This is a genomic window from Streptomyces sp. NPDC054813 (assembly GCF_053611365.1).
In genome coordinates, this window is record NZ_JBSHAF010000012.1 from 116,220 (window position 1) to 173,527 (window position 57,308).

53 protein-coding genes (1 of these 53 only partly in view) are annotated in these 57,308 nt (G+C 68.4%); 26 read left to right on the plus strand and 27 right to left on the minus strand.

Going from position 1 to position 57,308, the window contains the following annotated elements:
* Positions 1-275: 275 nt before the first annotated feature.
* On the plus strand, positions 276-1,505 hold the full coding sequence (locus tag ACWGJB_RS24940) for a serine hydrolase domain-containing protein (RefSeq protein ID WP_453382322.1): 1,230 nt from the start codon (positions 276-278) through the stop codon (positions 1,503-1,505).
* 108 nt (positions 1,506-1,613) lie between these two features.
* Here the strand turns inward: ACWGJB_RS24940 and thiC are convergent, their stop codons facing one another.
* Positions 1,614-3,434: a phosphomethylpyrimidine synthase ThiC gene (gene thiC / locus ACWGJB_RS24945; RefSeq protein ID WP_453382323.1), complete on the minus strand. Its 1,821-nt coding sequence runs from the start codon at positions 3,432-3,434 to the stop codon at positions 1,614-1,616.
* 241 nt (positions 3,435-3,675) lie between these two features.
* On the opposite strand from thiC, the gene ACWGJB_RS24950 reads away from it, so the two are divergent.
* The gene (locus ACWGJB_RS24950; RefSeq protein WP_453382324.1) at positions 3,676-5,202 is read left to right on the plus strand and encodes a YibE/F family protein; all 1,527 of its coding nucleotides are present in this window, start codon (positions 3,676-3,678) and stop codon (positions 5,200-5,202) included.
* Positions 5,203-5,334: 132 nt separating this feature from the next.
* On the opposite strand, the gene ACWGJB_RS24955 is transcribed toward ACWGJB_RS24950, so the two are convergent.
* The 4 genes from ACWGJB_RS24955 to ACWGJB_RS24970 all read right to left on the minus strand — a co-directional run bounded on the left by ACWGJB_RS24955 (position 5,335) and on the right by ACWGJB_RS24970 (position 7,571).
* Complete coding sequence (locus ACWGJB_RS24955; RefSeq protein ID WP_351748159.1) at positions 5,335-5,772, minus strand: SsgA family sporulation/cell division regulator; 438 nt, start codon at positions 5,770-5,772, stop codon at positions 5,335-5,337.
* Positions 5,773-5,871: 99 nt separating this feature from the next.
* Positions 5,872-6,660: an IclR family transcriptional regulator gene (locus ACWGJB_RS24960; RefSeq protein WP_453382325.1), complete on the minus strand. Its 789-nt coding sequence runs from the start codon at positions 6,658-6,660 to the stop codon at positions 5,872-5,874.
* Positions 6,661-6,871: 211 nt separating this feature from the next.
* A complete protein-coding gene (locus tag ACWGJB_RS24965) occupies positions 6,872-7,084 on the minus strand; it encodes a DUF5326 family protein (RefSeq protein ID WP_351695787.1) in 213 nt (70 codons plus the stop codon).
* A 169-nt stretch (positions 7,085-7,253) separates the two neighbouring features.
* A complete protein-coding gene (locus ACWGJB_RS24970; protein ID WP_351695789.1) occupies positions 7,254-7,571 on the minus strand; it encodes a cupin domain-containing protein in 318 nt (105 codons plus the stop codon).
* Between the two features lie 60 nt (positions 7,572-7,631).
* On the opposite strand from ACWGJB_RS24970, the gene ACWGJB_RS24975 reads away from it, so the two are divergent.
* The 5 genes from ACWGJB_RS24975 to ACWGJB_RS24995 all read left to right on the plus strand — a co-directional run bounded on the left by ACWGJB_RS24975 (position 7,632) and on the right by ACWGJB_RS24995 (position 11,358).
* A complete protein-coding gene (locus ACWGJB_RS24975; protein WP_360480882.1) occupies positions 7,632-8,009 on the plus strand; it encodes a phage holin family protein in 378 nt (125 codons plus the stop codon).
* A gap of 7 nt (positions 8,010-8,016) precedes the next feature.
* Complete coding sequence (locus ACWGJB_RS24980) at positions 8,017-8,508, plus strand: low molecular weight protein-tyrosine-phosphatase (protein WP_453382326.1); 492 nt, start codon at positions 8,017-8,019, stop codon at positions 8,506-8,508.
* The gene (locus ACWGJB_RS24985; RefSeq protein ID WP_453382327.1) at positions 8,505-9,653 is read left to right on the plus strand and encodes a cystathionine gamma-lyase; all 1,149 of its coding nucleotides are present in this window, start codon (positions 8,505-8,507) and stop codon (positions 9,651-9,653) included. Before ACWGJB_RS24980 ends, ACWGJB_RS24985 begins: the two co-directional genes overlap by 4 nt.
* 230 nt (positions 9,654-9,883) lie before the next feature.
* Positions 9,884-10,789 carry a LysR family transcriptional regulator gene (locus ACWGJB_RS24990; protein ID WP_453382328.1) on the plus strand — a complete coding sequence of 302 codons (906 nt, stop codon included), beginning with the start codon at positions 9,884-9,886 and terminating at the stop codon, positions 10,787-10,789.
* An 86-nt stretch (positions 10,790-10,875) separates the two neighbouring features.
* Positions 10,876-11,358 carry an NUDIX hydrolase gene (locus ACWGJB_RS24995; protein ID WP_351695799.1) on the plus strand — a complete coding sequence of 161 codons (483 nt, stop codon included), beginning with the start codon at positions 10,876-10,878 and terminating at the stop codon, positions 11,356-11,358.
* Positions 11,359-11,362: 4 nt separating this feature from the next.
* Here the strand turns inward: ACWGJB_RS24995 and ACWGJB_RS25000 are convergent, their stop codons facing one another.
* A complete protein-coding gene (locus tag ACWGJB_RS25000; RefSeq protein ID WP_453382329.1) occupies positions 11,363-12,841 on the minus strand; it encodes a globin domain-containing protein in 1,479 nt (492 codons plus the stop codon).
* A gap of 283 nt (positions 12,842-13,124) precedes the next feature.
* Complete coding sequence (locus ACWGJB_RS25005) at positions 13,125-13,757, minus strand: HAD family hydrolase (protein WP_453382330.1); 633 nt, start codon at positions 13,755-13,757, stop codon at positions 13,125-13,127.
* 193 nt (positions 13,758-13,950) lie between these two features.
* Between ACWGJB_RS25005 and ACWGJB_RS25010 the strand changes: the two genes are divergently transcribed.
* Positions 13,951-14,817, plus strand: coding sequence for a GNAT family N-acetyltransferase (locus ACWGJB_RS25010; protein WP_453382331.1), 867 nt, complete (start codon positions 13,951-13,953; stop codon positions 14,815-14,817).
* Between the two features lie 67 nt (positions 14,818-14,884).
* Here the strand turns inward: ACWGJB_RS25010 and ACWGJB_RS25015 are convergent, their stop codons facing one another.
* A complete protein-coding gene (locus ACWGJB_RS25015) occupies positions 14,885-15,304 on the minus strand; it encodes a GlcG/HbpS family heme-binding protein (RefSeq protein ID WP_453382332.1) in 420 nt (139 codons plus the stop codon).
* A gap of 118 nt (positions 15,305-15,422) precedes the next feature.
* Positions 15,423-16,631, minus strand: a complete 1,209-nt coding sequence (locus ACWGJB_RS25020) for an MFS transporter (RefSeq protein ID WP_453382333.1) — start codon at positions 16,629-16,631, stop codon at positions 15,423-15,425.
* A 142-nt stretch (positions 16,632-16,773) separates the two neighbouring features.
* Here ACWGJB_RS25020 and ACWGJB_RS25025 point away from each other — a divergent pair, with 142 nt between their 5' ends.
* Both ACWGJB_RS25025 and ACWGJB_RS25030 read left to right on the plus strand, forming a co-directional pair.
* Positions 16,774-17,232 carry a MarR family winged helix-turn-helix transcriptional regulator gene (locus ACWGJB_RS25025; protein WP_360480858.1) on the plus strand — a complete coding sequence of 153 codons (459 nt, stop codon included), beginning with the start codon at positions 16,774-16,776 and terminating at the stop codon, positions 17,230-17,232.
* A 9-nt stretch (positions 17,233-17,241) separates the two neighbouring features.
* Positions 17,242-17,694 carry an N-acetyltransferase family protein gene (locus ACWGJB_RS25030; RefSeq protein WP_453382334.1) on the plus strand — a complete coding sequence of 151 codons (453 nt, stop codon included), beginning with the start codon at positions 17,242-17,244 and terminating at the stop codon, positions 17,692-17,694.
* 67 nt (positions 17,695-17,761) lie between these two features.
* Here ACWGJB_RS25030 and ACWGJB_RS25035 read toward each other — a convergent pair whose 3' ends face one another.
* Positions 17,762-19,147 (minus strand): serine hydrolase domain-containing protein, encoded by a 1,386-nt coding sequence (locus tag ACWGJB_RS25035; RefSeq protein WP_453382335.1) that lies wholly within the window; start codon positions 19,145-19,147, stop codon positions 17,762-17,764.
* A 55-nt stretch (positions 19,148-19,202) separates the two neighbouring features.
* Complete coding sequence (gene dnaB / locus ACWGJB_RS25040; protein WP_453382336.1) at positions 19,203-20,678, minus strand: replicative DNA helicase; 1,476 nt, start codon at positions 20,676-20,678, stop codon at positions 19,203-19,205.
* A gap of 460 nt (positions 20,679-21,138) precedes the next feature.
* Here dnaB and ACWGJB_RS25045 point away from each other — a divergent pair, with 460 nt between their 5' ends.
* Positions 21,139-22,476 (plus strand): MATE family efflux transporter, encoded by a 1,338-nt coding sequence (locus ACWGJB_RS25045; protein ID WP_453382337.1) that lies wholly within the window; start codon positions 21,139-21,141, stop codon positions 22,474-22,476.
* 158 nt (positions 22,477-22,634) lie between these two features.
* Here the strand turns inward: ACWGJB_RS25045 and rplI are convergent, their stop codons facing one another.
* From rplI to rpsF, 4 genes are all read right to left on the minus strand, one after another.
* On the minus strand, positions 22,635-23,081 hold the full coding sequence (gene rplI, locus ACWGJB_RS25050; RefSeq protein ID WP_351695817.1) for a 50S ribosomal protein L9: 447 nt from the start codon (positions 23,079-23,081) through the stop codon (positions 22,635-22,637).
* A gap of 18 nt (positions 23,082-23,099) precedes the next feature.
* Positions 23,100-23,336: a 30S ribosomal protein S18 gene (gene rpsR, locus ACWGJB_RS25055; RefSeq protein WP_006381652.1), complete on the minus strand. Its 237-nt coding sequence runs from the start codon at positions 23,334-23,336 to the stop codon at positions 23,100-23,102.
* Between the two features lie 48 nt (positions 23,337-23,384).
* Complete coding sequence (locus tag ACWGJB_RS25060) at positions 23,385-23,975, minus strand: single-stranded DNA-binding protein (RefSeq protein WP_453382338.1); 591 nt, start codon at positions 23,973-23,975, stop codon at positions 23,385-23,387.
* A gap of 74 nt (positions 23,976-24,049) precedes the next feature.
* Entirely contained in the window at positions 24,050-24,340 is a 291-nt protein-coding gene (gene rpsF / locus ACWGJB_RS25065; RefSeq protein WP_005482942.1) for a 30S ribosomal protein S6, read from the minus strand.
* Positions 24,341-24,606: 266 nt separating this feature from the next.
* Here rpsF and ACWGJB_RS25070 point away from each other — a divergent pair, with 266 nt between their 5' ends.
* From ACWGJB_RS25070 to ACWGJB_RS25080, 3 genes are all read left to right on the plus strand, one after another.
* Complete coding sequence (locus tag ACWGJB_RS25070) at positions 24,607-24,909, plus strand: hypothetical protein (protein ID WP_382529054.1); 303 nt, start codon at positions 24,607-24,609, stop codon at positions 24,907-24,909.
* A 165-nt stretch (positions 24,910-25,074) separates the two neighbouring features.
* A complete protein-coding gene (gene femX / locus ACWGJB_RS25075; protein ID WP_360480837.1) occupies positions 25,075-26,196 on the plus strand; it encodes a peptidoglycan bridge formation glycyltransferase FemX in 1,122 nt (373 codons plus the stop codon).
* 66 nt (positions 26,197-26,262) lie between these two features.
* The gene (locus tag ACWGJB_RS25080) at positions 26,263-27,294 is read left to right on the plus strand and encodes an alanine racemase (RefSeq protein WP_453382339.1); all 1,032 of its coding nucleotides are present in this window, start codon (positions 26,263-26,265) and stop codon (positions 27,292-27,294) included.
* A 93-nt stretch (positions 27,295-27,387) separates the two neighbouring features.
* Here ACWGJB_RS25080 and ACWGJB_RS25085 read toward each other — a convergent pair whose 3' ends face one another.
* Positions 27,388-28,887 (minus strand): glycosyltransferase family 87 protein, encoded by a 1,500-nt coding sequence (locus ACWGJB_RS25085; RefSeq protein ID WP_453382340.1) that lies wholly within the window; start codon positions 28,885-28,887, stop codon positions 27,388-27,390.
* Between the two features lie 131 nt (positions 28,888-29,018).
* Positions 29,019-31,670: a transglycosylase domain-containing protein gene (locus ACWGJB_RS25090; protein WP_453382341.1), complete on the minus strand. Its 2,652-nt coding sequence runs from the start codon at positions 31,668-31,670 to the stop codon at positions 29,019-29,021.
* Between the two features lie 363 nt (positions 31,671-32,033).
* Between ACWGJB_RS25090 and ACWGJB_RS25095 the strand changes: the two genes are divergently transcribed.
* The 3 genes from ACWGJB_RS25095 to ACWGJB_RS25105 all read left to right on the plus strand — a co-directional run bounded on the left by ACWGJB_RS25095 (position 32,034) and on the right by ACWGJB_RS25105 (position 35,201).
* Positions 32,034-32,717: a PadR family transcriptional regulator gene (locus tag ACWGJB_RS25095; RefSeq protein WP_453382342.1), complete on the plus strand. Its 684-nt coding sequence runs from the start codon at positions 32,034-32,036 to the stop codon at positions 32,715-32,717.
* A gap of 43 nt (positions 32,718-32,760) precedes the next feature.
* Positions 32,761-33,843, plus strand: a complete 1,083-nt coding sequence (locus tag ACWGJB_RS25100) for an inositol-3-phosphate synthase (protein ID WP_453382343.1) — start codon at positions 32,761-32,763, stop codon at positions 33,841-33,843.
* Positions 33,844-33,938: 95 nt separating this feature from the next.
* Positions 33,939-35,201: an MFS transporter gene (locus tag ACWGJB_RS25105; protein ID WP_453382344.1), complete on the plus strand. Its 1,263-nt coding sequence runs from the start codon at positions 33,939-33,941 to the stop codon at positions 35,199-35,201.
* Between the two features lie 143 nt (positions 35,202-35,344).
* Here ACWGJB_RS25105 and ACWGJB_RS25110 read toward each other — a convergent pair whose 3' ends face one another.
* Complete coding sequence (locus ACWGJB_RS25110; protein WP_453382345.1) at positions 35,345-36,790, minus strand: CCA tRNA nucleotidyltransferase; 1,446 nt, start codon at positions 36,788-36,790, stop codon at positions 35,345-35,347.
* 288 nt (positions 36,791-37,078) lie between these two features.
* On the opposite strand from ACWGJB_RS25110, the gene ACWGJB_RS25115 reads away from it, so the two are divergent.
* The 7 genes from ACWGJB_RS25115 (at position 37,079) to trxA (ending at position 46,973) form a co-directional block, all read left to right on the plus strand.
* Positions 37,079-39,505 (plus strand): DUF6049 family protein, encoded by a 2,427-nt coding sequence (locus ACWGJB_RS25115; protein ID WP_453382346.1) that lies wholly within the window; start codon positions 37,079-37,081, stop codon positions 39,503-39,505.
* A gap of 46 nt (positions 39,506-39,551) precedes the next feature.
* Positions 39,552-41,903 (plus strand): murein biosynthesis integral membrane protein MurJ, encoded by a 2,352-nt coding sequence (murJ, locus tag ACWGJB_RS25120; RefSeq protein WP_453382347.1) that lies wholly within the window; start codon positions 39,552-39,554, stop codon positions 41,901-41,903.
* 118 nt (positions 41,904-42,021) lie between these two features.
* Complete coding sequence (locus ACWGJB_RS25125) at positions 42,022-43,743, plus strand: serine/threonine protein kinase (RefSeq protein WP_453382348.1); 1,722 nt, start codon at positions 42,022-42,024, stop codon at positions 43,741-43,743.
* A 49-nt stretch (positions 43,744-43,792) separates the two neighbouring features.
* The gene (gene sigM, locus ACWGJB_RS25130; RefSeq protein ID WP_453382349.1) at positions 43,793-44,518 is read left to right on the plus strand and encodes an RNA polymerase sigma factor SigM; all 726 of its coding nucleotides are present in this window, start codon (positions 43,793-43,795) and stop codon (positions 44,516-44,518) included.
* Positions 44,515-45,420 (plus strand): anti-sigma factor family protein, encoded by a 906-nt coding sequence (locus tag ACWGJB_RS25135; RefSeq protein WP_453382350.1) that lies wholly within the window; start codon positions 44,515-44,517, stop codon positions 45,418-45,420. The genes sigM and ACWGJB_RS25135 overlap by 4 nt, the downstream gene beginning before the upstream one ends.
* A 205-nt stretch (positions 45,421-45,625) precedes the next feature.
* The gene (gene trxB / locus ACWGJB_RS25140) at positions 45,626-46,594 is read left to right on the plus strand and encodes a thioredoxin-disulfide reductase (protein WP_453382351.1); all 969 of its coding nucleotides are present in this window, start codon (positions 45,626-45,628) and stop codon (positions 46,592-46,594) included.
* Between the two features lie 46 nt (positions 46,595-46,640).
* On the plus strand, positions 46,641-46,973 hold the full coding sequence (trxA, locus tag ACWGJB_RS25145; RefSeq protein ID WP_351695853.1) for a thioredoxin: 333 nt from the start codon (positions 46,641-46,643) through the stop codon (positions 46,971-46,973).
* A gap of 86 nt (positions 46,974-47,059) precedes the next feature.
* Here the strand turns inward: trxA and ACWGJB_RS25150 are convergent, their stop codons facing one another.
* From ACWGJB_RS25150 to rpmH, 9 genes are all read right to left on the minus strand, one after another.
* A complete protein-coding gene (locus ACWGJB_RS25150; protein ID WP_453382352.1) occupies positions 47,060-47,677 on the minus strand; it encodes a GNAT family N-acetyltransferase in 618 nt (205 codons plus the stop codon).
* 307 nt (positions 47,678-47,984) lie between these two features.
* On the minus strand, positions 47,985-49,097 hold the full coding sequence (locus tag ACWGJB_RS25155; RefSeq protein WP_453382353.1) for a ParB/RepB/Spo0J family partition protein: 1,113 nt from the start codon (positions 49,095-49,097) through the stop codon (positions 47,985-47,987).
* Entirely contained in the window at positions 49,094-50,167 is a 1,074-nt protein-coding gene (locus tag ACWGJB_RS25160; RefSeq protein WP_453382459.1) for a ParA family protein, read from the minus strand. The genes ACWGJB_RS25155 and ACWGJB_RS25160 overlap by 4 nt, the downstream gene beginning before the upstream one ends.
* A gap of 298 nt (positions 50,168-50,465) precedes the next feature.
* Positions 50,466-51,182, minus strand: a complete 717-nt coding sequence (gene rsmG / locus ACWGJB_RS25165; RefSeq protein WP_453382354.1) for a 16S rRNA (guanine(527)-N(7))-methyltransferase RsmG — start codon at positions 51,180-51,182, stop codon at positions 50,466-50,468.
* A 118-nt stretch (positions 51,183-51,300) separates the two neighbouring features.
* Positions 51,301-51,810 carry a Jag family protein gene (locus tag ACWGJB_RS25170; RefSeq protein WP_453382355.1) on the minus strand — a complete coding sequence of 170 codons (510 nt, stop codon included), beginning with the start codon at positions 51,808-51,810 and terminating at the stop codon, positions 51,301-51,303.
* 15 nt (positions 51,811-51,825) lie between these two features.
* On the minus strand, positions 51,826-53,124 hold the full coding sequence (yidC, locus tag ACWGJB_RS25175; RefSeq protein WP_453382356.1) for a membrane protein insertase YidC: 1,299 nt from the start codon (positions 53,122-53,124) through the stop codon (positions 51,826-51,828).
* A 3-nt stretch (positions 53,125-53,127) separates the two neighbouring features.
* Positions 53,128-53,493: a membrane protein insertion efficiency factor YidD gene (yidD, locus tag ACWGJB_RS25180; protein WP_351316546.1), complete on the minus strand. Its 366-nt coding sequence runs from the start codon at positions 53,491-53,493 to the stop codon at positions 53,128-53,130.
* A complete protein-coding gene (gene rnpA, locus ACWGJB_RS25185; protein ID WP_362727684.1) occupies positions 53,490-53,861 on the minus strand; it encodes a ribonuclease P protein component in 372 nt (123 codons plus the stop codon). The genes yidD and rnpA overlap by 4 nt, the downstream gene beginning before the upstream one ends.
* A gap of 21 nt (positions 53,862-53,882) precedes the next feature.
* On the minus strand, positions 53,883-54,020 hold the full coding sequence (rpmH, locus tag ACWGJB_RS25190) for a 50S ribosomal protein L34 (RefSeq protein WP_005482975.1): 138 nt from the start codon (positions 54,018-54,020) through the stop codon (positions 53,883-53,885).
* 373 nt (positions 54,021-54,393) lie between these two features.
* On the opposite strand from rpmH, the gene dnaA reads away from it, so the two are divergent.
* Together dnaA and dnaN are read left to right on the plus strand one after the other, a co-directional pair.
* Positions 54,394-56,319: a chromosomal replication initiator protein DnaA gene (gene dnaA / locus ACWGJB_RS25195; RefSeq protein ID WP_453382357.1), complete on the plus strand. Its 1,926-nt coding sequence runs from the start codon at positions 54,394-54,396 to the stop codon at positions 56,317-56,319.
* 933 nt (positions 56,320-57,252) lie between these two features.
* Positions 57,253-57,308 carry the 5' portion of a DNA polymerase III subunit beta gene (gene dnaN, locus ACWGJB_RS25200; RefSeq protein WP_351695869.1) on the plus strand. 1,075 nt of this gene lie beyond the right edge of the window, so the window shows 56 of its 1,131 coding nt (coding positions 1-56); the start codon lies at positions 57,253-57,255; its stop codon lies beyond the right edge, outside the window.

Consider the following 57,308-nt stretch of genomic DNA (forward strand, 5'->3'; position numbering starts at 1 on the left):
CACCCCTGCCGCGCGCCCTTTTAAACCCCCCCGGTAAAACCCACCCCCGTTTTCGGGCGGCCCGAAACCCCCCCGACAAAACCCGGTCTGGCCCCCCGGGCGGGGGGCCCAGGCCGGACACCCGGTCCACACGAATGCGTCGTCCTCGGTGGGTGACGGCGAAGGGGGCTAGGTACACCCCTCATTCGGAGGGCAGTCCCATCCTCTGGCGCTTCCGGATCCGGTTGGCTGGTGATCGTCACCGACCAGGACGCAGAGCACCGGGGGATTCGAACATGCAGATGCCGTTGTCGAAAAAGGCCAGGGCCGCCGTGCTGGCAGCAACGCTGCTCGCGCTGGGCTCGCCCGCCGTCGCGACCGCCGCCACCGCCGGGCACACGGCCGCAAGGCACCCCTACGACCAGGACGCGCTCCGGCAGGACCTGGCAGCCGTACGGAAGGCCGGGGGCGGCGATGTGAACGTGCTGGCCAGGGTGGACCGAACGAACGGTGCGCCGCTCATGGCACGCATCGGCACCCGGACGGCCGGTTCCTCGGCCCCGATCCCGTGGAACTCTCACTTCCGCGTGGCGAGCACGACGAAGACGTTCGTGGCGACCGTGGTCCTGCAACTCGTGGCAGAGAAGCGGCTGTCGCTGGACGACACCGTCGAACACTGGCTGCCCGGCGTCGTCGCGGGCAACGGCAACGACGGCAGCCGTATCACCGTCCGCGACCTGCTCCGCCAGACCAGCGGCCTGTACGACTACATCGACGACCCGGAGATCCAGGACCGGTTGATCAACCACTTCGACGAGAACCGCTACGACGCCACCCCGGCGGCCGCCCTGGTCGCGGTGGCGATGAAGCACCGGCCGGTATTCGTGCCCGAGCCGGGCGGGGCCACCCGATGGGCGTACTCCAACACCAACTACCTGCTGGCCGGAATGGTCGCGGAGAAGGCCGGCGGCGCACCCTGGGACGCACTGGTCGAACACCGGGTGATCGCGAAACTGGGACTGCGGAACACCTCCGTTCCCGGGCTCGACCCCTACCTGCCCGACCCGCACGTGAACGCGTACCTGACGGCCGCCGACAGCAAGCGTCTCGACGTCACCGAGCACAGCTTCCAGCACACCGCGGACTCCGGTGTGGTGAGCACCACCGCCGACCTGAACACCTTCTTCCGGGCGCTGGCCGGTGGGAAGCTGCTGCCGGCCGAGCAGTGGCGCGAGATGCGGCGGACCGTCCAGCGGACCGACGACCCGGAGGACGTGGCGGAGATGCCCGAGGGCACCTACGGTCTCGGGCTGCGCAGGATCCCGCTCTCCTGCGGCGGTTTCTCCTACACCCACGAGGGCGACGGGGCGGGCGTCAACACCCGCCCCGCGGTGACCGCCGACGGCAAACGCGCGGTGACCGTCTCCATCACCACCACCACCGCGCCGCCGGATCTTGCCGCCCTCAACCGGGCGACGGGCGCCCTCGTCGACCACGCCCTGTGCGACAAGCCCGCGACGAGCTAGGCGGATTCGTCCTCTGGGCGCACAGCCGTCGCCGATCGCCGACCAGGGCGGGCGCGCTACACCCGGGGCCGTTGCCGGTTTCCCGGTGCAGCGTGCCGGCGGTCGATGTCAGTCCGCGATCGGCAGGTACACCCGGTTCCCGCTCGCCGCGAACTCCTTCGACTTCTGCAGCATCCCCTCCACGACCTCCTCGGCAGACGCCCCCTCAGCCGCCGCCCCACCGAACCGCTCTGTGATGCTGTGGCTGATCTTCATCGAGCAGAACTTCGGCCCGCACATCGAGCAGAAGTGGGCCGTCTTCGCCGGCTCCGCCGGAAGCGTCTCGTCGTGGAACTCGCGTGCCGTGTCCGGGTCCAGGGCGAGGTTGAACTGGTCCTCCCACCGGAACTCGAAGCGGGCGTCGGACAGCGCGTCGTCCCACTCCTGCGCGCCCGGGTGGCCCTTGGCGAGGTCCGCCGCGTGGGCGGCGATCTTGTAGGTGATCACGCCGGTCTTGACGTCGTCCCGGTTGGGCAGACCCAGGTGCTCCTTGGGCGTGACGTAGCACAGCATCGCCGTGCCCCACCAGGCGATCATCGCGGCACCGATGCCGGAGGTGATGTGGTCGTACGCCGGCGCGACGTCCGTGGTCAGCGGGCCGAGCGTATAGAACGGAGCTTCATCGCAGATCTCCTGCTGAAGGTCGATGTTCTCCTTGATCTTGTGCATCGGGACATGGCCCGGGCCTTCGATCATCGTCTGTACATGGAAACGCCTGGCGATCCGGTTGAGTTCCCCGAGCGTACGCAACTCCGCGAACTGGGCCTCGTCGTTGGCGTCCGCGATGGAGCCGGGGCGCAGGCCGTCGCCCAGCGAGTACGTGACGTCGTAGGCGGCGAGGATCTCGCAGAGTTCCTCGAAGTTCTCGTACAGGAACGATTCCTTGTGGTGCGCGAGGCACCAGGCCGCCATGATCGAGCCGCCGCGCGAGACGATGCCGGTCTTGCGGTTGGCGGTGAGCGGCACATACGGCAGCCGCACACCCGCGTGGACGGTCATGTAGTCCACACCCTGCTCGGCCTGTTCGATCACGGTGTCCTTGTAGATCTCCCAGGTCAGCTCCTCGGCCCGGCCGTCGACCTTCTCCAGGGCCTGGTAGAGCGGCACCGTGCCGATGGGGACGGGGGAGTTGCGCAGCACCCATTCGCGGGTGGTGTGGATGTTGCGCCCGGTGGACAGATCCATGACCGTGTCGGCGCCCCAGCGGGTCGCCCAGGTCATCTTCTCGACCTCCTCCTCGATCGAGGAAGTCACCGCCGAGTTGCCGATGTTGGCGTTGACCTTCACCAGGAACCGCTTGCCGATGATCATCGGCTCGATCTCCGGGTGGTTGACGTTGGCCGGCAACACAGCCCGTCCCGCCGCGATCTCCTCGCGGACGACCTCGGGGGAGACGTTCTCGCGGATGGCCACGTACTCCATCTCCGGGGTGACCTCACCCCGGCGGGCGTAGGCCAGTTGTGTGACCGCCTCGCCGTCCCGACTGCGACGTGGCTGGCGCGGGCGGCCTGGGAAGACCGCGTCCAGGTTGCGCAGCCCACCACGCGGCGAGGTGTGCTTGACCCCGTCGTCCTCGGGACGGACGGTGCGGCCCGCGTACTCGGCGGTGTCCCCGCGGGCGATGATCCAGTTCTCCCGCAGCGGCGGCAGACCCCTGCGGACGTCGGTCTCGACGAGCGGATCGGTGTACGGGCCGGAGGTGTCGTAGAGCGTGACCGACTGCCCGTTGGTGAGATGCACCTGACGGACCGGCACCCGAAGGTCGGGGCGCGAACCCTCGACATACCCCTTGTGCCAGCCGATGGACTTCCCGGCCTCTGTGGACGGTTCACCCGCAATGGGCTGTTCGTCCTGACTGAAGGCAGGCGTGCGTGCGTCCTTGTTGGTCATGAGACCTACTCCCTACGCCGGCATTACCCGGTAACAGGTTCGGCGGTCGACGCAGCGGCTTCCGTCGGGCGGCGTTTCCTGTGAAACATCACTCGTTCCACGTGAAACATCGCGAATACGGAGGTCAGCGCCCTCTCAGCCCGGTGCTCCGAGCTCCCGCGTGTGCAAAGGTGCCTCCACGCTAGCGTCAATTCGGGCGCGGTGAACAGAGGGCCCCTGCCGTTCTTGCGATGATCGGGCGGTGACCACGACACAGCAGCACCCCTATCCGCCCCCCGACCCGAGGCGCGGCAACGGTGCCGCACAGGGCGGCGGAACCGGCCACGGGGGCCATGGTGCCGGTGACGCACACGACCACGGACAGGGCCACCCGTACGACCAGGGGCCCACCCACAGTCACGACGACGGCCATGCCCACGGCCACCCGCCCGGTCGGGGACCCGGCCAGGGCGGCTCCGGGGCAGGCGGCGGGCACGGTCACTCGCACAGCCACAGCCATGGCCCGGCCGCGCCGGTCTCCAAGCATCTGCGCAAGGTCATCGCGGCGATCCTCATCCCCTTCACCGCCGCGGTCGTGGTCGGCCTCGTGGTGCTGTGGCCCGGCGGCGCCCCGGCGCACGAGCGCACCGGCGTCGGCTTCGACCGCCAGACGCAGCAGGCCACGGTCACCCAGGTCGTCTCGGTCAGCTGTAAGTCGGTCAACGCCTCCGGGGGCAGCTCGACCGGCGACACCTCCACCGCCGAGGGCAGCTCCGCGAAGCAGGAGGAGGACGGCACCTGCAAGAAGGCCACGGTCCGGGTCGACACCGGCAAGGACAAGGGCCGTACCTTCACCGAGATCGTGCAGCCCGACCAGTCACGTCAGCTGGACGAGGGCGAGAAGGTCGTGGTCGCCTACGAGCCCTCGGCGCCCAAGGACCTGCAGTACTCGGTCACCGATGTGAACCGGAAGTTCCCGATGGCGCTGCTGGCCGGGATCTTCGCGCTCGCCGTCGTCGTGGTGGGCCGCCTGCGCGGTGTGATGGCGCTCGTCGCACTCGCCGTCAGCTTCATGGTGCTGACCCTGTTCATCCTGCCGGCGATCCTGCAGGGCTCGAATCCGCTGCTGGTGGGGGTGGTCGGGTCGAGCGCCATCATGCTGATCGCCTTGTACATGTGCCACGGTCTGTCGGCCCGGACCTCGGTGGCGGTGCTCGGCACGCTGGTCTCACTGTGCCTGATCGGTGTCCTCGGCTCGGAGTTCATCGACTGGGCCGCGCTCACCGGTAACACCGACGACAACACCGGCCTGATCCACGGCCTGTACCCGTCGATCGACATGAGTGGTCTGCTGCTGGCCGGCGTCATCATCGGTTCACTCGGTGTCCTGGACGACGTGACGGTGACCCAGACCTCGGCCGTCTGGGAACTGCACGAGGCCAACCCGACGATGGGCTGGCGCGGGCTGTACCGGGCGGGCATCCGAATCGGCCGCGACCACATCGCGTCCGTCGTCAACACCCTCGTCCTGGCCTACGCGGGCGCCGCACTGCCACTGCTACTGCTCTTCTCCATCGCGCAGAGCAGCGTGGCGACGGTCGCCAACAGCGAGCTGGTGGCCGAGGAGATCGTGCGTACGCTGGTCGGCTCGATCGGCCTGGTCGCCTCGGTACCCGTCACCACGCTGCTCGCGGCGCTGGTGGTGTCGGCCGACCGGCCGGGCACGGCGACGGTCGCGTCCGTGGAGGCCCCGGCGCGTGGCGGGCGAGGGCGGCGCCGGAAGCGGTGAGGGCACGGCGGGCGGCACATGACGGTCCGCACGAGGAGAAGCGGTCCGCCGCCCGCCCAGGGACGCGCAGAAGCGTTCCTGCGCATCCTCACGCGGCTCGACGGAGCGGCTCGCACCCCGTGCCGTAACGCTTCAGCCAGCGCTCTGCTCCTCGGCCAGGATGCGGTCCAGAGCCTCGTCGAGGTGGGCGTCGAAGTCGGCGAGCGCACCTTCCTGGCCCAGCGGCACCAGCTTGTCGGTACGGTCGAGAAAGGCCACCAGCGGTGGTGCCGAGGACCGGAACACCGCCTGGTCGCCACCGACCTGAAGCCTGATCAGGACCTCGCCAAGCACCTCGGAGTCGGCGGGGGCGATATGCACATCGCCCTCCCCGCACGGCCGGCCCACCCCGTCGATCAGCAGCTCACGGCCGAAGGCCCAGGTCACCGGCGCGTCCCCGGGCAGATGGAAGGTGAGCCGCACCGCATACGGATCACAGGTCTCGTAGCGCAACTCCACGGGGATGCGGAAGGAGAGCTCCTCCGAGACGAGAAAGCTCATCATGACTTCTGCTTGTACGGACTCGCGCATCGCCTACCCCGTCATATGACACCGACTGGCCGGGTTTTATCCCTTTGATGGTGGTCAAATCTTGCTGAACGTACACAGCAGATCACAAGGAGTGAGTTTTCAGATACTGATAGCGATCGCCAGGGATCCCAGATGCCGACCCACCTCCGCCTGCAACTGGCGTGCGGCGGGCAGCAGCCGGTCGGCCTGGTGGAGGGGGAGGGAGATGGCCACCGTGGCCGCCGTGGTACCGACAGTGATGGGGATGGCCGCGCACACCGTGCCCAGCGCGTACTCCTGGCGCTCCACCAACGGCTCCATCCGCCGCGTCCGCTCCAGCCGTCGCAGCAGTGCATGGCTGTCGCGGACCGTGTACGGGGTGAGGGCCTGCAGGGGGTAGCGGTCGAGATGGTCACGGCGGGTGTTCTCGTCCAGCTGGAAGAGCAGACACTGGCCGATCGCGTGCGCGTGCGCGGTCTCGCGGAAGTCGGCCCACTCCTCAACCGCCGGGGTGCTCGGGGAGTCGGAGACGCACACGACCTCGATCTCGCCGTCCCGGTACATCGCGTAGTACACCGGCGCACCGATCGAATCCCGCCAGTGGGCGAGGGTGTCGACCACCACGCTGCGACGTTTCTGCTGCGCCCCGCTGCTGCTCAGCCGCTCCGCGGCCTCACCGAGGAAGAACAGCCCCTTGTCGCGGCGCAGATAGCCCTCGTGGACCAGGGTGCGCAGCAGGTGGTAGGCGGTGGGCAGCGCGAGGCCGGTCTCGCGGGCCAGTTGTTTGGCGGGGGCGCCGTGTTCGTGTCCGGCGACACACTCCAGCAGGCGCATCGCACGCTGCACGGAGCCGATGAGGGTGGCCGAGTGCGGCTGTGCGGGATCGGACGGGGTGGCCGGCCGTTGCACGGGAGGTGTGCCGGACCGGCGTTGGGTGGGGGGTGGTGGATGTTCCGTGGGTGCGGAGGTGGCGTCAAGCGTGGCCAAGGGTCACTCCCGGAGCGCGAGGGGGTCAGCGACTCTAACCGTCCGCCACCGCTCCCGGTCGGCCCGTGCGGAAAACTTCCCTCCCCCGAGGGAACCGGCGACTCCTGTTACCGGTCACCGATTCCCACGGTTCTCACCAGTCGCTCTTCGACGAGGAGTTCGACATGAACTTCCGCACGATGTAAATCAGTCCGCCGACCAGCGCCACGAAGATCAGCAACTTGAAGAGCAGGTAGGCCAGGAAGCCGACGATGGAGCCGATCAGGCCACCGAACACCACCAGCGCGATGACCGGCACCGCGATCCACTTCACCCACCACGGCAGACCCGTAAAGATCTCTCGCATTGCCCCTGCCCTCTGCTTTCCCGTGCGCTTCGGCACGTACCGTCGGTCTCGTGCGCGCCGCACGATGCGATGTCCTGCACTCGATGCTAGAGCCGCGAGGGGGCCGTCCGGGGGCCCCTGATCCCTTGTCCTCCCCTGACCCTTCCCCTAGGGAACCCCGAGGGGAAGGTCAGGCCTCGGGGGGAGAGAAGACGACCAGAACCCTCAGATCCTCGCTGATGTGATGGAACTTGTGGGCCACCCCGGCCGGCACGTACACCACACTGCCCCGGGCCACCTGCGTGGTCTCCAGGCCGACGGTGATCGCGGCGCGGCCGCTGACGACGAAGTAGACCTCGTCCTGGTTGTGCGGCTTCTGCGGGTCCTGCTCGCCCGCGTTCAGGGCGTAGAGGCCGACCGACATGTTCCGCTCCCGCAGAAACTGCAGGTAGGCCCCGTCGTTGGCGGCGCGTTCCGCCTCCAGTTCGTCCAGCCGGAATGCCTTCATCGCCGTTGTCCGCCCTCGCCCCACTGCTCGTATCTGATCTCGTCTGCCACGATCAGACACATGAAGAATTTCGTAGTCAAGACGATCGCCAACGCAGGCGCCCTGGCCGTCGCCGTGTGGCTGCTCGACAAGATCACCCTGACCGGCGACAGCACCACCAAGAAGGTCTGGACGCTGATCTTGGTCGCCCTGGTCTTCGGCGTGGTGAACTTCCTGGTCAAGCCGATCGTGAAGATCCTGACCTTCCCGTTGTTCATCCTCACGCTCGGCCTGATCACCCTGGTGGTCAACGCGCTGATGCTGCTGCTGACGTCGTGGGTGTGCGACAAGCTCGACCTGAGTTTCCACGTGCAGGGGTTCTGGACGGCCGTCCTGGGCGGCCTGATCATCTCGATCGTGTCGTGGGCCCTGAACATGATCCTTCCCGACACGGACTGAGCACCCGATGACCTACCGTGTCTGCTTCGTCTGCACCGGCAACATCTGCCGGTCCCCGATGGCCGAATCCGTCTTCCGCGCCCGCATGGCCGAGGCCGGACTCGACGATCGTGTCGAGGTCGACAGCGCCGGCACCGGCGGCTGGCACGAGGGCGACGGCGCCGACCCGCGCACCGTCCGCGTCCTCCAGGAGCACGGCTACGACGGCGACCACACCGCCCGCCAGTTCCAGGCGTCCTGGTTCGACCGCCTCGACCTCGTGATCGCCCTCGACTCCGGCCACCTCAAGGCCCTGCGCCGCCTCGCCCCCACAGTGGAGGACGCCCACAAGGTGCACCTGCTGCGCTCCTACGACCCCGATGCCGCCGACGACCTCGACGTACCGGATCCGTACTACGGCGGTCCTGACGGCTTCGAGGAGTGTCTTGAGATGGTGGAGGCGGCGAGCGAGGGCCTGCTCGCCGCGGTACGCGACGAAGTGGAAGGAACGGCGGCATGAGCGATTCCAGCTCCGACTCCGGCCTCGTGACGGGTGAGGGCACGCGCGCGGTGCGCGCGGGACTGCCCGAGCCGGTCAAGAACGAACCGACCCTGCCCGGCCCGGTGTTCGCCGCACACTTCCATCTGCCGGGCGAGGTCAGCGGACCGTACGCCTACGGCCGTGACGAGAACCCGACCTGGACCCATCTGGAGCGCGCCATCGGCGAGCTGGAGGCGCCCGGCGAGGACGTCGAGACCTTGGTGTTCGCCTCCGGCATGGCGGCCATCTCGGCCGTGCTCTTCTCTCAGCTGCGCGCCGGCGACGCGGTCGTGCTGCCGTCCGACGGCTACCAGGTACTGCCCCTGGTCCGCACCCAGCTGGAGGCCTACGGCATCGAGGTGCGCACCGCGCCGACCGCCGACGACGCCCAGCTCGACGTCCTGGACGGGGCGAAGCTGCTGCTGGTCGAGTCGCCGTGCAACCCCGGGCTCGACGTGTGCGACATCCGGCGGCTCACCGAGGCGGCACACGCGAGTGGCGCCCTCGTCGCCGTCGACAACACCCTCGCCACCCCGCTCGGCCAGCGGCCGCTGGCCCTGGGCGCCGACTTCTCCATGGCCAGCGGCACCAAGCAGCTCACCGGGCACGGGGACGTCCTGCTGGGGTACGTCGCCGGACGCGACACGGAGGCCATGGCCGCCGTACGCCGGTGGCGCAAGATCATCGGCGCGATCGCCGGGCCCATGGAGGCCTGGCTGGCCCATCGCTCCCTGGCCACCCTCCAGTTGCGGGTGGACCGCCAGAACGCCACCGCCCTGGTGCTCGCGGAGGCGCTCCGCCGGCGGCCGGACGTGACCGGGCTGCGCCACCCGGGGCTGCCCGACGACCCCGCGCACAAGATCGCCTCACAGCAGATGCGGCGCTACGGCTCGGTGATCTCCTTCACGCTGCCCACACGCGCGCGTGCCGAGCGTTTTCTGGAATCGCTGCGGCTGGTCGACGATGCGACGAGTTTCGGCGGGGTGCGCTCCACGGCCGAGCGGCGGCGACGCTGGGGCGGGGACGACGTACCGGAGGGCTTCATCCGGCTGTCGGTCGGGGCCGAGGATCCCGAAGATCTGGTGGCCGATGTGCTCCGCGCGCTCGACGAGTCGGATCGGTGACCGGATTACGGACGCCCGCGCCGACCCGACTACGTATAACGGACGGTCCGAACCTCCCCCCTCGTGGCTCGGACCGTCCCGGCTCTCGCGCGCCAAGAACCGCGCGACCAAGGCTAGTTGACTCTGCGTCAGTGTCCAATCACTGTAGGGGCAGAGACCTATCGACTTATTTATAGTTGGGAACCTGCCCCGAGGGCCGGCGAGGGGCAGGGCGAAATGAAGGGTGAACGATGGACCTGGCCTTGTTACGGACCTTTGTGACCGTGCACCGGGCCGGCTCCTTCACCCGCGCCGCGGCCCTGCTCGGGCTCTCGCAGCCGGCAGTGACCTCCCAGATCCGCACTCTGGAGAGACAGCTGGGGCGTCCGCTCTTCCTGCGGCAGGCCCGTGGGGTGACCCCGACGACCATCGGCGACGAACTCGCTCACAAGGCCGCCCCGCACCTCGACGCGCTCGTGGAGATAGCGGAACGCGGCCTCGACGACGACTCCTCGGTACGTACCCTGCATCTCGCCGGGCCGCCCGAGTTCACCGCCGAGCGAGCCCTGCCCGCCCTCTCGGAGCTCGCCGGCGACGACGGCCAGGGATTCGCGCTGCGTGCCTCCTTCGGCAACGCCGAGGAGACCCTGGAGGGTCTGTCCGCCGGACACCACGACCTGGCCATCAGTACGGCCCGGCCGCGTGGTGCCCTGCTCACCGCCACGGCCCTCTGCGACGAGGAGCACGTACTGGTCGCCGCCCCCCGCTGGGCCGAGGAGATCGGCACCGGGACGGTACGCGACAAGGGCGCGCCGGTCCTGGAGAACCTGCCCGTCGTCGAGGTCCACGAGTCGCTGCCCTTCGTCTCGCGCTACTGGGGCTCCGTCTTCGACGCCCTGCCGGCCACCTCCGGCACGGTCGTCGTGCCCGACCTACGTGCCGTCCTCGCCTGCGCGGTCGCGGGCGCGGGCCTCGCCGTACTGCCCCGCTATCTGTGTACGGCCGCCCTGGACCGCGGTGAGGTCATGGCGCTGCATGAGCCCGCGGTACCCCCGCTGCGGACCTACTTCCTGGTGGTACGGACCGGCACGCTCGCCATGCCGCATGTGGCGCGGGCACACGAGTGGCTCCACCACGCGGCTGTGGACTGGGGCTGAGCTCATCAGGCGGGGTTCACGCGATACAGCCGTACGGTGGGGCTTCGCGATGTTTCACGTGGAACTAGCTGGGCCACATTTCTCCCATGACCGTCCGACCCGTGGTCAAGCGCACCGCACGTGCCGTTCTCCTGGACGGCGACGACCTGATTCTGATCAAGCGCACCAAACCAGGTGTCGATCCCTACTGGGTCACTCCCGGTGGCGGGGTCGAACCGGAGGACACCACTGTCGTCGACGCCCTGCACCGCGAGGTGCACGAGGAGCTCGGCGCCAAGATCACCGATGTGGTGCCCTGCTTCGTGGACACCGTGGAACACATCGGCGACAGCGGCAGCACCACCGGTGTGAAGGTGCAGCACTTCTTCGTCTGCCGGCTGGAGTCCATGGACCCCGCCCTACGGCACGGCCCCGAAGTCGAGGAGCCCGCCGGCGAGTACGAGATCGTTCGCGTCCCCTTCACCCGTGTCGGGATCGCCTCTGTGCACCTCGTACCGCTCTCCCTGCGGCACTACCTGGACGGGAACATCGAGGGCGTACGGGCCATGCACGCCCCCGACCTCGGGTGACGGATCAGTCGCCGACCACGACCAGTTCCTCGACCGAGTCATGCCTGATGCGGTGCGCCGGGATGCCGACGTCCCGCAGGGCGTGCACACCGTTGCGGATCATGCCGGGCGGGCCCGCGAGATAGGCGTCGTACTCGCTCCACGGACCGTAGGCGCGGATGGCGTCGGGGAGCTGCAGATGCGCCTGCTGGTCGACGACCGCGCGGACCGAGAGCCAGGGATGGCTCTGCTGAAGCCGGAGCAGGGTGTCGATGTCGTACAGGTCGTGGTCGGTACGGGCGCCGTAGAACACCTCGACCGGGCGGCGTACGCCGCGCTCGGCGATGTCCTCCACCAGCGCCTTGATGGGGGCGATGCCGGTGCCGCCGCCCAGGCAGAGCAGTCCGTTGCCCCTGGAGTGGTCGACGGTCATCGAGCCGACGGCGGGACCGAGACGGATGACGTCACCGGGGCGGGCACGGTGCACCAGCGCGTTGGAGACCCAACCCGCCGGAACGGCCTTCACATGGAACGTCAGCAGCCCGTCCGAGCGAGGCGCGGAGGCGAAGGAGTAGTGCCGCCAGACCCGCGGCCACCAGGGCGTCTCCATGCTCGCGTACTGCCCCGCGAGGAAGGGGTACGGCTGGTCCGGGCGGACGGTGAGCACCGCGATGTCCGCGGTCCTGAGGTCGTGGGCGACGACCTGCGCATGCCACCAGGCCGGTGCGCGCAGTTCGTCCACCGACGCCGCGTCGATCATCACCTGGGACATCGTCGTGTACGCCCGCACCCAGGCCGCCTCCGTCTCCGGGTCCCAGATGCCCGAGGCGTACCTGCTCAACGCGCCGATAAGGCACTCGCCGACCGCCGGGTAGTGCTCCGGGCGGGTGCCGTACTTGCGGTGGCCGCGGCCCAGGTTCTGGAGGTACTCGACCAGGACGGGCGTGTTGTCGATGTGCTCGGCCGCGGTGAGCAGTGCCTTCAGCAGCCGGTCCCGCTGGGTGTCCATGGCGGCCGGGAACAGTGAACGCAGTTCGGGATGGCGCACGAAGAGCAGTGCGTAGAAGTACGAGGTGACCTTGTCGGCTATCGGACCGACCTCGGCCATGGTGCCGCGGATGCGGATCGCGTCCGGGGAGGCGTCCGTACTCGCCTGTGCGGCGCGCTGCGGCGGGACGCGCTGTTCGAAGGTGGGGGGCACGGGTTGTCCGGCCGGGGGCGTGAAGGGGCCGGGGGCCGCGTGCTGCCCGGCGGGGGGAGCCTGGGCGGGGTTCTGGAGGCGGGCGGGCTCCTCCGTCGGCCGTATTCGCTCCCGGGCCTCCGCGGACGCGGGAGGGCGGCTCTGGGGCGTTTCCTGCCATCCACCCGGCGCCGCGACCGGATGTTCCGCGGCGGGCTCGACCGGGGTGTTGCTGGGGGACGTGAACCAGCTGCTTCCGCCGGCCCCGTCGTTGCCCGCCGACGTGGTGGTCGGAGCATCCATGGTGTGCCTCGCCTCGAACATCTTTCGGTCGGTCTGCGCACTTCACTCGGAAGGTGCTTGTGTTCCCCCGTTGACGGCTGGCTCTTCCCGGTCCGGCCTGTGGCCGACACGGCCACATTGAACCCGCGCTTCCTTCGCGTACGGACAAGTAAGGCGAAAGTGTGACATGGACCGCAGTCACTCCCGCCGGGGCGTCTCATCCCGGACGGGAACCGGAGTCGACCCTACCGGCCGTCGCTCTGCACACAAGTCCCCCCTGTCTCCCCCACGAATCCAACAACGGACGAACCACAAGGTCCCTCAACTACCGGGAGCCACGCGCCAATCCATAGGCATCCCATAGATCCCGTCCCGTGTAGGAGTACGTCGCGAGACCGGCGAGATGTCCGTCCGCATTGACCGCCACAGACACCGGAACCACGGAGAACAACTCCCTGTCCGACATCGAATCCCCGTAGGCGACACAGTCCGCCCGGCCGACCCCGAACTCCTCGCACAGGCGGTCGGCGATGGTCACCTTGGCCGCAGGATCAAGGATGCCCGCCGGGTCCACCGGCTCGACGAAGGGCACCGCCGGGAAGCGCGATCCGAAGGCAGCATGGGCTCCCCAGTCCAGTAGGCGCTCCACGAAGAACGAGGGCGAGAGCGAGACCACGGCGCAATACTCGCCCGCTGCCCTGATCTCGGCCCAGACATCCCGGATACGAGCGAGCCAAGGCGCTCCGTCGAATGCCGCGGCCACATGCGCGTCGGTCAGCTCGGCCCAGAGGGAGTACACGCGCGCCGCGTACTCCGGCGGAGCTATCCGTCCTGCTGAAATCGCCCGGTCAAGCTCCACCGTCTGAGCTTCCAGGCCGAGTTGACGGGAGATCTCGACGGGGGCGGAGGTGCCGTGCAGCAATGTGCCGTCGAGATCGAAGAGATGAAGTCGCGCCATGGCCCCGAGGCTAGTGGGAAGGGATCACCGCTCCCCCGGGAGATCTCGGGCAGTGGCTGTGGGGCGATGTTTCACGTGAAACGTCCCCCGTCTGTCCAGGGGGCGTGCTCGGGGCTACGGCATGGCCAAAACCGCGTGCGTCTACCTGGAAACAGGTGGACGTCACGGGTGCCGGTCGGAAAGCCTGACCTGCGTGCCCACTCCTTCCGTCGCCTCACTGCCCATTCGCCGACTGACGCCACGCGATCTCACCGCCTGCGCGGACTTGTCCGAGGATCGGGGGTGGCCACGCGAGGAACACAAGTGGCGCCTGCTCCTCACGGCCGGAAAGGGATACGGCATCGACGACCCCGGCGGAGGCCTGGTCGCCGCCTGCGTCATCACGGAGTACGGCTCGGGGGAGCGCCCGGATCTCGGCGCGATCGGCATGGTCCTGGTCGCCGCACGGCATGCCCGTCAGGGTGTCGGGCGCCGGCTGATGCGCCACATGGTCTCGGCAATGGGGACGACTCCCCTGACTCTGTACGCGACGCCGTACGGCCGTCCGCTCTACGAGGAGCTGGGGTTCAAGACAACGGGGCGCTCGGAGATGCTGACCGGGCCCTTCACTCCGGGCGGCCCCGAGCCCCGGGTGGCGACACGGGCGGCCGCGGCCGAGGACCTCGGCTCCATCCTGCGGCTGGACGAGGAGGTGTTCGGTACCGACCGCACGCCTCTCATCGCCCGCCTGCCCGCGTTCTCGGACCAGCTGCGGGTGGCCGTGGACGGCGGCCAGGTCGTCGGCTATGCGGCCGCGTGGCCCAACATGGACACTCATGTCGTCGGGCCGCTGATCGCCCGCGACACGGAGACGGCGAAGTCCCTCCTCGCCTCGCTCGCCGCCCACACCGACCGCCCGCTCCGCACCGACATCGACATCCGGCACGGGGAACTGCTGGCATGGGCGAAGGAGCACGGGCTTGCCTCCGTCGCCATGAACTCCGTGATGACCTATGGCATCACGGAGTTGCCGGGAGACTGGACACGGCGGTTCGCGCCGCTGACAGTGGCGGCGGGCTGAGGATCCACCGGTACGGCGAACGCCGGCCCCCTGGGGGAGCCGGCGTTCCGCGCGGATCGGGGTGCGGTCAGACGAGTGCCTGCACGGCGTCCGTGGCGAAGCCGTGGTCCTGGTCGGGGGCACCGCCGCCGACGCCGACAGCGCCGATCAGCCGGCCGTCGCGGTGGACGGGGACACCGCCCGCGATGAAGAGCAGGGGCCGGTCGAGCGCCGTGGGCAGGGTGTGGAAGAGCCCACCGGGCTGGACGGCGTCGACGAGGTCGGCGGTGGGGCTGTTCAGTTGGAGCGCCGTGTAGGCCTTGCGGGTGCTGGTCTCGCCGGAGATCAGCACGGCGCGGTCGTCCCGCCGGAAGGCGAGCAGATGGCCCCCGGCGTCCAGGACGGTGACGCTGACGGTGACCCCGGCGGCCTCGGCGGCGCGCTGGGCCTCGGTGATCAGGAGCTCGGCGTCCTGGATGGTGAGCGGGGCGACGGTGGTGGTGCTCATGAGAGCGGTTCTCCTTGGATGGTGCTGGGGGAAACGGCATGGGCGGGCCGGGAGGCGCCCTGCGTCCCAGGGCAGGGCTCGGTCGGTGCCGACCCGCAACTGTGGCCTTGCGACCGTCTCAGTGGTGGACCGACTCCCGCTGCGCCGCGGGCATACGGCCGGCGGCCACGGCGCTCGGGGCACTGTCGCGGCGCTCCAGTGCGGCCGACAGGAAGGCGAGGAGCAGGGCGGCCGCGGCGAGGGCGGCGCCGACCCAGTTGGGGGAGGTATAGCCGAAGCCCGCGGCGATCACGATGCCGCCGAGCCAGGCGGACAGGGCGTTGCCGAGGTTGAATGCGCCGATGTTCACGGCCGAGGCCAGAGTGGGGGCACCGTGCGCCTGGTCGAGGACGCGCTTCTGCAGCGGCGGGACGGTCGCGAAGCCCAGGGCGCCGATCAGGGCGACGGTCACGGCGGCCGCGATCTTGTTGTGCGCGGTGACCGTGAAGAGGGCGAGGACGACCGCCAGGGCGCCCAGCGACACGTACAGCATGGGCATCAGGGCGCGGTCGGCGAACCTGCCGCCGACGAGGTTGCCGCCGACCATGCCGAGACCGAACAGGACCAGCAGCCAGGTGACGGAGCCGTCGGCGAAGCTGGCGACATGGGTCATCATCGGTGCGATGTAGGTGATGGCCGCGAAGACCCCACCGAAGCCGAGGACGGTCATCGCCATGGCGAGCAGGACCTGGGTGTTCTTGAACGCGGCCAGCTCGTGCCGCAGGCGCACGCCTTCCGGCTTGGGCAGCTCGGGCACCAGCTTGGCAATGCCGGCCAGCCCGACGATGCCGAGGGCGGCGACGATGCCGAAGGTGACACGCCAGCCGACGTGCTGTCCCACCAGGGTGCCGAGCGGGACACCGACGACGTTGGCGACGGTGAGGCCGGTGAACATCATCGCGATGGCGCCGGCCTTCTTGCTCGGGGCGACCAGTTCGGCCGCCACGACCGACCCGATACCGAAGAAGGCGCCGTGGGCGAGGGAGGCGACCACCCGGCCGATCAGCATGACGGCGACGGAAGGGGCGACGGCAGACAGCAGATTGCCCGCGATGAACAAGCCCATTAGCAACATCAGCATCCGCTTGCGCGGGACCTTGGTGCCCAGGACGGTCATCAGCGGGGCGCCCACCACCACACCGAGCGCGTATCCGGTAACCAGCAGGCCGGCGGTGGGGATGGAGACCCCGAAATCGCCCGCGACCTCGGGCAGCAAACCCATGATCACGAACTCGGTCGTTCCGATTCCGAAGGCCCCGATCGCGAGGGCCAGAAGCGCGAGAGGCATGGGGGGTACACCTTCCCAGACGATTGCAGGTGCGCTTAGCGTGCGTCCACATTAATTGCACGCGCGGGCTATATGCAACCGCTGGATATTGCGAACCTGCTCTATCCTGGTGTCAGCCGCTCCGGGACGGAGGAACACGCCAATGACAGCGACAGACCCCGCGCTCACCGCCCTTGCCCAGGGCTGGTGCGCTCTCTCCCTGCTCCACGGGAGGATCGAGGCGCACATCGAGCGCGCCCTTCAGGGGAAGCACGACCTGAGCGTGCGCGAATACTCCCTGCTGGATGTCCTCAGCCGACAGCATGACGACGAAGGGGGCCATCTGCAGATGAAGCAGGTCGCCGACGCAGTCGTCCTCAGCCAGAGCGCCACCACCCGGCTGGTGACGCGCCTCGAAGACCGGGGCCTCCTGGAGCGCTACCTCTGCCCGACCGACCGGCGCGGCATCTACACGAACGTCACCGAGACGGGGCTGCGGCTGCTCGAAGAGGCTCGCCCCACCAATGACACCGCGTTGCGCGAGGCCCTGGACGAGGCGGCCAGGAACCCGGAGCTGGCTCCCCTGGTGCGGGTCGTGGAATCGCTGAACGTGCCCGCATAGGCTGCGGGCATGGGAGATCTTGACATACGTGCCGCGGTCGCCGACGACATCCCGGCCATCGTCGGCATGCTCGCCGACGACCCGCTGGGCGCCCGGCGGGAATCACCGGACGACCTGACGCCCTATCTCAGCGCCCTGGAGCGGCTCAGCGCCGACCCCAACCAACAGCTGGTGGTCGCCGTACGCGAGGGCCGCGTCGTCGGCACGCTCCAGCTGACGATCATCCCCGGACTGTCGAGACGCGGCGCCACGCGGTCGATCATCGAGGCCGTACGCATCCACGCGGACGAACGTGGCGGTGGGCTGGGCACCCGGTTCATCGAGTGGGCGATCGAGGAATCTCGCCGTCAGGGCTGCCAGTTGGTGCAGCTGACCTCGGACGCGTCGCGCACCGGCGCCCACCGCTTCTATGAGCGGCTCGGCTTCACCGACTCGCACGTCGGCTTCAAGCTTGAGATCTGACCATCAGGCGCTGATGGTGCACCCGTTCCGGGGGTGGTGTTTCACGTGAAACACCACCCCGGCTCATCTAGCCGATCCCCCGCCACCCCTCGGGGTCCACTCCGCCGGGGACAGGAGCCGTCTCCTCGTACGGCTGACGCGTGAAGACGAACGAACCGAGGTCCAGGTGGCTCACAGCGCCGTCCGGCCGCCGTACGGGCCGTAGAAGCTCTCCGGCGTAGTAGCCCTCAAGGCCGGTCCAGGTGCCGTCACCATTGGCCCGGAAGCGTGCACGGCGGCCGGCGCCCGACAGCGGCCCCAGCGAGACCAGCCCGTCGGCCGTCATCCGCAGCGCGAAGGGGTGCGTACCCCAGTACCACTGGCCCGCCAACTCCAGAACAGACGGCTCGACCTGGGCCAGGGGCCGCCATGGGTCGGGAATGCGCGGCTCGGCCTCCGCGACGATACGGACGAGGTCGGCGCCAACGACGGACAGCAGCGGGCCCGAGGTGCAGTTCGCGAGCACCACGGCCGCCACGTCCTCGTCCACGCTGAGGGTGAGACTGGCCAGAAAACCGGGCAGCGAGCCGGAGTGCCCGACCAGCAGCCGGCCGTCGCGGCGCTGGACCTGAAGACCGAGTCCGTAGGTGGCGCCGTCCAGCACATCGGCGGGCTCGGCAGGAGCCGCCGGAATGCGCATCTCTCCTACGGACTCCGCGCTCAGGACCCGGTCGTCGCCGGCCGCCAGGAACACCGCGAAGCGGGCCAGGTCACCGGTTGTCGACCAGAGTTGTCCAGCCGGCGCCATGCGCCCGAGGTCCTCCAGTGGCTCCGGGAGCATCGCGTCGGCCCAGGGATGCACCGCCCAGCCGCCCGCGTGCGGCGCCCGCGGTTGGGTGCTCGTGCGATGGAGGCCCAGCGGTTCGAGCACCTCCCGCCGGAGCACCTCCTCCCAGGGGGCGCCGCGGAGTTCCTCGACCAGGGCGCCGAGCAGGGTGTAGCCGGGGTTTGAGTAGTGGTGCCGGCGGCCGACGGGGTGCAGGAGGGGCTGCTCGCCGAGGACATCACTGAGTTCCGGGCGCAGCGAGCCCGGAGTACGCTCCCACCAGGGTGCGGGTGACTCGGCCGCCAACCCGCCCGTGTGCGCGAGGAGTTCGGCGATCGTCGCCTCCCCCGCGCCGGTGCCCGGCAGGTGCTTCTCCAGTGGATCGCCGAGATCGAGCAGCCCTTCGTCGCGCAGCCGGAGCACCAGAACGGCCGTGAACGTCTTGGTGATGGAGCCGATCCGGTACTGCACGTTCTCGTCCGGCCCGTGTCCCTCCACCGAGGTCCGCGCCCCGTGCCAGACGGTCCGCCCGCCGCGCACGACCGCCGCCACCAGCGACGGCGCCCGCCCCTCGAACTGGGCGACCGCGATCCGGTGCAGCAGCGCCCGCCGGGTGGCGGGCAGCAGCTCTTCCTGAAATGTCGTCATGCGCCCAGTCCACCCGGTGGACGGACCTGCGTCGAGTTCATTTCAGTGGTGGGGATCAGGTCTGTGCCATGTCCACAAAGCGGGAGTAGTGCCCCTGGAAGGCCACGGTGATCGTCGCGGTCGGGCCGTTTCGGTGCTTGCCGACGATGATGTCCGCCTCGCCCGCACGCGGTGACTCCTTCTCGTAGGCGTCCTCGCGGTGAAGCAGGATGACCATGTCGGCGTCCTGCTCGATGGAGCCGGACTCACGCAGGTCGGACACCATCGGCTTCTTGTCCGTGCGCTGCTCTGGACCACGGTTCAGCTGCGAGAGGGCGATCACCGGGACCTCCAGCTCCTTGGCCAGCAGCTTGAGGTTTCGGGACATGTCCGAGACCTCCTGCTGACGGCTCTCGGAGCGCTTGGACCCGGACTGCATCAGCTGCAGATAGTCGATGATCACGAGCTTGATGTCGTTGCGCTGCTTGAGCCGTCGGCACTTGGCGCGGATCTCCATCATCGACAGGTTCGGGGAGTCGTCGATGTAGAGCGGGGCGGCCGAGACGTCCGGCATCCGGCGGGCGAGCCGGGTCCAGTCCTCGTCGGTCATCGTGCCGGAGCGCATGTGGTGCAGGGCGACCCGGGCCTCGGCGGACAGCAGACGCATCGCGATCTCGTTGCGGCCCATTTCGAGGGAGAAGATGACGCTGGGCAGGTTGTTCTTGATCGACGCGGCCCGGGCGAAGTCCAGCGCGAGGGTGGACTTACCCATGGCCGGTCGGGCGGCGATGACGATCATCTGGCCCGGGTGCAGGCCGTTGGTGAGCGAGTCCAGGTCCGTGAAGCCGGTGGGCACACCGGTCATCTCCCCGGTGCGGGAGCCGATCGCCTCGATCTCGTCGAGGGCGCCCTCCATGATGTCGCCGAGCGGCAGATAGTCCTCGCTGGTCCGCTGCTCGGTGACCGCGTAGATCTCCGCCTGAGCGCTGTTGACGATCTCGTCGACGTCGCCGTCGGCCGCGTATCCCATCTGCGTGATGCGTGTCCCGGCCTCGACAAGACGGCGTAGCACGGCCCGTTCGTGAACGATCTCCGCGTAGTACTCGGCGTTCGCCGCCGTCGGCACCGTCTGGACGAGGGTGTGCAGATAGGAGGCCCCGCCGACCTTGTTGATCTCGCCGCGCTTGGTGAGCTCGGCGGCGATGGTGATGGGGTCGGCCGGCTCGCCCTTGGCATAGATGTCGAGGATCGCCTGGTAGATCGTCTCGTGTGCGGGCTTGTAGAAGTCGTGGCCCTTGAGGATCTCGACGACATCGGCGATGGCGTCCTTGGACAGCAGCATGCCGCCGAGCACGGACTGCTCGGCGTCGAGGTCCTGCGGGGGGACCCGCTCGAAGGTGGCACCTCCGCCGTCCCAGTCGCCGCTGTCCCGGCCGCGGTCGTGCCGGTCGTCCCGACCCCGGCCGCCCTCACCGCGTCCACGGGAGGCGGGCAGACGATCACTGGGACCGGCCTCGGCCCACGGATCGTCCAAGGGCTCGGAAATGCTCACCGAGTCACCTCCTCCCGTCCGCCCGGCGGACCTCGCCGTGGCCTCATTTCTACGGCACGGCACTGACAAACCAAGGCGCCCCATTCCGGTTCTGTGCACGTCGGTTTTGTGAGGTTTCCGAGGCCAAAAGGAGGAGCGAGCGCCGGACCACGGTAGGCCCGCGGGCACCGTCAGCCAATCTGGTTATCCACAGGCCATGTGGACGACGGCCCGTATGCTGTGGAGAACCCACCAAAACCTGTGCACGACGCGGTGGACAGCCCTGTGAACAAGCCCTCGATCTCTCTCCGCAATCGGCTCTGACCTGCAGCTTTCCCGTCCACCGGCTGTGCAGAAGAAAAACTTTCCCAGTCGGATCAAGATCGCTTCGAACGATACGCGAAAGCATGGCCCGCACAAGCTTCAGTAAGGGTCAGTATGTAATTGCATCTCTTACCTGTGGACGATTAGATTAGTGCCCATGTCACAGGCTCCCGCGATCCCCGAGGCCACCCGACGGCGGCACGACCGAGAGATCGTCGCACTGGCCGTCCCGGCCTTCGGCGCACTCGTCGCCGAGCCGCTTTTCGTCATGGCCGACAGCGCGATCGTCGGCCATCTCGGCACCGCGCAGCTCGCCGGTCTCGGCGTCGCCTCGGCGCTCCTCACCACCGCCGTGAGCGTCTTCGTCTTTCTCGCCTACGCCACCACGGCGGCCGTCGCCCGCAGGGTCGGAGCCGGCGATCTCCAGGCGGCCATCCGTCAGGGCATGGACGGTATCTGGCTGGCGCTGCTGCTCGGTGCCGGCGTCATCGCTGTCACCCTGCCCCTGGCCCCCGGCATCGCGGACATCTTCGGAGCCTCGGCCACCGCGGCGCCCTACGCGACGACCTACCTCAGGATCTCCTCACTGGGTATCCCGGCCATGCTGATGGTGCTCGCCGCCACCGGTGTCCTGCGTGGCCTCCAGGACACGCGAACCCCGTTGTACGTCGCCGCCGCGGGCTTCGTCGCCAACGCCGGGCTGAACGCCGGGCTCGTCTACGGCGCCGGACTGGGTATCGCAGGCTCTGCCTGGGGCACGGTCATCGCCCAGTGCGGGATGGCGGCCGTCTATCTGACCGTCGTCGTACGGGGAGCCCGCAGGCACGGAGCGTCCCTTCGCCCCGACGCCGCCGGGATACGGGCCTCGGCACAGGCCGGTGCGCCACTGCTCGTCCGGACGATCTCGCTGCGAGCCATCCTCATGATCGCCACGGCCGTGGCCGCCCGGCTGGGCGATGCCGACATCGCCGCCCACCAGATCGTGCTGTCGCTGTGGAGCCTGCTGGCGTTCGCCCTGGACGCGATAGCGATCGCCGGGCAGGCCATCATTGGCCGCTATCTCGGGTCGGGCGACACCGCCGGCGCCCGTGAGGCCTGCCGGCGCATGGTCCAGTGGGGCATCGCCACCGGGGTCGTCCTGGGCCTGCTGGTGGTGGCTGCCAGACCGCTCTTCCTGCCGCTGTTCACCAGCGATCCGACCGTGAAGGACATCGCACTGCCCGCGCTGCTCATCGTGGCGTTCTCCCAGCCGATCTCCGGCGTGGTCTTCGTCCTCGACGGCGTTCTGATGGGCGCGGGAGACGGGCCGTATCTCGCTGGGGCCATGGTCGTGACCCTCGCAGTCTTCACCCCGGTGGCGCTCCTGGTCCCCGCCTTCGGCGGCGGGCTCACAGCGCTCTGGGGAGCCATGACCCTGATGATGGCCACACGGATGCTGACCCTCTGGCTGCGTACCCGCTCGGGCCGCTGGATCGTGACCGGCGCAACGCGCTGACCGCCACCGTCCCCCGGCTGTTTCACGTGAAACGTGAAACACCGCGAGCCGCCACGTTTCACGTGAAACACCCGCCGCACCGCGTCGTCGGCAAACCAAAGGGGCCGCACCCTCACGGGTACGGCCCCTTTCAGCTACTGCTCAATCCGAGCGCAGCGTCAGGCCGCGACGACCTCGATGTTGACCTTGGCGGCAACCTCGGGGTGCAGACGCACGAACGTCTCGTGGGCGCCCAGCGTCTTGATCGGCGCGCCCAGCTCGATGCGGCGCTTGTCGACCTCGGGGCCACCGGAAGCCTTGATCGCCGAGGCGACGTCGGCCGGGGTGACGGAACCGAAGAGACGACCGGCGTCGCCGGAGCGGACGGCCAGACGGACCTTGACACCCTCGAGCTGGGCCTTCACGGAGTTGGCCTGCTCGATGGTCTGGATCTCGTGGATCTTGCGAGCACGACGGATCTGCTCGACGTCCTTCTCGCCACCCTTGGTCCAGCGGATAGCGAACTTCCGCGGGATCAGGTAGTTGCGAGCGTAGCCGTCCTTGACGTCGACGACGTCGCCGGCGGCACCGAGGCCAGAGACCTCGTGGGTGAGGATGATCTTCATGTGTCGGTCACCCTTCCCTTATCGCGCGGTGGACGTGTAGGGCAGCAGCGCCATCTCACGGCTGTTCTTGACGGCCGTGGCGACGTCACGCTGGTGCTGCGTGCAGTTGCCGGTCACGCGGCGGGCACGGATCTTGCCGCGGTCGGAAATGAACTTCCGCAGCATGTTCGTGTCCTTGTAGTCCACGTACTGGACCTTGTCCTTGCAGAACGCGCAGACCTTCTTCTTAGGCTTGCGCACAGGCGGCTTCGCCATGGTGTTTCTCCTGTGTGATCAAGAAGTGGGGATGCGAGCCCGTTGCCCTTAGAAGGGGGGCTCGTCCGAGTAGCCGCCGCCACCGCTGGTGCCGCCGGAGCCGCCGCCCCAACCGCCGCCACCCTGGTTGCCGCCGCCGGCGGGAGCGCCGGAGGCCCAGGGGTCGTCGTTGGGAGCGCCGCCCTGCTGACCGCCGCCGGAGCCGCCGCCCCAGCTGCCGCCACCCTGGCCGCCACTGCCGCTGAAACCACCCTGGCCACCGCGGCCGCCACCACCGGCGGTCTTGGTGACCTTGGCCGTGGCGTTCCGCAGGCTGGCGCCGACTTCCTCGACGTCCAGCTCGTAGACCGTGCGCTTGACACCCTCACGGTCCTCGTAGGACCGCTGCTTCAGCCGACCCTGCACGATGACGCGCATGCCTCGCTGGAGCGACTCGGCGACGTTCTCCGCCGCCTGACGCCAGACCGAGCAGGTCAGGAAGAGGCTTTCGCCGTCCTTCCACTCGTTCGTCTGGCGGTCGAAGGTGCGGGGAGTGGACGCGACGCGGAACTTCGCGACCGCCGCACCGGACGGGGTGAAGCGCAGCTCGGGGTCATCGACAAGATTGCCGACGACCGTGATGACGGTCTCGCCTGCCATGGGGGAACCTCTCGGCGGGTTTGCTGCTGGCTGCTTGCTGCTACTCGAAACCCGAGATCAGCTGAGCTGGGAGCTCAGTGGGTCTCGGGACGGAGGACCTTGGTCCGGAGGACCGACTCGTTCAGGTTCATCTGGCGGTCGAGCTCCTTCACGACCGCAGGCTCGGCCTGCAGGTCGATGACCGAGTAGATGCCCTCGGGCTTCTTCTTGATCTCGTACGAGAGACGACGACGGCCCCAGGTGTCGACCTTCTCCACCTTGCCGTTGCCCTCACGGACGACGGAGAGGAAGTTCTCGATCAGGGGGGCGACAGCGCGCTCCTCCAGATCGGGGTCGAGGATGACCATCACCTCGTAGTGACGCATGTGGAACCCACCTCCTTTGGACTCAGCGGCCACGGTCGTTCCGTGGCAGGAGGGTTGTGATGCGTGCGCAACGGTATCGGCCGCCACTGACATGCGGGGGGCTTCCCTCGGGATCCCCAGCCGCGGGTCTGGGCAGACACCGGTGCAGAGGGTACAGACTACCCGCACACCTGCTTCCGGTTGAAATCCGACCGCCGGGGCCCTCAATCTGTACGCATCGGGTGTGTACGGCGCTACGATGCGCCGCCTTCCGCAGGAGGTGCCCTATGGCACAGGCATTGCGACCCAACACCGCCGGCTCCCTGTTCGCCACCGACGGCAAGACCCATCCGCTCCAGGACTCCCTGATGGCCGTGACGCTGGCGCTCGGGCTGATCGCCTTCATCACGTCGTTCTTCCACAGCCTGCACCTGCTCAGCGCCTGGACCGGTCTGATCGGCATCTTCACCGGTCTGTTCGGGCAGTGGGTCTCGATCACCACGCGCGAGCGCTTCGGTCTGATCCTGGGTCTCGGTGCCGCGGGCATCGGCTTCTTCATCGGTATGGCGCACGGCGGCCTGTTCGGATAGGCCTCCGAACCCTTCCGTACCACCGCGCAACGCCCCGGCCGCACCGGAGCCGGGGCGTAGGTGGTGTACGCCCAGTCGGGCCGCGAGCGAGGCGCAGTAGGCTTCGGCGCGAGAGCCGGAGCCCCTGTACCCATGGGGACACACCAGCCCGAGGAGCGCCCCGACATGAGTCTGACCCTGAGGACCATCAGCCGCGAACAGCATCTGGCATACATCCAGAGCCTGCCGGCGGCTAGCCACATGCAGGTCCCGGCCTGGGCAGATGTCAAAGCGGAGTGGCGTTCGGAGAACCTCGGCTGGTTCGACGACCGCACCGGCGAGATGGTCGGCGCGGGCCTCGTGCTGTACCGCCAGCTGCCCAAGATCAAGCGCTACCTCGCGTACCTCCCCGAGGGCCCGGTCATCAATTGGTTCGCGCCGAATCTCGACGAGTGGATCCAGCCGATGCTGGCCCACCTCAAGCAGCAGGGCGCGTTCTCCGTGAAGATGGGCCCGCCGGTGATCATCCGGCGCTGGGAAGCCAACTCCATCAAGGCCGGCATCCAGAACCCGGACGTGAAGCGCCTGCGTGACATCGAGGCCGACTTCATCGAGCCGCGTGCCTTCGAGGTGGCCGACAAGCTGCGCCGGATGGGCTGGCAGCAGGGCGAGGACGGCGGCGCCGGCTTCGGTGACGTACAGCCGCGCTACGTCTACCAGGTACCGCTGGCGAACCGTTCCCTGGAAGAGGTCCACAAGAACTTCAACCAGCTGTGGCGGCGCAACATCAAGAAGGCCGAGAAGGCCGGCGTCGAGGTCGTCCAGGGCGGCTACCAGGACCTGGCGGAGTGGCAGCGGCTGTACGAGATCACGGCCGTGCGCGACCACTTCCGGCCGCGCCCGCTGTCGTACTTCCAGCGCATGTGGACGGCCCTCAACACCGAAGACCCCAACCGGATGCGGCTCTACTTCGCCCAGCACAACGGGGTGAACCTGTCCGCGGCGACCATGCTGATCGTCGGCGGGCACGTCTGGTACTCCTACGGCGCCTCCGACAACATCGGCCGCGAGGTGCGCCCGTCCAACGCCATGCAGTGGCGGATGCTGCGCGACGCCTACGCGCTCGGCGCCACCGTCTACGACCTTCGTGGCATCTCGGACTCGCTGGACGAGACGGATCACCTCTTCGGCCTCATCCAGTTCAAGGTGGGCACCGGCGGCCAGGCCGCCGAGTACCTCGGCGAATGGGACTTCCCGCTGAACAAGCTGCTCCACAAGGCGCTCGACATCTACATGTCGCGCCGCTGACGTCACGCTCCGTGCTTCTATAGCCCTGTCACACCCCAGCCATCCAGAAAGGTCCCAGGTCCGGCCATGGCGCTCACGCTCTACGTCGACACCGTGCGCTGGCGGGCGCACCACAAGCACGTGCAGGAGCAGTTCCCGGGCCTCGTCCCGGTCTGCAAGGGCAACGGCTACGGCTTCGGGCACGAACGCCTGGCGGAGGAGGCCACGCGTCTGGGCTCGGACGTCCTCGCCGTCGGTACGACGTACGAGGCCGCGCGCATCAAGGACTGGTTCGGCGGCGACCTGCTGGTGCTGACGCCGTACCGGCGCGGCGAGGAGCCCGTTCCGCTGCCCGACCGGGTCATCCGCTCGGTGTCGTCGATCGACGGCGTGTACGGCCTGGTGGGCGCGCGCGTGGTCATCGAGGTGATGTCCACGATGAAGCGGCACGGCATCAGCGAGCAGGACCTGCCGCAGCTGCACTCGGCCATAGAGAACGTCCGGCTGGAGGGCTTCGCCATCCACCTGCCGCTGGACCGCACCGACGGCTCGGACGCCGTCGAGGAGGTCATCGGCTGGATGGACCGGCTGCGCGCGGCCCGGCTGCCGCTGCACACGATGTTCGTCAGCCACCTCAAGGCCGACGAACTCGCCCGGCTGCAGCAGCAGTTCCCGCAGACCCGGTTCCGGGCCCGGATCGGCACCCGGCTGTGGCTGGGGGACCACGACGCCACCGAGTACCGCGGGGCGGTCCTGGACGTCACCCGCGTCGCCAAGGGCGACCGGTTCGGCTACCGGCAGCAGAAGGCGGCCTCGGACGGCTATCTGGTGGTCGTGGCGGGCGGCACGTCGCACGGGGTGGGCCTGGAGGCCCCGAAGGCCCTGCACGGCGTCATGCCGCGCGCCAAGGGCGTCGCACGGGCCGGCCTGGCCACGGTGAACCGGAACCTTTCGCCGTTCGTCTGGGGCGGCAAGCAGCGCTGGTTCGCGGAGCCGCCGCACATGCAGGTGTCGATCCTGTTCGTGCCGACCGACGCCCCGGAGCCGAAGGTGGGCGATGAGCTGGTGGCCCATCTGCGGCACACCACCACCCAGTTCGACCGCATCGTGGACCGCTGACAGGTTCTCAGAACGCCGGAAGGGCCGTACACGGGGTTCCGTGTACGGCCCTTCGCTTCGTCCTGGGCTGTTCGCTCGACCTGGGCTGTTCGCTCAGAGCGAACCGTCCTCGGAGGAGCGGCTTCCCCACTCCACCTGCGGCCCCTCGAACTGGGCGGCATGACGCGGGGGACGGGCGGCCGCGCCGAGCACGAAGACGTCCTCCGCGCCGTCCAGCACCCCGCCCGAAGGGTCGTCGTCACCGGAGCGCCGCACCACGTCCCGCTCGGGCAAGAGGATGTCGCGTACGACCATCGCGCAGAGGTAGAGCGTGCCGAGCAGGTGCACGGCGATGGCCCAGTGGTAGCCGTGGGTCGGCAGACCCTTGTGGGCGTCACCGCTGGTCGTGTACGCGAGGTACATCCAGATCCCCAGGAAGTACGCCACCTCGCACGCCTGCCAGATCAGGAAGTCCCGCCACTTGGGCCGAGCGAGCACGGCCAGCGGCACCAGCCACAGGACGTACTGCGGGGAGTAGACCTTGTTGGTGAGGATGAAGGCCGCCACCACCAGGAAGGCCAGCTGGGCAAAGCGCGGCCGGCGCGGAGCGGTGAGGGCCAGGGCGGCGATGCCCAGGAAGCAGAGCACCACCAGGACCATCGCCGCGTTGTTCACGAAGCCCGTGCTGGGCGGGGTGGTCGTGTTCTGCGCCCAGATCAGCCAGAAGGATCCGAAGTCGACGCCTCGTTCCTGGCTGAACGTGTAGAACTTCGACCAGCCGTCGAAGGCGAAGATCATCACCGGCAGGTTCACGACGAGCCAGGCGACGACGGCACCCCCTGCTGCGATGAAGAAGTCCCGCCATTTACCCGCGCGCCAGCACAGCAGAAACAGCGGCCCCAGCAGGAACACGGGATACAGCTTGGCGGCCGTAGCAAGCCCCAGGAGGACACCGAAGGCGAGGGGACGACTCCGGGACCACATCAGCATCGCCGCGGCCGTCAGAGCGACCGCCAGGAGGTCCCAGTTGATGGTGGCGGTCAGGGCGAAGGCGGGCGCCAGGGCGACCAGCAGGCCGTCCCAGGGACGTCGGCGGTGCGTACGGACCACGCACACCGCGATGACGGCGGCGCAGATCATCAGCATCCCGGCGTTGACGAACCAGTACACCTGCTCCTGGAGCTGGATGCTGCCGCTGCCCGGCGTGAGCCATGCGGCCACCTCCATGAACACACCGGTCAGCACCGGGTATTCGAGGTAGTCCATGTCGCCGGGGAGCTTGTCGAAGTACGGCACCAGACCGTCGGCGAAGCCCCGCCCCTGGTAGAGGTGCGGGATGTCCGAATAGCAGGCGTGGGTGTACTGGGAGCTCGCGCCGAAGAACCAGCCGCCGTTGTAGCACGGCGCCTTCTGTATCAGGCCCAGGGCGAACATGCCGATCGCCACGAGGACCACGACCCGTAGCGGCGTCCACCAGGACGTCCCGAGCAGCGCGCGCCGCCCGATGGGGCCACCGATCAGCTCACTACCGGCGGCGGCGACCGGGTCTTCCCTGGTCGGCCGTACCGGCTCCGGCTCGCGCACGCCCGCGGGCGTCGTCTCTGCACTGGGCATGGGGCCCATCCTGCCGTACCTCTCTAGGAATACGCCGAGGGCCGCCGCACCTCGTCGGATGCGGCGGCCCGTGTTTCACGTGAAACACACTTCGGCGGGCTAAATGGTCACCTACCGGTCAGACCTCGCGGCTAGCCGCCCGATCCGCCGAAGAGGTTCCCGTTCCCTCCGCCGTTGGCATTGCCTCTGGTACTGGTGTCTCCGGTCGACTCCGTAGCCGAAGGCGAGGACGTCGTACCCGAGGTGCTGCCGCCGGTGTTACCGCCGTCGGTCGAGCAGTTCCAAGCGAACCGGCAGGTCTCACTCGCGGTGGGCGAAGGCGAGGTGGCCGTCTCGCTCGGCGTGGCGCTCGGCGTCTCGCTGGGCGTCTCGCTCGGCGTGATGCTCGGGGACGGCGTCGGGGACGGGGCACCCGCCTCGTCTGCGATCTCACCGACCTTGGTGGCATCCGGGAAGCCCAGGTCGTTCTTGCCCTTCAGCGCGGACTCCATGTACTCGGTCCACACCGAGGTCGGGATATCACCACCATGGATGGACGCCACGCCGGCGGTGCCGTTCATGGAGAGCAGCTGGGCGTCCTTGGGGTTCTCACGGAACATCGCCACCGAGGTCGCCAGCTGCTGGGTGTAGCCGACGAACCAGGCCGACTTGTTGCTGTCGGTGGTACCGGTCTTGCCCGCCGCCGTACGGCCCAGGGCCTTGGCGTTGGTACCCGTACCGTTCTGGATGACGTTCTCCAGCGTGTCCGTGACGTTGTTCGCGATGTCCTCGGGCATCGCGCTGGTCACCTTCGGCTTGCTGAAGCCGCTCACGTCCCGCCCGTCCTGCTTGACCCCGGTCACCGAGTACGGGTCCGCGTGCTCGCCGGAGGCGGCGAAGGTCCCGTACGCGTCGGCCATGCGGATCGCGCTGGGGGTAGACGTACCGATGGCGAACGACGGGTTCAGGTCCTGCGACATGCTGTCGGGAAGGATTCCGGACGCCTGGGCCACGTCCCGGACCTTCGTCATACCGACGTCCACGCCGAGCTGCACGAACGGCGTGTTGATCGACTGCTCCATCGCCTTACGCAGGGTGATGTAGCCCCAGGCGTGGTCGCTCTCGTTCCTCTGACGGAAGATCGAGTTGTCCTTGTTCAGGAAGTACGTGCCATCCGGCTTCTGCACCTTCAGGTTGTCGTTGCCGTTGTACTTGCTCAGCGGCGAGACCCCCACGCCGTCGGTCTTGTACGTCCCGTACTGCATGGCCGCGGCCAGGACGAACGGCTTCCATGTCGAACCGACGGGGACACCGGAGGTGTCGGCGTTGTTGGTGAAGTGGTTGTTCTCGTAGCCGGCGCCGCCGTACAGGGCGACGATCGCGCCGTCCTTGGGCACCACCGACGCCGCACCGAACTGGACGTACTTGTCCTTCTCCCGGTTCTTCGGATCCAGACGCGCCTTCTGCACCTTCTCCACGGCCGCGCTCAGCGCGTTGACCTTATCCTTCTGGAAGGTCGTGTAGATCTGGAAGCCGCCCTGGTCGAACTGCGCCTCTGTGATCTTGGAGTGCGAGAGAACGTACTTCTTGGCCGTGTCGGCGAGGTAGCTGATCTGGCCGGTCATCCCCTTGGTCGCCTTGCGGCCCTGGGGCATCGGGTACTTCTTGACCGCTTCCTGGTACTCGGCGTCGGTGAGGTGCTGGTCCTTGTGCATCTCCTCGAGGATCCAGCCCCAGCGGTCGTGCGAGCGCTTGAGGTTGGCGTCCCTGGAGGCCGCGGGGTCGATGTCCGGGTTGCCCGCGGGGTCGTAATACGTCGCGCCCTTCAGCAGGGCCGCAAGGACCGCGCACTGGCTCGGCTTGAGCTCCCTCGCGTCCACGCCGTAGTAGGTCTGGGCGGCGGCCTGGATGCCGTACGCCCCACGGCCGAAGTACGAGGTGTTCAGGTAGCCCTGGAGGATCTCCGGCTTGGTGAACTTGGTGCCCACCTTGACGGAGATGAACATCTCCTTGAACTTACGGGTGATCGTCTGGTCCTGGCTGAGGTAGGTGTTCTTGACGAACTGCTGAGTGATCGTCGAACCACCCTGCGTCTCACCGCCCTGAGCCATGTTGACGAGGGCACGGGCGATGCCCTTGAAGTCGACGCCCGGGTCCGTGTAGAAGCTCTTGTTCTCCGCCGAGATCACGGCGTACTGCATCGCCTTGGGGATCTGGTCGATGGTGACGTTCTGCCGGTTGATGCCGGTGCCCGTCGCGACCATCTGCTTGCCGTCGGCCCAGTAGTAGACGTTGTTCTGGGACTTGGCCGCGGTGTTCTCGTTCGGGACGCCCACCATGGCGTAACCGACACCGACCAGCGCCACCAGGCTCCCGAAGAAGGTGATGCACAGGCCGGAGACGAGCTTCCAGGAGGGGACCCAGCGGCGCCAGCCGAACCTGTTCGCCCTGGGGTAGTCGATAATGCGCTTCTTGCCGGGCGCCGTCGACGCCCGGCCTCTGCCACGCCCCGGCCCGGCAGGACCACCCGGACCGCGACTTCCGTTGTCGGCCGTTCTGCGGCGGCCTCCGGTGTTTCTCTGCGCCGCCCGGCGTGCCTCGGCTCGGCCGCTGTAGGGGCGCTCTTCACCCCCCGAGTCCTGGGAGTCCGACCCGTAGGAACGGGACCCATAGGAGTCGGAAGGAGACCCGGTGGCGCCTCGCGGGGCCGCACGGCGGCCGGCGGACGGGTCGGACTGGCCGCGTCGGGCCGCGGCACGTCCGCCTCCCTGCGGCTGCGGCGGTTTGCGACGGTGCTCGCTCATCGAACGATTACTCCTCGGGCAGGCGCACCCGTGCGCGCCTGGAAACGGCGGCTGGTTTCCGGTCCCCCCGAAGTACGGATGTGGTCGGTCCTGCATTCACCCGTACGGCACCGGGGACAGGGACGCCCCTCAGGCGTCACTTGGTTCCCGGTGGTGTGCATGCCGCACAGACTACGCACCACCAAAACCCGCCGAGCCCCGAAGTTCACCCCAAATCAGGCAAGTTGCCTCCTACGAATCGGTGATGTGATCCCGTTCACCGTCGTTCCTCTTGTCGCACCGGGATCGCCGATCTATCGTCGGGATGTATCGAGCCGATACATCGGAGCGAGATAAGCGCGTCAGAGACGAGAGGGGGCGACCATGAGCCGACGGTCCGGCATCCTTGAGTTCGCCGTACTCGGCCTGCTCCGCGAATCCCCGATGCACGGCTATGAGCTGCGGAAACGGCTCAACACGTCACTGGGCGTCTTCCGGGCGTTCAGCTACGGGACGCTCTACCCCTGCCTCAAGACGCTGGTCGCCAACGGCTGGTTGATCGAGGAACCGGGAAACACCACCGAGGACGCCCTCGCCGCGCCGCTCGCCGGCCGCCGCGCGAAGATCGTCTACCGGTTGACGGCCGAAGGTAAGGAGCATTTCGAGGAGCTCCTTTCCCAGACCGGCCCCGACGCCTACGAGGACGAGCACTTCGCGGCACGGTTCGCCTTCTTCGGGCAGACCTCGCGCGACGTGCGAATGCGCGTGCTGGAGGGCCGGCGCAGCCGGCTTGAGGAGCGCCTGGAGAAGATGCGCGCCTCGCTGGTACGCACCAGGGAGCGCCTCGACGACTACACGCTTGAGCTCCAGCGCCACGGGATGGAGTCCGTGGAGCGCGAAGTGCGCTGGCTGAACGAGCTCATCGAGAGCGAGCGGGCCGGACGGGACCTGAAGGGTTCCGCTTCCGGAGAGTCCGCTCAGGAGAACACCACCAATGGAGCGCCGGGCGTCCTGCCCCGGTCCGGGGACATCCTCCGGCCGGATTCGCCCGACGACACCGCCACGTGAGACCCGTTCAGGGCCTCACTCGTACACACAGGGAGCAACCGGAATGGGTTCGGTTCGCGTAGCCGTCGTCGGTGTGGGCAACTGCGCCGCGTCGCTGGTGCAGGGAGTCGAGTACTACAAGGACGCCGACCCGGCGTCGAAGGTCCCCGGGCTGATGCACGTCCAGTTCGGCGACTACCACGTCAAGGACATCGAGTTCGTCGCCGCGTTCGACGTGGACGCCAAGAAGGTCGGCCTCGACCTGGCGGACGCCATCGGCGCCTCCGAGAACAACACCATCAAGATCTGCGACGTGCCCAACACTGGTGTCACCGTCCAGCGCGGCCACACCCTCGACGGTCTCGGCAAGTACTACCGCGAGACCATCGAGGAGTCCGAGGCCGAGCCGGTCGACGTCGTCCAGATCCTCAAGGACAAGCAGGTCGACGTCCTCGTCTGCTACCTGCCCGTCGGTTCCGAGAGCGCGGCGAAGTTCTACGCCCAGTGCGCCATCGACGCCAAGGTCGCCTTCGTCAACGCCCTCCCGGTCTTCATCGCCGGCACCAAGGAGTGGGCGGACAAGTTCACCGAGGCGGGCGTCCCGATCGTCGGCGACGACATCAAGTCGCAGGTCGGCGCCACCATCACGCACCGCGTGATGGCCAAGCTGTTCGAGGACCGGGGTGTCGTCCTGGACCGCACGATGCAGCTGAACGTCGGCGGCAACATGGACTTCAAGAACATGCTCGAGCGCGAGCGCCTGGAGTCCAAGAAGATCTCCAAGACGCAGGCCGTCACCTCCCAGATCCCCGACCGGGACCTCGGCGAGAGGAACGTCCACATCGGCCCGTCTGACTACGTCGCCTGGCTCGACGACCGCAAGTGGGCCTACGTCCGCCTCGAGGGCCGTGCCTTCGGTGACGTCCCGCTGAACCTGGAGTACAAGCTCGAGGTCTGGGACTCCCCGAACTCCGCGGGTGTCATCATCGACGCCCTGCGCGCCGCGAAGATCGCCAAGGACCGCGGTATCGGCGGCCCGATCCTCTCCGCGTCGAGCTACTTCATGAAGTCCCCGCCGGTCCAGTACTTCGACGACCAGGCCCGCGAGAACGTCGAGAAGTTCATCCGCGGCGACGTCGAGCGCTGACGTCCGTCGCTCGCAATAGAACGCTCCTGCCAGGGCTGTGAGAGTCCCCGGGTCCCCCGACCCGGGGACTCTCCCCGTGTGTGAGGCTGTGCCCCATGCCCGTCGTCCGCGACCTGCGTGTCCTGCTGCGCCTGCGGGACTTCCGCCGCCTGCTCGCCGTCCGTCTGCTCTCCCAGGGCGCCGACGGCGTCTACCAGGTCGCACTCGCCGCCTATGTCGTCTTCTCCCCGGAGAAACAGACCTCACCGGCTGCGATCGCCTCGGCCATGGCCGTCCTGCTCCTCCCGTACTCCCTCGTGGGCCCCTTCGCCGGCGTCCTACTGGACCGCTGGCGCCGCCGCCAGGTCTTCCTCTACGGCAATCTGCTGCGAACGCTGCTGGCCGCGGTCACCGCCGTCCTGATGGCCGCCCATGTCCCCGACTGGCTCTTCTACGTCTCCGCCCTGTGCGTCACGGCCGTCAACCGCTTCGTCCTTTCGGGGCTGTCCGCCGCCCTCCCGCGCGTCGTCGACACCGAACGTCTGGTGCTGGCCAACTCCCTGTCCCCGACCGCGGGAACCCTCGCCGCGACCGTCGGCGGCGGCCTCGCCTTCACCGTACGGCTGCTGGCCTCGGACTCCGATGCCGCGGTGGTGCTGCTGGGCGCAACGCTGTATCTGTCCGCGGCCCTCACCTCGCTGACCATGGCACCCGAACTCCTCGGTCCCGACCGGCATCAGACACAGCCGAGCCTGGGAACGGCCGTGATCACCACCGCACGCGACCTCTTGGAGGCGATACGGCACCTCGCCGCACCCCGGCGCCGCGAGGCGGTCTGGGCGCTGCTCTCCATGACGGTGATGCGCTTCTGCTACGGCGCCCTGCTCGTCCTGGTGCTGATGCTGTGCCGCTACGCGCTCTCCTCCGACCCTGACGACGGGCTCGGGCTACTGGGGCTGGCATTGGGGATCTCCGGCGCGGGTTTCTTCGCGGCGGCCGTGGTGACGCCGTGGGCCGCGGGGCGGCTCGGCCCCGGGCGCTGGATCGTGGTGTGCGCCGCGTCCGCCGCCGTACTGGAGCCCGCTCTGGGCCTTCCGTTCACGACTGTCCCCATGCTCGTCGCCGCCTTCGTCCTGGGACTGATCACCCAGGGCGCGAAGATCGCCACCGACACCATCGTCCAGTCCTCCGTCGACGACGGCTTTCGCGGCCGGATCTTCTCCGTGTACGACGTGCTCTTCAACGTGGCTTTCGTGTGCGCCGCCGGCGTCGCCGCCCTGATGCTCCCGCCGGACGGCCGCTCGGCCACCCTCGTCATCACCGTCGCCCTCATCTACGCGGGGGTCGCGGTAGCCATGGCCCGCTTCGAGCGCCGCTGAGAGTCCCACCAGAGTCAGGGAACCCCTCCGGCTTACGGCAAGGACTCCGACACCGCGAGGGGCGATGTTTCACGTGAAACATCGCCCCTCTTCGCATCGTGGCCGGGTCATGTTTCACGTGAAACATGACCCGTTCCATGCGCTCAGCCCTGATCGGCCCACCACTCCTTGAGCGCGGCCACCGCAGCGTCGCGCTCCATCGGCCCGTTCTCCAGCCGGAGCTCCAGCATGTGCTTGTAGGCCTTACCGACCTCCGGCCCGGGCCGGATTCCCAGGATCTCCATGATCTGGTTGCCATCGAGGTCCGGGCGGATGGCGTCGAGCTCCTCCCGTTCCTGAAGCTCGGCGATGCGCTCCTCCAAGCCGTCGTAGGCACGGGAGAGCGCCACTGCCTTCCGCTTGTTACGGGTGGTGCAGTCGGAACGGGTCAGCTTGTGGAGACGGTCGAGCAGGGGACCCGCGTCACGGACATAGCGACGCACCGCCGAATCCGTCCACTCCCCAGCGCCATAGCCATGGAAGCGCAGATGGAGTTCGACCAGGTGTGAAACGTCCTTCACCAGTTCGTTGGAGTACTTCAAGGCCGTCATACGCTTCTTGGTCATCTTCGCGCCGACCACCTCGTGGTGATGGAACGAGACGCGGCCGTCATTCTCGAAACGGCGGGTGCGTGGCTTGCCGATGTCGTGCAGCAGCGCGGCAAGGCGGAGGGTGAGGTCGGGACCGTTCTCCTCCAGCGCCATGGCCTGCTCCAGGACGATCAGCGTGTGGTCGTAGACGTCCTTGTGCCGGTGGTGCTCATCGCTCTCCAGGCGCAGGGCTGGGAGCTCGGGCAGGACATGATCGGCGAGGCCGGTGTCGACGAGCAGCGTCAGCCCCTTGCGGGGATGAGCGGAGAGGATCAACTTGTTCAGCTCGTCCCGGACCCGCTCGGCCGAGACGATCTCCAGACGCCCGGCCATGTCCTTCATCGCGGCAACGACCTCGGGTGCCACTTCGAAGTCGAGCTGGGCCGCGAAGCGGGCGGCACGCATCATCCGCAGCGGGTCGTCCGAGAAGGAGTCCTCGGGTGTCCCCGGGGTGCGCAGCACACGAGCCGCCAGGTCGCCCAGCCCGCCGTGCGGGTCGATGAACTCCTTCTCCGGCAGCGCCACCGCCATGGCGTTGACTGTGAAGTCACGCCGGACGAGGTCCTCCTCGATGGAGTCGCCGTACGACACCTCGGGCTTGCGCGAGGTGCGGTCGTACGCCTCGGAGCGGTAGGTGGTCACCTCGATCTGGTAGCCGTCTTTCTGCGCGCCGACCGTGCCGAAGGCGATGCCGACCTCCCAGAGGGCGTCCGCCCAGGGCCGGACGATCTTCAGTACGTCCTCGGGGCGGGCGTCGGTGGTGAAGTCCAGGTCGTTGCCGAGCCGGCCCAGCAGTGCGTCCCGGACCGAGCCGCCGACCAGGGCAAGCGAGAACCCGGCCTCCTGGAATCGGCGTGCGAGGTCGTCGGCGACGGGCGCCACCCGCAGCAGCTCGCTCACCGCGCGCTGCTGCGCCTGGCTCAGGGCAGAGGAAGGGGTGTCTTCATTGGCGTTCGGCACAACAGAACAGGGTACGTGGCCCGAGCGGCACGAAGCGCCTCCATATTCCGGCAGTGCCCCACACAGAGCCTCCATACATGGGGCGTGGGACAGCTCACTCCATACCCGCACAAGAGCAGCGCTCGACGCTTACATGAGTCTCCCGACGATACTGGGTATAGGGGACAGGCCGGCCTCCTCCCCCGATCTTGTGGACCAGACCGCGGCACTTCCGCTCAGCGCGCCTCGTTACCATGCGTGGACGCACATTCCGACGACCACTGACGATGACGAGGGACGGACGAGCGCGTGGCCGAGGCGGCAGACTTCCAGGGGACGCCCTCACCTGCCCGTCGCTGGCTGCGGCGCACCGGGGCACTGCTCGCGGGTGCGCCCCTGCTGGCCGCACTGGTGCAGTTGCCCGCCGCGGTGCCGGCGCAGGCGGCCGACTCCGACACGGTGTCCGTCGCCCTGGACTCACTCAGCCCCAGTGCCCCCAGCGACGGAGACACGCTGACGGTCTCCGGCACGGTGACCAACAACGGCAAGCAGGCCGTCACAGACGCCCAGGTGGACCTGCGCGTGGGTTCTCAGCTCAGCACACGCTCCGCGATCGACTCCGCGGCCAGGCACCCCGACGACCTCCAGTCGAACCTCGGCACCGCGGTCGGCGGCAAGTACACCGAGGACTTCGACTCGCTCGCCCCGGGCGTCGCCGAGCACTTCAGTATCTCCGTTCCGGTCGACAAGCTCGACCTCGGCCAGGACGGCGTCTACCCGTTCGGTGTCTCGCTGTCCGGCCAGACGTCCGCGCAGCCGTGGGACCAGGTACTCGGCATCCAGCGGACGTTCCTCCCCTGGCAGTCCTCCGAGGCCGACACACAGACCAAGACCACCTACCTGTGGCCGCTGATCTCCACCGTCCACGTGACGGCGAAGACGGGCGCGGGCGAGCTGCAGACGCCGGTCTTCCTCAATGACGACCTCGCCAAGGAGATCTCGCCCGGCGGCCGGCTGGCGCAGATGCTGGCGCTCGGCAAGGACCTGGACGTCACCTGGGTGATCGACCCGGACCTGCTGGCCTCCGTGGACGCGATGACCCGCAGCTACCGGATCCAGGACGCCGGGGACACCACCACGACAGGCACCCACCAGGCGGTGGCCAAGCAGTTCCTGGCCGACCTCCAGGACGCGGTGGCGGACAAGGAGGTCGTCGCCCTTCCCTTCGCCGACCCGGACCTGGCCTCCCTCGCCCACAACGGCACCAGCGTCACCGGATCGCTGAGTCACCTCAAGGACGCCACCGACGTCGCCGCGACCACAGTGGAGACTGTGCTCCATGTCACACCGAGCACGGACTTCGCATGGCCCGTGAACGGTGCCGTCGATCCGTCGATCATCAAAGTCGCCACCTCGGCGGGCGCCGACAAGGTGATCGCCCGCAGTGACAGCCTCCAAGAGACGGGAGGGCTGCCCTACACGCCCTCGGCGGCGCGTCCGATCGGTGGCGGGACGACGGCGGTGGTCGCGGACGCACGGCTGTCCACGGCGTTCCAGGGCGATCTGACCAAGGCCGACTCGGCCACTCTCGCGGTGCAGCAGTTCCTGGCCCAGAGCCTCGCGCTGAACACCCAGACCGACAAGCAGCGCAGCATCGTCATCGCCCCGCAGCGAATGCCGTCGGCGAGCCAGGTCCAGGCGATGGCGACGGCGATCACCACATTGCAGGACAGCAACTGGTCGCGGTCCCAGGACCTCGCGGCGGCGGCCAAGGACAAGCCCGACCCCGGCGCGACCACGAAGATCCCCTCGTCGTCCGCCTACCCCTCCTCACTGCGCAAGCAGGAGCTGCCCCGGACGGCCTTCGAGCAGATCGCCCGCACCCAGGACAAGCTCGACAACTTCCAGGTGGTCCTCACCAACCAGTCCCGGGTGGTGACCCCCTTCGGGCGGGCCATAAACCGTGAGATGTCCACGTCGTGGCGGGGCCGCGGCAGCGAGGCCGACAGTTTCCGCACCAGCGTGGAGTCCTGGCTCGACAGCCTCACCGGTCAGGTCAAGCTGATCGACAAGTCCGAGACCAAGCTCTCCGGCCGCAGCGCCACCATCCCGGTGACCGTCCAGAACAACCTGGTCCAGGGCGTCGGCCACCTCGTCCTGCGGCTCACCTCGACGATGCCGACCCGACTGGAGATCGGCGGCAAGGCCTACTACGAGCAGCCGGTCGAGGTCTCCGGCGGCCACACCCAGTCCGTGAAGTTCTCCACGTCGGCCAACGCCAACGGCCGGGTGGAGGTCATCGCCCAGCTCTACACCGAGGACGGCCAGGAGTACGGCGCCCCGGTCCAGTTCGATGTGAAGGTCACCGAGGTCACGCCCACCGTGATGCTGGTCATCGGCGGCGGCGTGCTGCTGCTGGTGCTCGCCGGGTTCCGGATGTACACCCAGCGCAAGCGGGCGGCCGCCCGCCGTGCCGAGGAAGGCGACGGCCCCGACGACGCAGGCGAGGACACCCCCGAGACTCCGCAGGCCCCAGAGGGCCCCGAGGCCCTGGAGGTCAAGGGCTCCGAGGACACCGGCCGGCCGGGGAACCCCGAAGCCAGTGAGGATCGCCTCCAGGAAGAGTCCGGGGCCCGCTCCGGGGCAGACGACCCTGAGCAGCCGAGTGACCCGACACCGGACACCGCACCGGAAAGCGCCGACCCGTCCGGAACGGGTGAGAGAGTGGACCGTTGAGCGATGTCGTGGCCGGTGTGGCCCGGGACGATGAGGTGGGGTAACCATGAACGCGCCGTACGACGGTGAACGCGGCCAGGGCGCGGCCGGTTCGGGCTACCCCGAGCCGCCGCCGGAGGCCGGCCAGGTCCCGCCGCAGCACGCGGCTGACATGTACCTCCAGGACGCGTACGACCAGGACCCCTACCGGGCGCAGGACCTCTCCGCCCAGGACCCGGTCGCCGAGGCGCTCTACGACCGCGCCGCGCACCCCCCGCCGCCCCCCGGCATGTACCCGCAGCAGCCGCTGTACGGCCAGCCCGCCCAGTCGCCGTACGCCCCCGACCCGCATGTGTGGGCCCAGACCCCGGCGCCGGAGCCGGAGGGCCCGAACCAGTACCTGCCCTACGGCGACAACCCGCGTACCACCCAGTTCGTGGGTGTGGACGATCTGGTCACGCACTCCGGCGAGGAGCGCCACGAGCCGGACGCCTTCGCGCACCTGTTCCGGGACCAGCAGCAGGGCGGCGGCAACCCGCAGACGGACCCCCGGTCCGTCCCGGGTCCCGCGGGACAGTACCCGCCCCCCGTCGGCCAGTACCCGCCGCCCTCGGGCCAGTACCCGTCGGCGCCGCAGGCCCCCGCAGCCCAGAACCAGCACGCCGCTCCCCATTACGCGGCATCCCAGTACCCACAGGCCCCGTCCGCACCCGAGGCCCCTGTCGCCGAACCGGTACCCGCCGCTCCCGCGGCTCCCGCGGCGCCCTCGGCCCCCGCGGCCAAGAAGGGCGGGCGGGCCTCCGGGCTGCTGAAGTCCAGTGCCGTGATGGCCGCAGGCACGATGGTCTCCCGCCTCACGGGTTTCGTCCGCTCCGCGCTGATCGTCTCCGCGCTGGGAGTGGGTCTGCTCGGTGACACGTTCCAGGTCGCCTACCAGCTGCCGACGATGATCTACATCCTGACCGTCGGCGGCGGCCTCAACTCGGTCTTCGTGCCGCAGCTGGTACGGGCCATGAAGGAGGACGAGGACGGCGGTGAGGCGTTCGCCAACCGTCTGCTGACCCTCGTGATGGTGGCGCTTGGCCTGCTCACCGCAGCCACGATCGCCGCCGCGCCCCTGCTGATCCGTCTGCTGTCCGACCCGGTCGCCAGCGACCCGGCGGCCAACGATGTCGCCATCACCTTCGTCCGCTACTTCCTGCCCTCGATCTTCTTCATGGGCGTCCACGTGGTGATGGGTCAGGTCCTCAACGCGCGGGGCAAGTTCGGCGCGATGATGTGGACCCCGGTCCTCAACAACATCGTCATCATCGTCACCCTCGGCCTGTTCATCTGGGTGTACGGCACCGCCGCGCACTCCGGTATGAAGGTCACCACCATCCCGCCGGAGGGCCAGCGGCTGCTCGGCCTCGGCGTGCTGCTCGGCCTGGTGGTCCAAGCCCTGGCGATGATCCCCTACCTGCGCGAGACCGGCTTCCGGATGCGGCTGCGCTTCGACTGGAAGGGCCACGGCCTCGGTAAGGCCGCCACGCTCGCCAAGTGGACCGTGCTGTTCGTCCTCGCCAACCAGGCGGGCGCGATCGTCGTCTCCCAGCTGTCGACCTCGGCAGGCAAGAACTCCCCGGTCGACGGCACCGGCTTCGCCGCCTACGCCAACGCCCAGCTGATCTGGGGCCTGCCGCAGGCCATCATCACGGTCTCCCTGATGGCGGCCCTGCTGCCACGGATCTCCCGCTCGGCCGCCGAGGACGACGCCGGCGCCGTCCGCGACGACATCTCCCAGGGTCTGCGGACGACCGCCGTGGCGATCGTGCCCATCGCCTTCGGTTTCGTGGCACTCGGCATCCCGATGTGCACCCTGATCTTCGGTTCCTCGGGCACCAGCGAGGCCACCAACATGGGGTTCATGCTGATGGCCTTCGGCCTCGGCCTGATCCCGTACTCGGTGCAGTACGTCGTCCTGCGCGCGTTCTACGCCTACGAAGACACCCGCACCCCCTTCTACAACACGGTCATCGTCGCAGCGGTCAACGCGGGCGCCTCGGTCGCCTGTTATGTCCTGCTGCCGGCCCGCTGGGCGGTGGCCGGCATGGCCGCCTCCTACGGCCTCGCCTACGCGATCGGCGTGGGTGTCGCCTGGAAGCGGCTGCGCAAGCGGCTCGGCGGCGACCTGGACGGCACCCGCGTCACCCGTACCTACGCGCGGCTGTGCATCGCGTCCGTACCGGCCGCTCTGCTCAGTGGTGCGGCTTGTTTCGGCATCGGCCACACTCTGGGTCAGGGTGTGATCGGTTCTTTCGCCGCGCTGGTGGCCGGCGGAGTCGTACTGCTCGGCGTCTTCTACATCGCCGCACGCCGCATGCGAATCGAGGAGCTCAACTCCCTCGTGGGTATGGTGCGCGGGCGTCTGGGACGCTGAGGTAGGGGTACGCGCACAACCATCGTCCGCCGCCGCGTGTCGTGCATAGCGGCAGACTGTGGGCACAATTGGTTTCGGCGTCGGACAGCGTGCAACGGATGGGGAGGCAGGAACGACGGTGGCGGAACGGAGCACGGCTGCCGTCGACGTGGCAGACAACAGCGGTGACAAGCCGCTGACCGCCAAGGCGGACCAGTCCACGGCCGACGGGGTGGCCCAGAACCCGGAGCGGGACACGGACAGCGAAGAGGCACAGGGGAGCGGCACGGCTGCAGGCCCAGGGAAGAAGGCCTCACCTCCCGAACTGCACAGCGGTCACAAACTCGCCAGACGTTACCGTCTCGAGGAGTGCGTCACCCGTCTGGACGGATTCAGCAGTTGGCGTGCGGTCGACGAGAAACTACGGCGTGCCGTCGGCGTGCACATCCTGCCGGCCGACCATGCGCGCACCCGCGCCGTGCTGGCCGCCGCCCGCTCCGCCGCGCTGCTCGGAGATCCCCGGTTCGTCCAGGTCCTGGACGCGGTGGAGGAGAACGACCTCGTCTACGTGGTGCACGAGTGGCTGCCTGACGCCACCGAGCTCACCGCGCTGCTCGCGGCCGGCCCGCTGGAACCGCACGACGCCTACCAGATGGTCAGTCAGATCGCGTCCGCGATGGCGGCCGCGCACCGTGAGGGGCTGGCCCATCTCCGGCTCAACCCCAACGCCGTGCTGCGCGCCTCCACGGGTCAGTGGCGTATCCGCGGCCTAGCGGTGAACGCGGCGCTGCGCGGTATCAGTTCGGACACCCCGCAGCGCACCGACACCGAGGCGATCGGCGCCCTGTTGTATGCGGCGCTCACCCAGCGCTGGCCGTACCAGAGCGACGCCTACGGTCTGCCGGGGCTGCCCAAGGACATCGGTCTGATCGCACCCGACCAAGTGCGGGCCGGTGTCCACCGCGGCCTGTCGGAGCTCGCCATGCGGGCCCTGGTCAACGACGGCGCCACCGCCTCCCGCCACGAGTCCGCGTGCACCACGCCGGAGGAGCTGGTGAAGGCGATCGGCGAGATGCCCCGCATCCGCCCGCCGGAGCCGTCGTTCACGGCGCCGCCCGAGTACCAGCGCACCACCTACCAGCAGGGCACCTACGGCCGCCCCACGCCTCCCGGCGTGACGCAGGCTCTCCAGGCCCCGCCGCCCCCGCTCCAGAGCCGTACCGGCAAGGCGCTGAAGTGGGCCGTCTCGGCCCTCCTCATCGCCGCCCTGGGTCTGGGTAGCTGGCAGCTCGCGGACGCCCTGATGGACCAGGGCGACAAGTCCGGGGACACCACCAACAACCAGACGACGGACGACGGCGACAAGAACAACTCCAACCCGGCACCCGCCGCCGCGATAAAGATCCAGAACGCCCAGGAGTACGTCGCCGAGGGCGAGGCCCAGCATCCGAACGACGTCCAGAAGACGTATGACGGCAGCGCCTCGACGTTCTGGAGGACGAACACCTTCGTGTCCGGCCCGAAGCTGGCCCCGTACAAGCCGGGTGTGGGAATCGTCTACGACCTTGGCTCCGCCAAGGAACTCGCCACGGGGACGGTCTCCCTTCGCTACGCTGGCGATCACACGACGGTCGAGTTGTACGCGGCCGACTCGTTGGCCCCGGGGTCGATCGACTCGATGACGAAGATCGGCAGTGTCACCACCACCGGGAACACCGCCACGGTGAAGGTCAGCAAGAAGGTGAAGAGCCAGTACGTGCTCGTGTGGATGACCGCCGTACCGAAGTCTGGTGCGGACCCCGCCGCGTACGCGCAGGCCGGCTACAAGCAGGCCATCACCGAAGTGAAGTTCACAGGCTGACGTCTCACCGCAGGCACCGAAGGCGGAGGCACCGAAGGCGGAGGGGCAGATGGCGGAGGGGGCCGGATACGACGGAGTGAGCGATCAGGACCTGCTCGCCCGCCATGTCGAGGGTGACCCCGATGCCTTCGGTGAGATCGTGCGCCGGCACCGGGACCGGCTCTGGGCGGTCGCGCTGCGGACCCTGGGGGACCGTGAGGAGGCCGCTGACGCCGTCCAGGACGCCCTGGTGTCCGCCTACCGGGCTGCCCACACCTTCCGGGGCCAGTCGGCCGTCACAACCTGGCTGCATCGGATCACGGTCAACGCCTGCCTCGACCGGGCCCGCAAGGCGGCCTCCCGGAAGACCGCCCCCGTCGACGACACCGAACGGCTGGAGCAGCTGCTGGAGCCGCATGAATCGGCCTCCGCTCCAGCCGAGCGCAACGATCTGCACCGCCAGCTCCTCGAAGCCCTCGGCACGCTCCCGCACGATCAGCGCGCCGCCCTTGTCCTGGTCGACATGCAGGGCTACCCGGTTGCGGAGGCGGCCCGGATCCTCGACGTGCCCACGGGGACGGTGAAGAGCCGCTGCGCCCGCGGCCGAGCGAGACTCCTGCCGCTGCTCACCCATCTACGGCCGGAAAACACCGGCGACGAGAACGAGCCGGACCCGGCACGGAACCGGGCGGAGGGGACATCCGTCCCACCGGCAGCGAGACCTCAGGACGGGGGCTCACAGAAGACCGGGCCGAGTGATTCAGCCGCAGTGAAGGGCGGAGGTGGGCGAGCGTGACTTCCACGACAGACACGACCGGGCATCCGGACGTCGCGGAGATCTCCGACCTCACCGAAGGCCTGCTCCCGGATGCCCGGACCGCGGAAGTACGACAGCACCTGGACGAGTGCGACCTCTGTGCCGACGTCCACGCCTCGCTGGAGGAGATCCGAGGCCTGCTGGGCGCGCTCCCGGAACCGCCGCGTATGCCTGCGGACGTCGCGGGCCGGATCGACGCCGCCCTCGCCGCCGAGGCGCTCCTGAACGCCACGGCACCCGAGACGCATGTTTCACGTGAAACATCGACCGTCCCATCGCCCCCGGTGGACCGTCCCGCCGGTCGGTCGAGTGCTTCGACCGGTCCCGGTCGCAAGGACCGCGGGCAGGGGCGCGGTCAGGGGCACGGCCGCCGCCGGAGGACCGTTGTCCTCGGAGCTGTCCTCACCGCGGCCGTCCTGGGTGCCGGTTCGTTCTTCCTCCACTCGCTCGGTGGCAGTGGACCGACGACGGCACAGGGCAAGCCGACATACTCCGCCGAAGGCTTCTCCAAGGGCACTCTCCAGACGGAGGTGGCGAACCTCCTCGGTACGAAGACGGGCCTGCGTGGCTCCAACAAGCCGGATCTGGGGATCCAGGGCGAGTCCGCTTCGCCCGGCTCGACGGACTCGCCCTACACAACCCGGATCCAGCCCTCGGTGCCGGTGCCGCAGTGCGTCCGCCAGGGCATCGGCCAGACCGGCGACGACGTCCTTGGTGCGAAGAGGGGAACGTACGCGGGGAAGGACGCCTTCCTCGTCGTGCTCCCCGATGCCTCCGACACCACCCGGGTGACGGTCTTCATCATCGACGCCACGTGCGAGAGCCGGCCATCGGCCTCCCCTGGTGAGGTTCTGCTGACGGAGTCTCTGGCACGCCCCTGAGCGGCCCTGGAGTGCCCTCGGAGCGATCCTTCGCAGCGGAGGACGCATCCTCCGTCCTGGCGTGGAAATCCGTACGGTGTGGGGTGCCCGTGTGCCCGGACACACCGGGAATGCGCGCCCCGTAGGATCCGTTGGGTGGGGTGAGAGCTTCTGACAAGAACTCCCACCGGTCGAATGACGTAGACCAGAGACGAGGAATCAAGTCGTGAGCGACGTCCGTAACGTGATCATCATCGGCTCCGGGCCCGCCGGCTACACGGCGGCGCTCTACACCGCGCGCGCGTCGCTGAAGCCCCTCGTGTTCGAGGGCGCTGTCACCGCGGGCGGTGCCCTGATGAACACCACCGAGGTGGAGAACTTCCCGGGCTTCCGCGACGGCATCATGGGTCCCGACCTCATGGACAACATGCGTGCCCAGGCCGAGCGCTTCGGTGCCGAGCTGATTCCGGACGACGTCGTCTCCGTCGACCTGACCGGTGAGATCAAGACCGTCACCGACACCGCCGGCACGGTCCACAAGGCGAAGGCCGTCATCGTCACCACCGGCTCCCAGCACCGCAAGCTGGGCCTGCCGAACGAGGACGCCCTCTCCGGCCGCGGTGTCTCCTGGTGCGCCACCTGTGACGGGTTCTTCTTCAAGGAGCAGGACATCGCCGTGATCGGTGGCGGCGACACCGCGATGGAGGAGGCCACCTTCCTCTCCCGGTTCGCCAAGTCCGTGACGATCGTCCACCGCCGGGACACCCTGCGCGCCTCCAAGGCGATGCAGGAGCGCGCCTTCGCCGACCCGAAGATCAAGTTCGCCTGGGACAGCGAGATCGCCGAGGTCCAGGGCGAGCAGAAGCTGGCCGGTCTGAAGCTGCGCAACGTCAAGACCGGTGCGCTCTCGGACCTGCCGGTGACCGGCCTGTTCATCGCGATCGGCCATGACCCGCGCACCGAGCTGTTCAAGGGTCAGCTGGACCTGGACGAGGAGGGCTACCTGAAGGTCGCCTCGCCCTCGACGCACACCAACCTGACGGGTGTGTTCGCCGCCGGTGACGTGGTGGACCACACCTACCGCCAGGCGATCACCGCGGCCGGTACCGGCTGCTCCGCTGCTCTCGACGCCGAGCGTTTCCTCGCCGCCCTCGCGGACGAGGAGAAGGCAGAGCCCGAGAAGACCACCGTCTGATCATCCCCCTTCCGCCCCACCGCACGAACGAGTAAAGGAGCCCGCCGTGGCCGGCACCCTGAAGCATGTGACCGACGCCGACTTCGAGGAGGTCGTCCTCAAGAGCGACAAGCCCGTCCTGGTGGACTTCTGGGCCGAGTGGTGCGGCCCGTGCCGCCAGATCGCCCCGTCTCTTGAGGCCATCGCCGCCGAGCACGGCGAGAAGATCGAGATCGTCAAGCTGAACATCGACGAGAACCCGACGACAGCCGCCAAGTACGGCGTCATGTCGATCCCCACCCTGAACGTGTACCAGGGCGGCGAGGTCGCCAAGACGATCGTCGGTGCCAAGCCCAAGGCCGCACTCCTGCGTGACCTCGACGACTACATCGCCGAGTGACGTTTCACGTGAAACACGAATGGGCCAACCCCGAGGGGTTGGCCCATTCGCTTTGAGGACTCGCTTCGATCAACTGCGGGCCACTCTCAGAGCGGGCGCAGCGCTGGTTCCTTCTGTACGGCCCCCAGGAGCCGGTCGAGCGCCAGCTCCACGTCTTCCTTCCAGGAGAGCGTCGTCCGCAGCTCCAGCCGCATCCGTGGCCGCGTGGGGTGCTGCCGGACCGTCTTGAAGCCCACGGCCAGCAGATGGTCGGCGGGCAGCAGACAGGCCGGCTCCTTGTAGCGAGCGTCACCGAACGCCTCGATCGCCTTGAAGCCCCGGCGCAGCAGATCCTTGGCGACCGTCTGGACCATCACGCGTCCGAGCCCCTGTCCCTGATAGCCGGGCATGATGTAGCCAGTCATGAGCTGAACGGCGTCCGGTGAGACCGGGCTCGTGGGGAAGGCCGTGGAGCGCGGAACGTAAGCGGGCGGTGCGTAGAGCACAAAGCCCACGGGCACATCGTCGACATAGACCACCCGGCCACAGGATCCCCAGTCGAGCAGGACGGCGGAGATCCAGGCCTCCTTCTCAACCGCGGGTGTACCCGCCCTTACCGCTGCTTCGCCGCTGACGGGATCCAGCTCCCAGAAGACACACGAGCGACAGCGCTTGGGAAGGTCCTGGAGGTTGTCCAGCGTGAGCGGTACGAGCCGACGCCCCATGAAGGCTGTTCCTCGCTTCCTTCGCCCGCAGCGTCGCGGGCGGCTGTCAGAGCGCTGTGTTCTCTGAGCAGACTGCCGACGAATCCGACGGTCGCGCCCACTCCCAGGACCGCGCTCACCAGTCCGGTGCGGCTCATCGATCGCATGGCTCCCGCCTCCCATTCAGAGGTGCTGCCAGCTGTCAGGTGGATCCGCCGTACCCGAACGCATGGTATCCACACAGCGATTACATCGATACCGCCTGAAAGCAAAGAGCGGATCGTGTTCCGGTACACACCGGACACGATCCGCTCTCTGGGCGACAGGATCAGTCCTCGGACTCCTCAGGACCCGCGGAGTCGCCGTCGTGGATCCCCTGGTGCAGGACCGGCCCCTCGCCCGGGGCGAGCGTGCCGAGGATCCGCTCAAGGTCTTCCATCGAGGCGAACTCGACGGTGATCTTGCCCTTCTTCTGGCCCAGGTCGACCTTCACCCGCGTCTCGAAGCGGTCCGAGAGCCTGGTGGCGAGGTCGGTCAGTGCCGGGGAGACCCGGGTGCCCGCACGCGGTCCCTTGGCACGGGTCGCCGCCTGTGGCCGCGAGCCCATGAGGGTCACGATCTCTTCGACAGCCCGAACCGAAAGCCCCTCGGCCACGATCCGGTGGGCCAGCCGGTCCTGCTCCTCCGAGTCATCGACGGAGAGCAGCGCCCGGGCGTGTCCGGCCGAAAGGACTCCAGCGGCGACCCTGCGCTGGACGGCCGGCGAGAGCTTCAGCAGCCGCAGGGTGTTGGAGACCTGCGGGCGGGAGCGCCCGATGCGGTCGGCCAGCTGGTCGTGCGTGCAGTTGAAGTCCTTCAGCAGCTGGTCGTAGGCGGCGGCCTCTTCCAGCGGGTTCAGCTGGGCGCGGTGGAGGTTCTCCAGCAGCGCGTCCAGGAGGAGCTTCTCGTCGTCCGTCGCCCGGACGATTGCCGGGATCGCCTCCAGGCCGGCCTCACGACAGGCCCGCCAGCGACGCTCGCCCATGATGAGCTCGTAGCGCGAGGGACCCAGCTGGCGTACGACGACGGGCTGGAGGAGGCCGACTTCCTGGATGGAGGTGACCAGCTCCTGCAAAGCGTCCTCGTCGAAGACCTCACGAGGCTGGCGCGGGTTCGGCGTGATGTCGTCGAGAGGGATCTCTGCGAAGTGGGCGCCCACCGGAGACGGCGGCGTCTCCGGAGCCACGCCGAAGACCGACGGCTCCTCGGTTTCATGTGAAACAGCCGGCAGCGTCGTCACCTTGGCGGCGGCGACCCCACGGTCGGTCGTCAGCACCGGGACCACTGCGGAGGACGGAGATCCCGTGCCGCCCACCGCCGCCTGGGCCGGGTTCTTCTCGGTCGGGGCAGCTGGAATCAGTGCGCCGAGACCACGACCCAGCCCCCTCCGTCGCTCGCTCACTGAATGCCCTCCACCATGCTCGGATTGCTCTGGGCGCCGATGTGGGCCTGCGTCGGGTCGTAGCTGACCCCGATGCCCTTCAGCGCGATTTCACGGGCCGCCTCAAGATAGGAGAGGGCACCGCTCGATCCAGGATCGTAGGTCAATACCGTCTGCCCGTAGCTGGGCGCCTCGGAGATACGGACCGAGCGGGGAATGCTCGTCCGCAGCACCTCGTCGCCGAAATGGCTGCGCACCTCGTCCGCGACCTGGGAAGCGAGACGCGTCCGGCCGTCGTACATGGTGAGCAGGATGGTCGACACATGCAGGGCGGGGTTGAGGTGCCCCCGCACCAGGTCGACATTGCGCAGCAACTGGCCGAGGCCCTCCAGGGCGTAGTACTCGCACTGGATCGGGATGAGCACCTCGGCGCCCGCGACCAACGCGTTGACCGTCAGCAGGCCGAGCGAGGGCGGGCAGTCGATGAGGATGTAGTCCAGTGGCTGCTCGTACGCCTGGATCGCCCGCTCGAGCCGGCTCTCCCGTGCCACCAGGGACACCAGCTCGATCTCCGCACCGGCGAGATCGATCGTGGCGGGGGCACAGAAAAGGCCTTCGACGTCCACCACCGGCTGGACAACCTCGGCCAGTGGTTTGCTCTCGACCAAAACGTCGTAGATGGACGGAACTTCGGCGTGATGGTCAATACCCAGCGCGGTGGAGGCATTGCCCTGTGGGTCGAGGTCGATCACCAGAACGCGGGCACCGTGCAGGGCCAGCGATGCGGCAAGGTTGACGGTCGTCGTCGTCTTGCCCACACCGCCCTTCTGGTTGGCTACCACCATGACTCGGGTCTGCTCCGGACGTGGCAGACCTTCGCCGGCGCGGCCCAGAGCCTCCACCGCGAGTTGGGCAGCACGACCGATGGGAGTGTCGTCCATAGGAGGCGGTGTTTCACGTGAAACATCCGCCCCCATCGACTCGGTACGGGGACCGGGGACCGGATCGGTCATCGGTCCCGCGATGTTGGCGTCGGACCGCAAGGATTCACTCTCCTCGACTTCAGGCTCGCAATGAACAGAGCCTCCCATGCCTTCGGGGTCGTGAACCAGTGAGGCCTGGTGTTCTGTGGAGAAATCCACCTCTGTGGACAACTCCGCGCCCCGCGGGGAGGACGGAGCGTCACCGGAGACCCCCTCTCTGAGAGAACCAAGAGGCTTTCGGTCGCGCGGTTCGGCCGCGGCGCGGCCCCGGCTGATAATGCCGTGCAACAGTGAGCGACGTTTCACGTGAAACACGATGCACAGCCAGCAGTACCGAAAAGCCGCGACACTCCGTCATGCGTAGGTTTGGCAGCTTGTGTGGAGTACGTCTGGTCGTCAGGACGGATCAGCGGCGCCTACGCGTCCGACCGGTACGAGCGGCCTTCGCTCGCTTCGCAGCGAAGCGCACACCGCCCGGGCTCTCACCGACCTCCACCCGCACGACCGTGGACAGCGGGTCCACCACGCCCTCACCCACATGCAGGATGGACGTGGACACCGCACCGAGCTTGGTCAGGGCCGTGGCCGCTGCCTTCAGCTCCTCCTCCGCCGTGTCCCCCTTGAGGGCCAGCATCTCCCCGTAGGGACGCAGCAGCGGGATGCCCCAGGTGGCCAGCCGATCCAGCGGGGCCACGGCACGCGCCGTCACCACATGCACCGGAGACAGCTTGCCCATGACCTCCTCGGCGCGGCCGCGCACGACGGTCACATGGCTCAGGCCGAGCAGTTCCACGACCTCGGTCAGGAAGTTGGTGCGCCGCAGCAACGGCTCCAACAGCGTGATGTTGAGATCTTCCCGGACCAGCGCCAGCGGAATGCCCGGCAGACCGGCACCGGAGCCGACATCGCACACCGTCACCCCTTCAGGGACGGCCTCGGAGAGCACCGCGCAGTTCAGCAGGTGCCGCTCCCACAGGCGGGGCACCTCCCGTGGGCCGATCAGACCACGCTGCACGCCTGCCTCGGCGAGCAGCTCCGCATAGCGGACCGCATCGGCGAAGCGCTCGCCGAACACTTCCCGCGCCTGCTCAGGCGCCGGGGGGAGCTCCGCAGCCTCCGTCACGGGGACCGTCCTTCCGTACAGCGCCGGCGCTCCACGCACCGGCCACCAAGCACTACCAGGCTGACAAAGTTCGGCCCCGCCTGCTCAACAGACGGGGCCGGTAAAACGGGGGGACCGATCAGGCGGGCAGCACGACGACGAACCGCTGCGGCTCCTCGCCCTCCGACTCGCTGCGCAGCCCGGCGGACTTGACCGCGTCGTGCACGACCTTGCGCTCGAACGGGCTCATCGGCTTGAGCTTGACGGGCTCGCCCGTGCTCTTCACCTCAGCCGCGGCCTTGGCACCCAGCTCGGAGAGCTCGGCACGCTTCTGGGCGCGGTAGCCCGCGATGTCGAGCATCAGCCGACTGCGGTCACCGGTCTCCCGGTGCACGGCCAGGCGGGTCAGCTCCTGGAGCGCCTCCAGCACCTCGCCGTCACGGCCGACCAGCTTCTGCAGGTCGCGGCCGGCCGCGTCGCTGATGATCGACACAGAGGCGCGGTCGGCCTCGACATCCATGTCGATGTCGCCGTCGAGGTCGGCGATGTCCAGCAGACCCTCGAGGTAGTCCGCCGCGATCTCGCCCTCCTGCTCCAGGCGAGTCAGGGTGTCTGCACCCTCGGCAGCGGAGGTGGTGCCTTCCGTCACGGGATGGGCTCCTTCTTACTTCTTGGACGGGGACTTGGGGCGCTGCGGACCGCCCTTGCGCTGACCGGACTGGGCCCTGCTGCGGCCGTTGGCACCGCCCTTCGGGGGCTGCTGGCCGGCCGGCTTGGCGTCCTGCGGCTCGTCGGACTTCTCCAGCGAGGTCGTCGGCTCGGAGGAGTCCTCCTTCTCGGCAGCGGCCGCCGACTCATCGGCCGCCTTCGCGCTGCCGGACTGGCGCTGGGCCTTGGTCTGGCGCTTGGGCTGCTGGCGCTTGGCGGCAGCGGTGGTCGCAACGCCGTCCTCGGTCTGCGCGGCGGCCTGAGCCTCGCCCTTCACCACGGCGCCGTCGGTCTGGGCCACGAGGCCCGCCTTGGTCAGCGCGTTGATGAACTTGCGCTCGAACTCGTTACGGTCCCGGCCCTTGGCGACGATCGCCTTGATGATCGTGCGCTCGCTGCGCTTGCCGGCCTTGCCGTGGTGCGTGACGTGCTTGGTCAGGCGCTCCAGGTAGGCGGCCTGGGCCTTGGAACCCGGGGTCGGGTTGTTGCGGATGACGTACATCTGCTGGCCCATGGTCCACACGTTGGTGGTCAGCCAGTAGACGAGGACACCGACCGGGAAGTTGATGCCGAAGACGGCGAACATGACCGGGAAGACGTACATCAGCATCTTCTGCTGCTGCATGAACGGCGTCTTCACCGTGGTGTCGACGTTCTTCGTCATCAGCTGGCGCTGCGTGTAGAACTGCGACGCGGACATCAGGACGATCATGATCGCGGTGACGACCCGGACGTCGGTCAGGGAGGCGCCGAGCGCCTCCACCTTCGACGACCCGTCCGTGAACTTCGCGGCGAGCGGAGCACCGAAGATGTGCGCCTTACGAGCACTGGCGAGCAGCGAGTCGTTGATGACGCCGATCGTCGAGCCCGTCGCGATGCCGTTGAGCACGTGGTACAGGGCGAAGAAGAACGGCGACTGCGCGAGGATGGGAAGGCACGAGGAGAGCGGGTTGGTACCCGACTCCTTGTACAGCTTCATCATCTCTTCGGACTGACGCTGCTTGTCGTTCTTGTAGCGCTCCTGGATCTTCTTCATCTCGGGCTGCAGCGTCTGCATGGCCCGGGTCGCCTTGATCTGCTTCACGAAGAGCGGGATCAGGCAGATTCGGATCAGGATCACCAGAGACACGATGGACAAGCCCCAGGCCCACCCCGTGTCGGGGCCGAAGATCTGCCCGTACACCGAGTGGAACTGGACGATGACCCATGAAACGGGTGTCGTGATGAAGCTGAAGAGGCTGGCAATCGTGTCCACTAATCATGCTCCTTGGGCATGGGACGAAGTCTCTGCGGCCGGGCTTGAAGGAAGCTCGGGAGCAAGCTTCTCCTCGGTGGCCGGTTCGGCGGCGGAGGGCCCGCCCTTGCGTGCACGCCAGGCGTCACGCAGCATTTCGTGCCACCGCGGTCGCTTCCGCGGAGGAACATGATCCACACCGCCGAGCGACCACGGATTGCACCGCAGGATGCGCCAGGCAGTGAGTGCCGTCCCCTTGATCGCACCGTGCCGGTCAATGGCTGTGTAGCCGTAGTGGGAGCACGACGGGTAGTACTTGCACACCGGCCCCAGCAGTGGACTGATCGTCCACTGGTACAGCTTGATCAGAGCCAGCAGTGGGTACTTCATCGCGCGCCCCCTCCCAGTAGCCGCTCGATGGCGGCGTCCAGGTCTCGGGCCAGCTGTCCATGGTCGGCGTCGCCCGCTCCGGGCAGCGCTCGTACGACTACCAGGCTACCGGGGGGGAACAGGGCGACTCGGTCACGCATCAGGTGACGCAGTCTGCGCTTGACTTTGTTGCGCACGACCGCGCCACCCACTGCTTTGCTCACGACGAAACCCGCACGCGTCGAGGGAGCGCTCTCCCCAGGCGCGTGCGGGTCCGTGGCACCGCTACGAAGGTGGACGACGAGGGACGGGCGGCCGGCCCGGCGACCTCGTCGTACCGCGGTCGCGAAGTCCTCGCGCCGCCTCAGCCGATGCTCGGTAGGCAGCACGACGTCATGACCTGATCAGGATCAGGCGGACAGGCTGGCGCGACCCTTGCTGCGGCGGTTCGCCAGAATCGCGCGGCCGGCACGGGTGCGCATCCGCAGGCGGAAGCCGTGGGTCTTGGCGCGACGACGGTTGTTCGGCTGGAAGGTGCGCTTGCTCACTCGGGGGCTCCAGAAATCAAATCGGTGTGGCGGGTGCCGTCCTGGCTGTCACCGTGCGCCCACGAGTAGCTCGCATCACGCCCGAGTGCACCGCTTCCCGATCACCTTCAGCGATCTGTGCCCATCGGAGGCAGGCGGCAGCAGCCATCGACAACTCGACCTGGTTACGGTACGCGGGGCTACGCCATTCGGTCAAACCAGCAGTGACCGAGAGACACTATCCACAGGCTGGGGACAACAACTTGAACCGCACCCGCCACGCTGACTACCGTGGCTGAACTCCGATTCGTTCCTTTATCCCCGCCCGACCCGATATTCATCCCAACCCGTCCTCGAACCACACGTTCGTGGGACCTGTGAGAGAGCGTGCCCTGTGGCTGACGTACCTGCCGATCTTGCCGCAGTGTGGCCACGAGTACTGGAGCAGCTCCTCGGTGAGGGCCGCGGTCAGGGTGTGGAGGGCAAGGACGAACACTGGATCCGGCGCTGCCAGCCGCTCGCGCTGGTCGCGGACACCGCCCTGCTCGCCGTACCGAACGAATTCGCGAAGAACGTCCTGGAGGGCCGTCTCGCGCCCATCGTCAGCGAGACGCTGAGCCGTGAGTGCGGGCGCCCGATCCGGATCGCGATCACCGTGGACGAGTCCGCGGGCGAACCCCCGACCCCGCCGGCGCCCCCCGCGCAGCCCCAGCGCTACGAGGAGCCCGAGCTCCCCTCGCCGCAGTACGAAGGCGGATACGGCCGGCATCGCGCCGACCACCCGCCCGAGCAGGGCGGCCGCGACCAGCTGCCCCCCTCGCGCGCCGATCAGCTCCCCACCGCCCGTCCGGCCTACCCCTCCGAGTACCAGCGCCCCGAACCCGGCGCCTGGCCACGCCCGGGGCAGGACGACTACAGCTGGCAGCAGCCGCGGCTCGGCTTCCCCGAGCGCGACCCCTACGCCTCGCCGTCGCAGGACTCCTACCGCTCGGACGGGTACGGCGACTCCTACTCCCAGGAGTACCGGCCCCAGCAGCCGATGGACCGGCCGTCGTACGAGCAGCAGCGCACGGAGTACGAACCGCAACGACCCGAGTACGACCGGTCCGACTACGACCGGTCCGACTACGACCAGCGGGACGCCGGCCGCCGCGAGCGGTCCGAACCCCCGGGCGGGCCGGGGCAGGGCCGCCGGGGCGGCCCGGGACGTCCGGACCTGCCGGCCGCGCCCAGCGCGCCCGGACCGCTGGGCGCCAAGCCCGCACCGGCGTCGGGGCCCGGCGAGCCGACCGCACGCCTCAACCCCAAGTACCTCTTCGACACGTTCGTCATCGGCGCGTCCAACCGCTTCGCACACGCGGCCGCGGTCGCCGTCGCCGAGGCGCCCGCGAAGGCCTACAACCCCCTCTTCATCTACGGGGAGTCGGGGCTCGGCAAGACGCACCTGCTGCATGCGATCGGGCACTACGCGCGGAGCCTCTACCCCGGCACCCGGGTGCGCTACGTGAGCTCGGAGGAGTTCACCAACGAGTTCATCAACTCGATCCGCGACGGCAAGGGCGACAGCTTCCGCAAGCGGTACCGCGAGATGGACATCCTGCTCGTCGACGACATCCAGTTCCTCGCGGACAAGGAGTCGACGCAGGAGGAGTTCTTCCACACCTTCAACACGCTCCACAACGCGAACAAGCAGATCGTGCTCTCCAGCGACCGGCCGCCCAAGCAACTGGTCACCCTTGAGGACCGGCTGCGGAACCGTTTCGAGTGGGGCTTGATCACCGACGTCCAGCCGCCGGAACTGGAGACGCGCATCGCGATCCTCCGCAAGAAGGCGGTGCAGGAGCAGCTCAACGCACCGCCGGAGGTACTGGAGTTCATCGCCTCCCGCATCTCGCGCAACATCCGTGAGCTGGAGGGCGCGCTGATCCGGGTGACGGCGTTCGCGTCCCTCAACCGGCAACCGGTGGACCTGGGGCTGACGGAGATCGTCCTCAAGGACCTGATCCCCGGGGGCCAGGACTCGACGCCGGAGATCAGCGCGACGGCGATCATGGCGGCGACCGCGGACTACTTCGGCCTCACGGTCGACGACCTGTGCGGGAGCTCGCGCGGGCGGCAGCTGGTCACGGCGCGGCAGATCGCCATGTACCTGTGCCGTGAGCTCACGGACCTCTCGCTGCCGAAGATCGGAGCGCAGTTCGGCAACCGGGACCACACGACCGTGATGCACGCCGACCGGAAGATCCGGGCGTTGATGGCGGAGCGGCGGTCGATCTACAACCAGGTGACGGAGCTGACGAACCGGATCAAGAACGGGTAGTCGTACGACGCTCCAGGCGCCCTCGGGAGAGATCCCTGGGGCGCCTTTTGCCGTCCTGGGGTGGGCTCCGAGGGTGGTCCGCTGCGGGGCCGTGAGGGGCTGGTCGCGCAGTTCCCCGCGCCCCTTCGGGGCGCTCCAGCGAAGTCCGCTGTTCGAATACGGCCCGGGTTACGGGCGTCCTCCACAGATTTGGCGACTTTCTTGCGTCCACACCCTGGGGACTGTGAAGTTGTCCCGAACGTCGTCCACAGGCTGGCCGATGAAAGAGCATCAGGCCAGCTCAGGTGGCTGTGGAATCGTGGACGACGGATCTCCACAGACTGTGGACGAGGAAATGATCCACAGGCTGTGCATGAAGTTGTCCACCGCTACCCCACAGGCTGAGGGGTGGTTGTCCCCAGCGATCCCTAACTTCTCCACACCGCTGTCCACTGTTCGGCAACGTGACGCGCCTGCTCACCGTGTCGAGTGAAAGGCGTCACACGAAGCTGCCAGGTTGCCCTGTGGGAAAGGTGGGCAAAGCTGGGGACGGCGCTGGGGAGAAGTCCCCTCGGGCTGTGCACGGTGTGTGCAGAACTTTCTGTTCTCCACAGAGACACCAGGTTGTCCACCGGCTTAACCCACAGGGGCAGTGGACAAAATCTGGCCGCTGAGCTGGGAAAACGGGGTTATCCACGGTATCCACAGCCCCTACTACTACTTCCAACTAGAGAGAGCTGGGAATCCGTTTCGAAGAGGGCCCTGTGCACAACTCGCTCTTCGGCCTCTGACCGCGCCTCGTCACGACTTGACCTCGAGGGGCGCCAGCTGTCAGTGCGGTGCGTCAGACTGGTCCCCGGTGTTCTTCCCCTCCCAGGGACCGACGACACCGAGTCAGACGACGAAGACGCAGCAGGGCGAGAAGCCCCGGCAACAGCAGGAGGCGGGCTTACGGTGAAGATCCGGGTGGAACGCGACGTACTCGCGGAGGCAGTGGCCTGGGCGGCACG

Bases quoted from the DNA above. Each gene is read 5' to 3' on its own strand.
- ACWGJB_RS24940 (WP_453382322.1), top strand. From the start codon at position 276: ATGCAGATGCCGTTGTCGAAAAAGGCCAGGGCCGCCGTGCTGGCAGCA.
- thiC (WP_453382323.1), bottom strand. From the start codon at position 3,434: ATGACCAACAAGGACGCACGCACGCCTGCCTTCAGTCAGGACGAACAG.
- ACWGJB_RS24955 (WP_351748159.1), bottom strand. From the start codon at position 5,772: ATGCGCGAGTCCGTACAAGCAGAAGTCATGATGAGCTTTCTCGTCTCG.
- ACWGJB_RS24965 (WP_351695787.1), bottom strand. From the start codon at position 7,084: ATGCGAGAGATCTTTACGGGTCTGCCGTGGTGGGTGAAGTGGATCGCG.
- ACWGJB_RS24970 (WP_351695789.1), bottom strand. From the start codon at position 7,571: ATGAAGGCATTCCGGCTGGACGAACTGGAGGCGGAACGCGCCGCCAAC.
- ACWGJB_RS24975 (WP_360480882.1), top strand. From the start codon at position 7,632: ATGAAGAATTTCGTAGTCAAGACGATCGCCAACGCAGGCGCCCTGGCC.
- ACWGJB_RS24980 (WP_453382326.1), top strand. From the start codon at position 8,017: ATGACCTACCGTGTCTGCTTCGTCTGCACCGGCAACATCTGCCGGTCC.
- ACWGJB_RS24985 (WP_453382327.1), top strand. From the start codon at position 8,505: ATGAGCGATTCCAGCTCCGACTCCGGCCTCGTGACGGGTGAGGGCACG.
- ACWGJB_RS24990 (WP_453382328.1), top strand. From the start codon at position 9,884: ATGGACCTGGCCTTGTTACGGACCTTTGTGACCGTGCACCGGGCCGGC.
- ACWGJB_RS24995 (WP_351695799.1), top strand. From the start codon at position 10,876: ATGACCGTCCGACCCGTGGTCAAGCGCACCGCACGTGCCGTTCTCCTG.
- ACWGJB_RS25000 (WP_453382329.1), bottom strand. From the start codon at position 12,841: ATGTTCGAGGCGAGGCACACCATGGATGCTCCGACCACCACGTCGGCG.
- ACWGJB_RS25005 (WP_453382330.1), bottom strand. From the start codon at position 13,757: ATGGCGCGACTTCATCTCTTCGATCTCGACGGCACATTGCTGCACGGC.
- ACWGJB_RS25015 (WP_453382332.1), bottom strand. From the start codon at position 15,304: ATGAGCACCACCACCGTCGCCCCGCTCACCATCCAGGACGCCGAGCTC.
- ACWGJB_RS25020 (WP_453382333.1), bottom strand. From the start codon at position 16,631: ATGCCTCTCGCGCTTCTGGCCCTCGCGATCGGGGCCTTCGGAATCGGA.
- ACWGJB_RS25025 (WP_360480858.1), top strand. From the start codon at position 16,774: ATGACAGCGACAGACCCCGCGCTCACCGCCCTTGCCCAGGGCTGGTGC.
- ACWGJB_RS25030 (WP_453382334.1), top strand. From the start codon at position 17,242: ATGGGAGATCTTGACATACGTGCCGCGGTCGCCGACGACATCCCGGCC.
- ACWGJB_RS25035 (WP_453382335.1), bottom strand. From the start codon at position 19,147: ATGACGACATTTCAGGAAGAGCTGCTGCCCGCCACCCGGCGGGCGCTG.
- ACWGJB_RS25045 (WP_453382337.1), top strand. From the start codon at position 21,139: ATGTCACAGGCTCCCGCGATCCCCGAGGCCACCCGACGGCGGCACGAC.
- rplI (WP_351695817.1), bottom strand. From the start codon at position 23,081: ATGAAGATCATCCTCACCCACGAGGTCTCTGGCCTCGGTGCCGCCGGC.
- rpsR (WP_006381652.1), bottom strand. From the start codon at position 23,336: ATGGCGAAGCCGCCTGTGCGCAAGCCTAAGAAGAAGGTCTGCGCGTTC.
- ACWGJB_RS25060 (WP_453382338.1), bottom strand. From the start codon at position 23,975: ATGGCAGGCGAGACCGTCATCACGGTCGTCGGCAATCTTGTCGATGAC.
- rpsF (WP_005482942.1), bottom strand. From the start codon at position 24,340: ATGCGTCACTACGAGGTGATGGTCATCCTCGACCCCGATCTGGAGGAG.
- ACWGJB_RS25070 (WP_382529054.1), top strand. From the start codon at position 24,607: ATGGCACAGGCATTGCGACCCAACACCGCCGGCTCCCTGTTCGCCACC.
- femX (WP_360480837.1), top strand. From the start codon at position 25,075: ATGAGTCTGACCCTGAGGACCATCAGCCGCGAACAGCATCTGGCATAC.
- ACWGJB_RS25080 (WP_453382339.1), top strand. From the start codon at position 26,263: ATGGCGCTCACGCTCTACGTCGACACCGTGCGCTGGCGGGCGCACCAC.
- ACWGJB_RS25085 (WP_453382340.1), bottom strand. From the start codon at position 28,887: ATGCCCAGTGCAGAGACGACGCCCGCGGGCGTGCGCGAGCCGGAGCCG.
- ACWGJB_RS25090 (WP_453382341.1), bottom strand. From the start codon at position 31,670: ATGAGCGAGCACCGTCGCAAACCGCCGCAGCCGCAGGGAGGCGGACGT.
- ACWGJB_RS25095 (WP_453382342.1), top strand. From the start codon at position 32,034: ATGAGCCGACGGTCCGGCATCCTTGAGTTCGCCGTACTCGGCCTGCTC.
- ACWGJB_RS25100 (WP_453382343.1), top strand. From the start codon at position 32,761: ATGGGTTCGGTTCGCGTAGCCGTCGTCGGTGTGGGCAACTGCGCCGCG.
- ACWGJB_RS25105 (WP_453382344.1), top strand. From the start codon at position 33,939: ATGCCCGTCGTCCGCGACCTGCGTGTCCTGCTGCGCCTGCGGGACTTC.
- murJ (WP_453382347.1), top strand. From the start codon at position 39,552: ATGAACGCGCCGTACGACGGTGAACGCGGCCAGGGCGCGGCCGGTTCG.
- sigM (WP_453382349.1), top strand. From the start codon at position 43,793: ATGGCGGAGGGGGCCGGATACGACGGAGTGAGCGATCAGGACCTGCTC.
- ACWGJB_RS25150 (WP_453382352.1), bottom strand. From the start codon at position 47,677: ATGGGGCGTCGGCTCGTACCGCTCACGCTGGACAACCTCCAGGACCTT.
- ACWGJB_RS25160 (WP_453382459.1), bottom strand. From the start codon at position 50,167: ATGGGAGGCTCTGTTCATTGCGAGCCTGAAGTCGAGGAGAGTGAATCC.
- yidD (WP_351316546.1), bottom strand. From the start codon at position 53,493: ATGAAGTACCCACTGCTGGCTCTGATCAAGCTGTACCAGTGGACGATC.